This window comes from Microseira sp. BLCC-F43 (assembly GCF_041929235.1).
Classification (GTDB): Bacteria; Cyanobacteriota; Cyanobacteriia; order Cyanobacteriales; family Aerosakkonemataceae; genus Microseira.
Genome location: NZ_JBHFNP010000197.1, coordinates 1 through 57,671, shown reverse-complemented (window position 1 = coordinate 57,671; position 57,671 = coordinate 1). Strand labels below are relative to the sequence as shown.

Below are 57,671 nucleotides of genomic sequence, written 5' to 3'. Positions count from 1 at the left end.
CAGTTTGCCAAATTCCGATAAGCAACCCATGAGGTGAAAAACCGTACCCGTTTCGGTACTCGTATCAAAATGCAACCGCTGTTCTGCAATAATATCCATCAAATCGTTTGGCAGCAATCCTTTGTAGCGGTCTTTTTGCAAATTATCCGTCGCAATGTAATATTTTTGACAACCGTGTTGGCTATAAAATAACCCGGTAGAAAGGTCGTAACGACCGTTAGTTAAAAATTTCAAAGTCATTAACGGGTGGGTAGTGCCGCCTTTACGCAGGTTAATTTCAATTGCTTGAATATCCCATTGAGGAACGCCTGGGATATCTGGTTGACGGACGGCGATAAAATCTACACCAAAGCGTTCTAATGCGCCTTTTTGGGCTAAATTTTGTCCAATCTTCAATCCCAATTGCTGCAAAGTGAGGCGATAAGATTCATCGGCGGGAAACCGACAACCGAGGTAAATTTGACCGCTGGGTCCGCCTAAAATTTGATCGTGGGTGGAGAGGATTTCCACTTCTCCAGTGGGGGTAATTCTACCTTGGACGCTGGGCGATCGCTTATCTCCTTCAATAAACGCTTCGACGATTGCCCCTAATTCCGGGATGCGACTGGAAAAATTATCCCAAGTTTCGCCTTTCGCTTCAAACTTTAAATCGGCAAAGCTTTTGTGAATCGCTGCGACTCGTTCCTTGTCAGATGCACTACCAGGGGCTTTATCTTGAATTGGTCTTAAATCCAGCAGTGCGTTGCCTTCCCCAGAAAATCCTTCATTTAGTTTTACCACCAAGCGCTGCAATGTGGGTTGCCGTTCCCACAATCGTGCAGCTGCTGCGGCTAAATCTTGAGTATTCTTAAGCAATTCGCTGCCATCGGGATAGGGAACCCCACATTCTCCGAAAATTTGCCGAGACCCGCTTTTTGTTCCCCAATAAAGCAGATCTGGGTCTAAAGCTAATAAAGGTATATCCAGTCGAACGGACAACTCCCGTTCTAAAGACGTAGAGTTATAACAAATCATATAGGTTTTATCCGTCCGCAAGCTGGCGCGAATGCGCTCCATTAGGCGCGGGCGTTGTAAAATTTTTTGGGTAAGTGCCGTAGCGGAAGCATCGTAGGTGGAGAATAGCACCAAGCGATCGCGCGCGTGGGAAAATGGAATCCTGGGGAGCAATTGCAGGTAATAATCGATGGCAATCTGCGATAGCGGCTGGGAAGTCACGTAAATCACCCGCGTTCGGGGATTTTGCAGCCGAATTAGCGAAAAAAGCAGCCGTTCTTCATAGTGGAGGAATCCCTGAACCTTTTGCAGTTCCCGCTGGTCGAGACTCAAAGAAGGAATGACGAGGATATCGTAATCGCTATTATCCAACACATCGATCGCCTGCCAACGATCGCGCAACTGGGACTGTAGCAAGCGAAACTGTGCTGCCAGTTCAATTGAGGAAAGATCGAATAGTTCCATAACCCCTGTCCCATCGCCAACCCAACCGCAGTAATCTCATTTTGGAACGAAAGAGCCAGGTATGTATAGAAGAGAAACAAAATTATAACTTACCCATTCCCTAGAAGTTATAACTCAAAACCTTGATCGTCGAACCGCTATCGGGCAAATCCCTCTTACTCAGCGCCATTGTATCGGTATCCATGTTGCGAATCGGCATTCCATCCATGAGTTTGAGGAATTCATCTAGGGCGACGATATCGCAGGTATCTGCTGCTGCTTGGGTGCGGTAGTGGGTGGGAATGACTATTTTAGGATTGAGAGTAGCGATCGCCGCCTTTGCCTCAGTAGGATTATAAGCTTTCGCCCCGCCTCCGGTCGGTACAAACAGCACATCGGGACGCCCCATGAGGATTTTTTGTTCTACAGTAATCGGTGCCGCCGCACCCCCTAAATGCAGAATATTAATCCCTGCGTGGTTCCAGCGCCAAGCAATATTAATCCCAAAACGCCGTCCGCCAAAGCGATCGTGATCGGTGCGAATTCCTTGGAATTGCGTCCCCTGTACGTTGTATACACCCGGTTCAAATAACAGTTTAGGATCGCCCGGTAGCTGATCTACCGCCCCTTCATCAAGTAACTGACTGCTGATCAGCACTAACTCGGTTTCTATTTTCGGGGCGCGATACCCTGCGGTACAACCGATAGGGCGAAACGGATTTACGAGGATGCGCTTACCACCACCCGAAAACAAAAAGCAGGTGTGACCTAACCACTGAATTGAAAGCGTATCGTTCGTTTGCGCTTGAATTGCCTCAAATCCAGACAGCCAAGCCGTTCCAAAAGCCGTTACCAATCCAGCGCCAGCATAGCGCATCAACTGTCGTCGTTTCATCATTCCTTCAAGATATCGACTCATGCGTTCGCGCAGCGTGCCGGAGGCATATCGCGGACAAGCGGGTTGGTTTAAATAAACTGTTAGCGATCGCCTGCATCCTTGGTGAAACCCGCCCCTACCTATTAGACCGCGATCGCATCTTTTGTGGGGTAGGCATTCTGCTTGCCCAAGAGGTTTGTTGTTTGTCGAGGTCTATTAGACCCATACCACATCTATTGTGGGGTAAGCATTCTGCCTGCCCAAGAAGTTTGTTTGTTGCAGCAGTCTATTATCAATTACCAATTACCAATTACCCATTACCCATTAGCGATGAGAGAAAATTTCGCAGCAACTGCTTTCCAGAAGTCGTGAGAATACTTTCTGGGTGAAATTGGACGCCCTGAATATGGGGATAGTTCCGGTGTCGTACCCCCATAATTGTTCCATCTTCAACCCAAGCGGTAATTTCCAACACTTCCGGGCAGGTTTCCCGGTCAATGACCAAACTATGATACCGCGTTGCCACAAACGGATTTTCCAAATCTTGGAACACTCCCACGCCCGTATGGTAGACCTGAGAAGTTTTGCCGTGCATTAACTCAAGAGCCGAAACAATATTACCGCCAAACACTTCACCGATTCCTTGATGCCCCAAGCATACGCCCATAATCGGTAAATCAGGCCCCATTTCTGCGATTAATTCTAAAGAAATCCCCGCATCTTCCGGGCGTCCCGGTCCTGGAGAAATCACGATGCCATCCGGCTTTAATTCTTTGATTTGCTCCACAGAAATTTCATCATTCCGATACACTTTTATCTCAGATGCTACCGCAAACTCTGCTGCTAGTTCGCCGAGATACTGAACTAAGTTGTAGGTGAAACTATCGTAATTATCGATAACTAAAATCAACCTTCAAACTCCTTAGCTATGCCAGGTTCTATTTTTAATCCAAAATGCCACTTTTGTCAATTTCTAATTTTGAATTAATTTTTGATTTTTAATTTTGAATGCTCTATCGTTCTGCTAATTAATAGCTGACAGATAAATCATGCTAAACAGCGGCGGCAGTATTAGCAACCCAGCCACTAAAACCGATGCCATTGCCGAAATTAAAACTGCACCTGCCGCACAGTCCTTGGCAATTTTAGCCAGTTCGTGGTACGTTTGCTTCACGGTCAAATCGACAACCGACTCAATCGCGGTATTGAGTAACTCCATCACCAAAACCAGGCCGCACGTGAGGCCAATCACCGCAACTTCTACCGATTTTAAGTGTAAAAAGACGCTCAGGCTAATTGCCAGAGCGCCGATAAATACGTGGATGCGAAAATTGCGTTGAGTTTGAAAAGTGTAGCTAAGTCCAGCCCAGGCATATTTAAAACTAACTGCTAAATTTGATGCTACCCGCCACGCCATCTGGCGTTTTGGGGATAAGACTGGTTCGGTTGGGTTTTTCACCCCAGAGGAAAGTACCTCAGACGGGGGGGACGAACCATTCGATGCTATTTCGTAGGTTTGGGGGTTGGAGGTTTTGGGGGAATTGAGCGGTTCATTAACTTTCATGTGCAGCCACGAACTTAAACAGGTGTGATTTGATCGAGCAAGGTGCGATCGCCTATAGACTCAAGCAAAGTTGCTTGCATCGAGAGCATTTCAGTCAAGCTATCCTCATCTGGATGATCCCAACCCAACAGGTGAAGCAAACCATGTGCCGCTAACCAAGCTAACTCAGTTTTTAGCGAATGTCCTTGCTGCTGAGCTTGCCTAGCAGCAGTTTCCACCGAGATGACGAGATCTCCGAGATATAAAGGTACGTGCAGCAGCATTTCCTCTGACTGAGGTATATCTGCTTCTAAAGCCGCAAAAGCCAGGACGTCAGTCGGCTGATTTTTGTTTCGGTACTGGGCGTTTAGTTCCTGAATTTCAGCATCGTCGGTGAGACGCAGGCCCAGTTCATAGGCATCGGCGGGTGGAAGCGAGGTTTGGAGAATTTCTAGCCACTTCTCGCACCATTCCTGCCAAGTTTCGACCGAAATGACACTTTCGTGGTATAATTCCCCAAAAATATCCTGTATGCTTACTTCTACTTCCACACCTACTCCTCTCTATTCCGGATCTAATGGCATTTGTTAACGAGTCAGGTAAGAAAGACCGATCAGAACGGCTAAAAGACCGATAGTTGTCAGGGCGAAGTGTTTCAGCGATACTCCTCGCTTGCGTACCATATTACGCATGGCGAGTTTGACGTAACTCGGTTGAGCTTGGGGGGTAGCTAATGGTGTTTCGGTTGCCGTTTCGGCAGGGTTTGAGGGCGAAGCAGAGTTCATAGAACGGTGATGCTGAGTCAGGTGAATTCTATCAGGTTTGAGGCTGTTTCCTGACATTGTAACAATAAATTAACAAACATTTGAGAAACCCGGTTTTTGCGAAAAACCGGGTTTCTGCATCCCAGATGACTAGATTACACCGCGCCGCTTTCGACGAGTTGATTTTCTTGTCGCAGATAGGCTTGAATAAACGGGTCAAGCTCGCCGTTCATCACATCTGTAATGGCACTGGTTTCCACCTCGGTACGCAGGTCTTTTACCATCTGATAGGGATGGAAAACATAGTTGCGAATTTGGTTGCCCCAAGCGGCCTCAACCATATCGCCTCGAATTTGGGCAATTTCTTGAGCGCGTTGTTCTTGGGCGATAATCAGCAACTTAGCTTTAAGACGAGCAAGAGCTTTTTCCTTGTTTTGCTGTTGAGAGCGCTCTTCGGTACAGCGCACGGCGATGCCGGTAGGAACGTGTTCAACTCGCACGCCGGTTTCAACTTTGTTGACATTTTGCCCGCCTTTCCCGCCGGAACGGAACGTATCAATTTTCAAATCCTTGTCTGGAATTTCCAATTCAACTGATTGTGCCAAAATCGGCATGACTTCCACCCCGGCGAAGCTAGTTTGCCGCTTACCGTTGGCGTTGAAAGGCGAAATTCGCACCAGGCGATGAGTGCCTTTCTCAGATTTAAGGTAACCATAGGCATAGCGCCCGGTAATTTCCAGGGTGGCAGATTTTAGCCCCGCTTCATCGCCTGCTGAAATTTCCGACAAATGCACTTGATAGCCGCGATCTTCTGCCCAGCGGGTATACATCCGCAACAGCATTTCGGCCCAATCTTGGGCGTCTGTACCGCCAGCACCGGCATTGATTGTCAGTACTGCTCCTTCTGCATCATAGGGGCCAGAGAGCATTTGCTCCAATTCCCAGCGGTCGAGTTCGCGACTCAGTTGGGTGACATTGGTTTCGGCTTCTTGCAGCAGTCCTGGGTCGGATTCTAATTCCAGCAGTTCCAGAATCGCCTTGGTGTCTTCTAAGCTAGTTTTCCACTGGTGGTATTGCTGGATGTGGGATTTAAGGTCGTTGAGTTCTTGCAGGGTTGTTTGGGCAGCAGTTTGGTTGTCCCAAAAATTCGGTTGCGCCGCCAGCTGTTCCAGGTCTTGAATTTTGGCGGAAAGAGCGGGAATGTCAAAGATAGTCCTGGGTTTTACCCAGGCGATGAGACAGCGTTTCGACTTCGCGTTTAATATCTTGAACTTCTAGCATGGTTGGATTGCGCTGGAAAAAAGCTTGCACATGTTTATCTTAGCCAGGACCTCTGCAAAGAAACCGGGTTTCTTGGCGTACGCCCTGGCGTAAGTCCTATTAACGGCTGTTTTGCCCCAAAAGATGAGGGTGGGCATCTGCCCACCCTCATCTTTTAGAAGAGAGAACCCTTGGAACAAAGGTTAATCGCGGCTATTAATCGCAATCAACAAGCGCAGGATAAAGACAAACAAGTTGATGTAAGTCAGGTACATCGACAGCGCTGCTGGCAGGTATTGGTCGTTGCGGTAGGTGCGGGGCAAAATGTAGAAATCCACCACGGCACATCCGGCAAATAGAAATACCCCAATGCCTGAAATGGCGATTTCCAGCCAGGTGGGGGTGTAGACGCCAAACAGGGCAAACAGGAATTGACCCAAAATCACGACCAGCAAGGCAATTATGCCGATGCCAATCGTTTTAGTTAAGGCCATCCCGTCTTCTTCAGACAGATTCGAGCCAATTTGCCTTGCGGCAATAAAGGTGACGCCACAACCAAGAGCGGCAAAGGCAATGCCTTGAATGCCAACGCCTTTTGTGCCTAGTGCAACGTACACGAGTCCGCTGAGGGTATAGCCGGACAGCAAGCTATAGGTCGCTAGCAGGGGCAGGGCGACTTTGTTGTTGCCTTTTTCGGCAACATTTTGGGCGATGAAGAAAAGAATTAACTCCGCAATAACGGCGGCGATCAAAGTTGGGAAAAATAATCCTGGATATGAACGGATAACGCCAAGACCACCATAGACGCCAGCGGCGGTTAAAACCAAGCCGCCGCCGACATAGGGGAGAGCGTTGGCAATTACATTAGGGCCAACAAGCGCATGGCTTCTGGCAGAGCGAATCGCTTCGCGAAAGTTGCTGGTACTACTCACGGGACTGCCTCCCTTGTTGGTGCGTGACTCTTTTGGTTTTATTCTGACTCAAATTCTCAGATCTCTGCACCCATAATCAAACGGCCAGTCTGGATGTGCGTATTTATCCCGAATAGGCGTGAAACCTTTGTACCGAATTCCGTAGAAACGCAATGGTGGGTTTCTGGCTGTCATAAAGAAAATGGGTTCAGGTGAAAAACAACGCCCCAATTCCCACTCCAGGGAAAGCTGCGATGGAGGCGTCTATAACGAGATGGGTTTTCCCGAATCAGGATTTTTATGATGGCAACTCAGTCTGCTGTTTACTCGTATCCCATGTTTGCACGCGAGATCTCATCCCCTCTGAAGGATTTGGGCGACTGTAGAGAGCGCCAGCACTCGCGTCGCTCCCTAGAAGCGATTAAGTCCCGTCACAACGGTATGGCACGCCAAAAAGCAGCAGGGACTGATTTGCCAGTTGCTCCTGTGATGGCTCAGATCAAAGTCTTGCCGAAGGCTGTGAGTACCGCAACGGAAACCTCGGCAACTCCCAACACCGCATCTGATCAGGGCGAGTGGGATACCAAAGGGATGGAACTGTTGATGGCTTACCATCAAAATCCCTCTGTTTCGCTGCGGAATCAACTGGTCAAGATGCACGCTGGTTTGGTTCGCAAGGTGGCGCATCGCATCCGATATCAATGTACCGAACCTTATGAGGATTTGGAACAAATTGGTTTTATCGGTTTGATTCGCGCCATTGAGCGGTTCAATCCCACTCAAGGCTGTGCCTTTAGTTCGTTTGCCATACCTTACATTCGCGGCGAGATGCTGCATTTTCTGCGCGATAAGAGTTCTATGGTAAAGATACCCCGCCGCTGGCAAGAACTTCACATCGAAGGAGAAAAGGTAGAAAAGAAACTGACGGCGAAGCTGGGACGCACGCCAAAGGATGCCGAAATTGCCCAAGCGCTGGGAGTTTCGCTGCAAGAGTGGCGCGATAGCAAGTTGGCTGCTCAAAACCGCCAACCTCTGAGTTTGGATGCTACGGTGGCTCGCCAACTAGATTATCCGGTTAGTTTGGGAGAAACTTTGCCCGATACTCGCTATCAAGCTTTTCAACATTTGGAAGAAGACCGGCAGCAATTGCAAGATGCTTTGAGTCAGTTAGAAACAAAAACCAGAGCGGCAATTGAGTGTGTATTTCTGCGCGAACTACCCCGCAAAGAAGCTGCTAAGCAGATTGGGGTTAGTCCAATGACTGTGACGCGACACCTGCAAAAAGGAGTCGATCAGTTGGTGAGTATGTTGCAAGCTCAAACGGCAGGTTTGGCTGGTTAGGGAGCGGTGGTCGGTTAATCGTCATGAGTTTTTTGCTCAAATCCCATGAAAACCGGGCGTCACCCTCCTTTTTTTCTACTTTTTTTGATTTTTTGTTTCGAGCAATACCTGGTATTCTATGCTTAAGCAACATAGGCGTTTTGTTGGGTTTTCAAGTAATAACGCAAGTTGCTAGTTATTCAAATTGGTAATTGGTAATTGGTAATTGGTAATTGGATGCTTGACTGAGTCTACTCTTGACAATTACCCATTACCCCAGTCAGCCAAGCGGTTTCTGCGGTCAGAAACCGGGTTTCAGAGGAGATTTCTCGCTGTCAAACCAGGATTTTTGCGAGAAACCGGGTTTCAATGCCTTGGGATGTAATATCATGTCCGCTGGCATCGGCATCCCACGGGGGGGCGAGTTTATCAAAACAATTCGCTTAAAATCAAACGTTTTGGGTAAAACCCGCCCCTACAACGCTATTAACCATACCGGATGGCGAAGACAGCGCCTACTACGAACAAAGCGATCGCTTCACACTAGCATTCGTCTATCCGTCTTATATAAACTTAGATCTCTTTGCTGCCAAATTTGAAATATTTCCTGTCTGCCGTCGGAGAAAGTTGCTGCATCTATTTTGTAAACTCTCCGCCGAATGCGTTTTAGCTTTAATCCTAGCAAGCTTAAAATAATGCTGAGAATTTTTATCGAGCTAATTTCCTCTTTCCCTTTTTCATAATCCCTCCCGATCTCCAGCGCTCTTTTGATATGATTGCTGCAATTTATTGCAGTGGTTTTTAGTTTAAATAAATCTGAATCTCTTTCTTGGAATTCGCGTTCTATATCGAGAAAATCCGGAATATTTAACGCTTTTAATGCCTCAATTTTTAACGTGTAAGTTTTCAAATCCGGCAGGAATACCTTACCTTCGCCTATTTTTAAATAGTGGATCCATTCCTGGAAATCTTTGAGCCGAAAATAGTGGCTATCTCCTGTTAAATAATAATGCATTAATAGTTGAAAATAATAACCCCTATCATCCCGCAATTTCAGTTCTGGAGTAACTTCTATCCCATACCGCTGTTTCAAGATATATTTATGAACTTGGTAGCGTTGCTCATCGGTTAAAGAACCCTTCGCTAACAGATGCTCGTATTCTTTAAAGCTGATGTCATTTGCCCGAGCAACAGCCTCAGCTTCATCGGATTCTATTTTACTATGAATTGTTTTAATTTTATGTTTGATCGATTGAGCCTTTTGGCTTTTATTTTTCAACTGTTTTTGCAGATCAAAAATTTCTATTACCAGCTTTTTGGCTAGTTCTCTATTTTCTGGAACGGCTGCCAAAAGTGCCTTACGTAGCTTGATAAGCCGCTCTTTTGCAGTTGCTTCACCCATCAGGTTGACTTGATGTCCTTCCGCGATTAATCCTTCTAGCATTGATTGACGATACAAGGTAATAGAAGCATTCACCCTGGCGGCAAATTTAGCCCAATTTCTCAAATGAATTAAGTCAACAACCAAAGGTAAATCTACATCTATTTTATGAGATGTACTCATCAAAGCCAGGTTTTCTTTTTGATTTTCCTGATACCATTGAGATAGCAATCGGTAATTCTTACTACCGCTGCCAATAAAGCGAATTCCCCGCTTGGCACACCAAACAAGTCGCGGGACATTAGAACGAACTCTTGCTAATGCTTGTCTCGCTTCCGAGTCGGTAATTATTCCTTGAAAAATCCCATAAACGCGATCAAAATGTTCGACATCAATGCTGACTCCCGTACCCAAAGTGGGAGTCACAAAAACCGCGTCATAATCTTTTGAACTCTTGTTAAGATTATCGACAAAATTGACGGCTTCGTGCCCGGGTGTGTTGGTTGTGTGACTGCTGACTACTAGGGTTTTGGGATATTGTTTTTGAAATTGTTCCAGGCGCTGTTTAATGTAGCGGTCAATGGTTTCTGGACTGTAACGTCCAGAACGACTATCGGTAGTGACGTAACACTTTTTCCCGGCGATTAAATCTTGTTCTAGTTGTTCAATTAACAGCGTTGGGTTTGGGGAATCGTAGAATGTCACATTCCACCCATTTGCGGGTTTCCATTGATTAACTACCACCCAAGGTTCAATCGGAATTTCTGCCAATCCTTTGAGGTAATCTAGGGAAATATCTGATAAATCGGCATCTTGGGCGATTACTAACCCACCCGTTTGCAGGACGGTGGAAATTAACTGCTGGAAGACTTTCAAAATTTTGATTCTTTTATCTTTACAAGTGTCGCTGTTGAGGAGATGCCACAAAGATTGTTCAACTTCATCTAAAATAATAATCCCACCTCGCCAATCTGCGGGATTGAGTTTCCAGATGGAATCAATGCAAAGTCCTAATGATGGGTAATGGGTAATTGGTAATGGGTAATTGGTCATCGATGTCAATCCCCAATTTACGCCGATTTTGTCGCATAAAAATTTTCCCAGCTGGATGCGGTGGGTAATTAATAAAACGGGTTTACCTTTGGTTTTTGCTTGTGTAACCAGTGTTTCTAGGGCGGTTGTTTTTCCCGTTCCTTTGGCAGATTTGACGCCGACTAATCCAGATTGGGGAAATGGCAAGGAACCTAAATAATGTTGATTGAGAATCAGTGCGCTTGCATAGGTTAGTTGGGTGTGGGGTTTGGTTTTAGCTAGGTCGGTTTCTAAGTCTATGCTGGATTCATAAATGGTTTGGAACGCAGCTGCACCTTGGGCAACAATAAATTCATCTACGCCTTTTTCTACTCCGGGAAGTCGGATGACTTTGACTTGGCAACCTGTTTGTTCTATAAGATAACCGAGTTGCGCGATCGCACTCTCCACCGCCCTTTTTTTCTTCTCTTCCCTCTCGTAGTCAAAACAAATATAAAAGGTACGCCCTGACTGAGTAAATGCTGCTAAATCTGGGATAATCTGTCTGTTTTTTACCCTACCTTGCCAGTCTCTCGCCACCCGGTAGCCGCTGGTAATTCCCGGTAATCCGATCGCAACATACCCCTGGGTCAACAAAGCCGCTGCTTTTTTCACTCCCTCACATATAATTATCGGGACTTTTTGTTCCACTACCCACTGCCAAAACCCTATGGCTTCCCCATTTTCACCAATGGCAATATTCTCTGGCATTGCAATACCGTAACGGCAAGCCGTCTGCTGCCAAATGTGCAATGACACCCTCAGACAAAATATCCGCGTTGGCATTCCCGGTGGATGTTCGTATTTGATCGGTTTGCCTTCTCCATTCTGCCGGGGATGATTTGGCTTATAGCATCCCCATTCCATTTCCTGCCAATTATTTAAAGGGTCTAACCCCGAACACCACCAGCCGCCTTTTGCCATCTGTGCGTAGCGACGCCGCCACTGGAGGCGAACAATTCCTATATTTGTGCGGGGTATGCAGCTGGATATAAACAAATACTCGTAAGGCACATTTCCTTCTAAAGACAGGAAATTCAGCGAGGCCAGGATCGGGTCAATGCTGCTGCCTTTGACGAATTCATCGACGTGTTGCGGGTGGAGATGGGGCAGATGCATGGTGCGAGTCTTCCTGGGTCAGAGTTGCGGGTCAGTTCCCAGACACACTATATATGGTGTCCGTAATGCTAATTTTAGCCAAGACTACTCTATATGTAAAATGGTCGAAGATCGTAGAAACCGGGTTTCTGGGGGCGGACTCGATTTTTCAGAGAAACAAAGGTGATTGGCAAGCGGGTCGCCAAATCAAGCGCTCTAGAACTGTATCATGCATTTGCGGTTTGCAGTTACCCTAGAGATCCGGTCAAAAAAGCAAACAATGCCACAATTTCAACCAGACATCGGTCATATCCCCAGCCATCCAGATGTAATACAAGACATCCTCAACCTAGCCAAAATCACTCCAGAGGATATTTTTTACGACTTGGGGTGCGGGGATGGACAGATGGCGATCGCAGCAGCCCTACAATACGGTGCAAGAGGCGTTGGTATCGATATCGATCCGGATCGCATCCAGGCAGCTAACGAGAATGCTTTGGCTGCTGGTGTGAGCGATCGCGTTACATTTCGTCACCAAAACATATTTGAAAGCGATTTTAGCGATGCAACGGTAGTTTATGTTTACTTATTACCCCATGTTAATAAAAGACTCCGTCCCATGTTATGGAACCAACTTAAACCTGGAACGCGGGTACTATCCCTGGATTTTGACATGGAAGATTGGCAACCAGAGCAAGTAATTTACGTACCAACTCCCGAAGCCGAATTTACTATTTTTCGCTGGGGAATTTCTGGTAGAGAAATCGAGGTAAAATGAGATAATAACGTAAGTTGCTAGTTATCTCTCTGCTTGGGGCTAATGGCTAATGGCTAATGGCGAGATTGGTAAAATCCAAGATTAGCAAGCTGGCAATTAGCAATTAGCAAGGCCAAAGCTTATAACTAGCAACTTGAGATAATAAAAGGTAGGCTTAACTTCAAAGGTAATTGCAATGACTGATGAAGAATTAAAGCAGGTTGTTGAGAGTAACGCTAAGGCAATCCAAACTATGTTGGATGCAATGACTGAAGCGAGACAGGAGAGAGAAGAATTTCGAGAAGGAATGTTACGACTCCAGAACGTAGTATATCGATTAACAATCGTGCAAGAAAGTATAGCCAACTTGCTAGGATATATCGATGAAGACGCCCCAATATTTTTAGGAAAATCGCAGCAATTGAAAGTCAAGTCGCTCGACTGTTAGAGCGAAAAAAATATATGACTAATCCAGAGCAACGCATCCTCATCGCTCAAGAAACTGTAGACATTCTCCAACAAGGATTCTACCAAAATCAAAATGGAGAAGTTGTTGAAATTAGAGATGATTTAATAGCTGCAAAAACTGGAGCGATTCATTACTCGTCAGACAGATTTAATCAAGTTTTTAAGGAACGCGATCGCCTTGCTACAATTACGATTAAAACCAGTTTTGAAGTCAATAACGAAACCACACTGCACGCAGCGAGTCGGTTAGTGAATCAAGAAGGTATAGAAAAAGTCTTATGCTTAAACTTCGCTTCAGGGAAAAACCCCGGAGGTGGATTTTTAAGAGGGACTCAAGCGCAAGAAGAAAGTTTAGCTAGAGCAACTGGACTTTATCCTTGTATTGCTCAAATGACAGATATGTATAACACTAACAGAAATCTAGGTTCGGCACTCTACACCGACGATATGATTTATTCCCCCCAAGTTCCAGTAATCAGAGATGATGAGGATAAACTTTTAGACAAACCTTTTTTAGTATCAATCCTGACTGCACCAGCAGTCAAAGCAGGCGAAGTTAGACAAAAAGGGAATCAAGAAGAAATAGATCGAATTGAAAGCATAATGTTTGCGCGAACCGAAAAACTGCTTTCAATCGCCGCCATTCAGGGTTACAAAGTACTTGTGTTAGGCGCTTGGGGTTGTGGCGTGTTTAAAAATAATCCTGAAAATGTTGCCCGATATTTTTACCATCATCTTGTGGAAAATCCTCAACTCAATTGCTTTTTTGAAAAAGTTGTGTTTGCGGTGTTAGATAATTCACGAGATGGCGCTACTATTAATTCATTTCGCTCAATTTTCGAGTAGGGTGCGTTAGCGCCAGCGTAACGTACAACCATTTGATATCATGTCCGGTTCTTCACCCATCTATTTAGCGATTGACTTGGGAGAACGGTGACACGGTGACACGGTGACGGGTCGAGATTTTTATTCAGGGTTATTAGGCGAACATCATATGATGCTGCGTTACGGCGCAGATCTGGGGAAATTACTCAAAAACAACAGATTAAATTGCGCCTAACGCACCCTACGACCGATCGATGAAGAAACCCTAGAAATTCTCAAACAAGGATATGAAATTTCATCACCAACTAGAACCTGTGCGAATTTTAGATGGTGGATATACAAAGGTTTTTAAGCTGCTACGCATTTAAATCCAATAAAGAGGCGGGCAAGATACCCACCCCACAAGAAGAAGGGAAAATTTGACTCTCAAATTAGGTGCGTAGCAGCTTAGGACTTACGCAAAGTAACTAAGGGCGATCTGAAAAATCGTTGGTTTGGAAGAGATCAACTCTTCACCAAAGTTTCTTTTCTCGTCGTGGGTAAGTCGTGGTTTTTTTTAGAACGTTCAAAGGACTGGGGAATGGTCGATTTTTGGATTGATTGGGATATTCCAACCAATTCCATACCGCCAGATTTACGAAAAATCGGTTCTCGCTTCTTGCTTTATGAATCAAGTCTCAACTCAGATGAGGATGATAGTTTTGAAGAGATTCGTGCAGGATATCCCGATCTGCGCCTGGTTCGACTTGTATCCAGAAATAATTTTTTTGAACCGCCATAGACGCGCAGCGACTTCCCGTAGGGTAGACGCAGAGGACGCAGAGGAAGAGAAGGAAGAGATTTGGCTAAATAAATGCTGTTTTTAAACAAATTCTCCTTTGGCGACCAAAATCACCTTTCCACCGACTGAAACTTCAATTCCTTGCTTACCTCTTTGCGCTTTTAATAACAGTAAAGAAGGTCTACCAATTTCATATCCTTGCTCGACTCGTAAATCAATTGGTGCTGACCCAAAATAAGAATACTCGACTAAATACCCAGCTAAACAACCATTAGCACTCCCCGTCGCCGGATCTTCCGGGACTCCTAAATAACCGGCAAACATCCGTACATTTAGATTATTTTCCGGACTATATGTTTCGGGACAAAAGACTAGAATCGCTTTCGCTTGCGTCTTTTCAATCAACTCAAAATATTTATCTTTATTCACCTTAATACGCTTAATTGCTTCCAGAGTTTTCACCGGTACGATAATAAACGGCACTCCCGTCGAAACTTCTTCAATCGGAAACCTCGAATCAATCTCGGATACATCTAAATTCAACACGCTTGCAATCTTATCTGCCGAAAAACCCTGACCAAAAGTTGGCGTTTTTTGCTGCATCCACAACCATTCTACCGACTCACCCGCATAATGCAGCGTGACTGGAATTTGCCCAACTTTGAGATTTAAATTAACTTGATCAACCGGATTTTTAACTATTTCTTGCTGTATAATATAAGCAGTTCCCAAAGTCGGATGCCCAGCAAAAGGTAACTCTTGCTCAGGGGTAAAAATCCGCACATCATAACCACCCTCTCGCATCTCTGTTGATGGGATAAAAGTAGTTTCCGAATAATTCATCTCCTTAGCGATGCGCTGCATCTGAGAATCAGATAACTCACCCACCCCATCACCCGTAAAAACAGCCAACTGATTGCCAGTATATTTCCCCACCGCAAACACATCAACAATGTAAAAAGTCAACATACTCTCTTCTCTCTCTTCTCTTGGCGTCCTTGGCGTCTACCCTACGGGAAGTCGCTGCGCGTCTATGGCGGTTCAATAATTAACTTTCCTTCAAACAGCGAATCGCTTCCAACAAACCTCTTGCCTTATTAATCGTTTCCTCATATTCTTTTTCAGGTTCAGAATCAGCGACTAACCCGGCACCCGCTTGCACCGATACCGTATGCTTGCCATTTCCTTGACTGCGGACGACCATCGTGCGGATTGCGATTGCGCTATTCAACTGCCCTTCAAAATCATAGTACCCGTAAGCCCCAGAATAAACCCCGCGCCGACATCCTTCCAATTCGTGTATAATCTCCATCGCCCGAATTTTAGGCGCACCGCTGACAGTCCCCGCCGGGAAACACGCTTTCAGCAAATCCCAAGCTGTTTTATCTTGCGCCAATTCTCCCACGACGTTACTCACAATATGCATCACGTGAGAGTACCGTTCAATTACCATTAATTGGTCTACTTTTACGCTACCGATTTTACAGGCGCGACCCAAGTCATTTCGCCCCAGATCGACTAGCATAACGTGTTCGGCAATTTCTTTTGGATCTTGCAACAATTCTTGTGCCAAAGCGTTATCTTCTTGAGTGGTTTTACCTCGGCGTCGCGTTCCGGCAATTGGTCGCAAAGTTGCTATTTTATTACCATCTCGATCTCGTTCTGATTTTACCATCACCTCGGGACTGGAACCGATAATTTGCCAGTCGTTAAAGTGAAAATATGACATATACGGCGAAGGATTAATTAACCGCAACGAGCGATATAGTGCAAAAGGATCGCCGCTGTATTCTGCGGATAGTCGCTGGGAAAGTACTACCTGAAAAATATCCCCAGCTTTGATATATTCTTTTGCCTTTTTAACGTTGTCGCAAAACTGTTCGCGGGTGATATTACTCGTATACTCGGTTTCCCCTGCACCTGTTCCTGGCGGTTTCCATTCTAAAAAGGTACTCTGCTGAGATAGGGGAGATTGCAGTTTATTGACTAACTGGGTGACGCGATCGCACGCTTGCTGATATGCTGCTTCTAAATCTACCTCCGGGTCGCGCAAGTCTGCGTATGCGATTGCCCATATTTTCCGCTTCACCTGGTCAAATATCAACAGGTGATCGACTTGCATCCACACTCCATCCGGCAATTCTTTTTCCCCTGCCGGATAAATTGGCACTTTAGGTTCGATCCAGCGAATTAACTCGTATCCCCAATATCCAAATAATCCGCCAATACCGGGAGGGAGTTGGGGTAATTTTACTGGATGATAGGGCGTAATGCAGTAGGTTAACGCTTTAAACGGGTCGCCTTCAAATTCTACAATCCAATTGTCGCGGTGGATCTGGGTAGTGCGATCGCCTCGTACTTCCAACACCCACACCGGATCGCATCCCAATAAACTATAGCGTCCAATATTTTCTCCCCCTTCAACCGACTCCAACAAAAAACTGTAAGGTTGACCAGCGCAGACGCGATACCATGCAGACACTGGCGTATCGAGATCCGCCACCCATTCCTGATACACGGGGACGAAGTTACCTTGCTTAGCGAGTTCGGCGAATTGGGAGAAATCGGGGAATATCATAAATTTACCGGGTGAGGATGGGACGCACCTGCCCCAACAGAAAATTTTACCCCAATCTGAAGATTTTTATTGAGGATTTTAGATTTTTGATTTCAGATTTTAGATTTCAAATTTCCGCGGCTATCTTCTATTTGAAAATAGCGTAACGCATTCCTGCAACTGTCCTAAAGCACCTTCAGTAATTTTATTCGAGTCTATTCTATATAATTGATTCAAATCTAAGGGCCTTTCTCCTTGACTAAATTGCCATCCTACTGTCGAATTCGGCTCGACTTCTGCGACGGTTAGATCGTTAATTGTATTTTGGCTAATTGTGCCTCTAAAGCACTCATTTCTTTCCATACCTGTATAGCTCATGCCGATAATGTTATTCCCAGTTTTACGCAAGACAAAGTAATAAGTATCTTTTTCGTCTGGCATTTGAGATTCCCCATAAAGATAGACGCCATTGGGTAAGCTTTGAAATGTCTGTGTAGATTGGGACAAAACCGGGATTGCTCCAGCTAACATAACTAAGTTCAATAAGCTAATGCTAAGGAGCGATTGGCTTTTCATAAGCATCTTTATTTGAAGGGTATGACAATTTTACCGTAAGGATGGCAGCGCCGCGGTACAACCAGATGCATTAAATTCCCGCACTACTTTATTCACCTCTTCTGTAGTGGTTCCCGATGACTGAGCGAATTGTCTAGGTGGTTGCAAAGATACCGGGAAGGAATAAGGAGTTTCGACAAAAATATCTGGTTTATTGTTTCTTACACTCGCTACTCCCAAGTAATCTCCTTCTTTTAAAATAACTTCTCTTCGATTCGTGCGGATTTGTCCATTAGAGACGGTTGCCAAAATTAATTCAGCCTCTTGTATCCCAATATAAATCAGACAAACGTGCCCGCTTGTATTGGATGGATAAATACTCAAACTTTCCTCATACCCAGACCAATTCCCTAAAAAAGGGGAGATAGTGGGAGCGACTCTTGACCAAGTTCTGACAAAAGCTTCTCTGCTTTGTTTTTCTGCTGGGGAACGTCTGTCTTGAATATTACTTGACCGAATTTGCTGGCGTAATTTTTCCCTCAATCTTTGCAATTCGGTTGCGGTTGGATATCGCTCTGATTGTTGCTGTGCCAAACTGGTTGTAGCGCTAATCGCTAAAATTGCCATAGCTACAAATCCAACTCTTGTTATTGATTTTACCCTCATTACACCCCTCCCCCCTGCTCCGGGTGCTCAACTGCTCCCCTGTCGCTTCAAACATCAAATCTCGGAGAGATAACCCTCCGAGACTTGACTTTTACCTTGACTTTTACTATGCGTGCCGGACTTTTCCAAACACAAAAATTGTGACATTCCGCGCAGAAATATCTGACGGATTCTTGGGCTCATCTTGTTTGAGATGATGCTAGGCTTTGCGACCTACTCCTCAAGCGTGAATTCCCGTGTGCCCCACGGTACAGTATCTATTATAGCACTTACAACCAATTAAGGATCGTAAGTTTTCTTGCCGCTGAATTTGATTTTGGCGGGATCTGGATTTTCGCCGATGCTGCGGTCAACCTTACCGACGTAGGGACGGCCTTGGTTCACCTTTTCGGGGAACACGCCATCTGCGGGATGGATGAACTCGACGTCGCCGTTGGGGAAAATCCGGTAAATCTTGTAGTTGTTGATTTTGAATTTTGCCCGCAGTTGCTGACCGCCCAACATAATGCAGTATTCTTTGCGGGCGAGGTACAGCAGGTTATCACCTTCGTTCATGATAGCCGCGCCGCCAGTAGGCATTTCAAATACCTGCTGCTTGGGGCTAGTCCAGGTGATGGCGTATTTTTCTTCAACCTCTGCTTTGGTCAGCAAGCCACCAGTGCCGCCGCCAAAGATAGGGGTTTTTCCTTTTAGTTCTTCTGACATCTAAAACCTCCGTAAAGAGACTTTCGGGATTACCCGCGTTGTAGTTATGGGAAGATAAATGACGGTCAATGAACGTTTTCAACGTTTCTAGGGCATCGTATCACTGCGATCGCCTCTGTCTAAAGACTTTGTGAGGAACTGTTACACTTCTTTAGCAATCGGTCATGGAGAAGAGGACGCACCGGACACGGTGACAAGGGAGAGCGGTGACCCAGGGACATGGGGACATGGGGACGCGGGGAATGTCTCTCCAGAATTCTCCCCGTCCGGTGCGTCTCCCCTTCTGGGCGTCCTCTGCACACCTGCTCACCTGCTCACCCGCACCTTTTGCTCCTCTGCTCCTCTGCTACCTTCAACGATGGGGATGGTGAAGTTAAACTGACTCCCAGTGTCTTTCCCATCTGATTCGGCCCAAATTTTTCCACCCCAGCCTTTGACGATTTGACGGCAAATAGCCAATCCTAACCCCGTACCGCCTGTGGTTCGCCGCAGAGCGCCTTCTTCTTGATAAAATCGCTCGAACACGGCTTCCAGACGATTGGGTTCGATGCCTCGCCCCGTGTCGGCGACGGTGATTTCTAGCATTTGATTGCCGTTTTGCCGCGCCCGCACTGTAATCTTTCCTTGGGGGGATGTAAATTTGCAAGCGTTGTCCAACAGTTTGGTGAGAACTTCCACCAACCATTCTCCATCGGCTCGCACGAGGGGCAATTCGGGTGGCACTTCGTTTTCGATTTGCGGCAATTCCTGCTTGGAGTGGCGGACGCGAGTACTGCTAATGGCTAATTCGACGCATTCTTCGACTTGTAAGGCTTCTGGATGCCATTCTACCCGCCCGCTTTCCAGTTTTGACAGGGTGAGGAAGTCTTGCACGAGTTTTCGCATTCGTTCGGCGTCTGCCAGTGCCGAGTTTAGCATTACCTGTCGCAAATCCGCTGACATGTCCGGCTCGCTGGCGAGACTTTCCAAACATACTTGTATCGTCGATAGGGGCGTCCGCAATTCGTGTCCGGTAATGGCAATTAAGTTGCTGCGGGTGCGTTCCAAGGCTTCTAGTTGCCCATTTAAATCTTCTAAGTTGGCGTAGGCTTCGGCTTGTATTAAGGCTACCCCGATTTGGGATGCGATCGCTTCCACCAATTCCAGTGCATCATCTTCCCACCGATGCGGCTTTAATCCGCAGTGGTGCAATTCCAGCATCCCCAACAATCTACCCCGATTCAGCACTGGCACCAGCAACCAAGATACAATCCCAAACCGACGCACCAATTTCTTTAACGTCGGTGAATTGGCAATCCTGACATCTTGCTGCGTGTCGGCGACGTAGATTCTTTCCTGATGCTGCACCACCTCCTGGAATAGCGGATTGTCTTTCAAAGGCCAGATTTCCCCCGCCAGCGAACTAATGCCAGGTCTTAAAAACTCGTGCTGTACCGTCCTGGTTTCATCGGTCTGCTTGCAGCGATAAATCAGACACCGACATACTTGCATCGCTTGCCCCAATTCTTGCGCTGCTTGCTTTAGCACTTCGTGTGCATTCAGGGATTTACGGATAGAAGCTGTAATAGAATTTACCAATCTTTCTTTACGTTCGGCAGCTGCAATCGAACGATAAGCTTTGAGCAATTTATACTGACCAGCTTGTAGATAGGTGACCAAGCGTTGGGCGAAGGGGTCAGGATTGGGGCATTGGGAATTGGGCATGGGGCAAGTTTCCCCAGCTCTATTTTCTGGGTTAATTCCCAGAACAAGCGATCGCGCCTGCTGTATTTTGGCTTCTAATTCGGGTCGATACGCTAATATCCGCTTTAATAACAATTCTGCGGCGCTGCAACTGACTTGTCGGTCAAATGTCCAAATTCCTTCAAATCGACGGGATGGGTCGATAAACGGCACTTGAATCTCGGTGGGCAATCCCTCCCTTTCCCGACATACCAAACAACTCGCGTATAGCTGTCCAATTACAATCAAGTGCCATTCGTGACTTAATTCGTCCTCCGGTGAGAACGCGACGGTTTCATATTCCCCCGAACCACTGGTAAAGCTGGTTTCCGGTGCCGCCAGTACGTACACTTGCTTCGTTTGTTCCGCGATGCGGCGATACCGATGAGCTTCCTGACGGTAAAAACGCTCTCGCTGAAAACTAGCAATAATCAATGGTTCGTCTAATCCCGCTAAAACTTGGTCTTCCATCGCGTGGGAGAGTGCCGTTAAGGAAGACTTGAAGTACATTTGCGGACGCAGCTGGGGCTGGTCTTGCAGCAGCTCTGCTAGCACGGAGGTCTGGATGCTCATAGCTTTTAGTTTAACTGCCAACGATCCCCACCGAGATCGCGCGATCGCTCCTTCTCCCCATTAATCTCTCATTGACATCTGTAAATTTTCTTTGCGTTCTTAACTGTAGTCGTAATGGCTTCGCTTTCTAGCTCAATTAACCGACGAGTAAAAGTTAAAGCGCGAGATTGGCGATTTGCTCGGATTGCGTATTTGCGTATTATGGGTTAATATCCACAGAAATGATTGAGAATAAACTCTCTCTCTTTTGTGCGCTCGCCAGTAAAAATAGTTATTTTTACTGAGTTTTATGGCGCGAACGGTGAGTTTTAATAGTTAAACTTGGGTTATGAAAAAAATAAAATCTCTATTAATTACATCAAAAGACGTTCCTGCGGATACCTACGGTACAGGGCAACGTCTTTTGTCTATCAAAATCGCGTTAGAGAAATTAGGTGAATGTCGCGTACTGAGGCTGGCTCCTCAACCGCAAGAGAATATACCAGCCACTGTAGATTATAACGCGCCAAGCGGTATACCCCATAATCCTTCTCGGATGTATTGGATACGCAGAAACCTTATTTTCAGCGATTTCCGCTTATATCTACCCGCAATTAAAGAAGTCGAAAAGATTAGAGAAACCTACCAATTTGATGTGGCTTTTTGCAGTTTTTTTGCAGCCTCGGTTGCTGCCCCGCATCATTTTGTGCCATGTATTCTTGATGCAGATCGTATGCCGATGCCAGAAACCACGCTAACTAGAGCTATATGGCCAGTTACAAAATATATGATGAATCGATGCGGGGCGAAATTCAAACATGTTTTTGTGATTCGACCAGATGATAGATTTATTTTGAATAAGTGCAACACGACTTGGCTTCCTTGTATTTCTGCCAGCGCAAAAGCTCAGATCGATGTGCAGTCAGATGCGAAGAATATTTTATTTGTCGGCAGCGCTGGTTGGCAACCAAACCGAGATGCAATTACGTTTCTAATCACTCAAGTACTGCCTCGCCTGCGCGCAATTAATCCAGAGTTAAGAATTCGTCTGGTTGGAGATGGGACAGAGGCTTATTCTGGTATTGATGGCGTTGATGCGGCTGGTTTTGTAGCCGATATCGTGGAAGAATACAAACAAGCCTTAGTTGTCATGTGTCCTATTTGGAACAAAGGGGGCGCTAATGTTAAATTAGCAGAGGCTCTTCAATATGGCTGTGCAATAGTTGCGAGTACTAACGCAGCAGATGGATTTCGTGGCATTGTGACCCCTGGAAAGGATATCTTGGTCGCAGAAAATAATGAAATGATGATAGAAGTCTTATGTAACCTAATAAAGAATCCAGTTCAGTTGGTAAAAATTAAAGAAAATGCGAGGCTTCTTGCTGATAGCTTCCTTTCGCAAGCATATATTGATAAAATCATCAAGCAGATAGTTAGTAATGTCGTCGAGCAACAATAATTCTCGGAATCCAGAATCTCTGTACTAACCCCTTTTGATAGTTGGGGGTGCGGCATCTGGGTTCAAACCCTTACTATGTACGGGTATTAGGTCTTCCATCCCGTGGGAGAGTGCCGTTAAGGAAGACTTGAAGTACATTTGCGGACGCAGCTGGGGCTAGTCTTGCAGCAGTTCTGTTAGCACGGATGTCTGGATGCTCATAGCTTTTAGTTTAACTGCCAACGATCCCCAGCGAGAGCGCGCGATCGCTCCTTCTCCCCAGGACTTACGCCCGAAGATCCTATCACCAAAGTTTCTTGCTGCGTTCGCTCGTTCCCAAACCGACGATTTTTCATAGAAACTTTGGTGTTTGCCTGGGTCCTTCTCCCCATTAATCTCTCCTTGACATCTGTTAATTTTCTTTGCTATCTTAAATGTAGTCATAATGACTTCGCTTTACCCGGATCAACCCGCGAGTAGAGGTATTACCTCGAAGTAGACGTTTAAGTGAAGTTAAGTAATTTTGCGTTTAGTAAAGACACGTCGAACAGGGAAATATGGTCAAAATAGTAGGAATTGCCGGTAGTTTACGCCCCGACTCCTATAGCTACCAGGCATTAATGCAAGCGGTGCAACGAGTACAAGCGTTAGGGGCGGAAGTAGAAATTCTCGACCTGCGGAAAATGAACCTACCATTTTGCGATGGGGGAGAAGAGTATCCAGACTACCCGGATGTGGAAAAATTGCGCGCAGCAGTCAAACAAGCAGACGGGATAATTTTAGCAACGCCAGAGTATCACGGTAGCGTCAGCGGCGTGTTAAAAAATGCCTTAGATTTGATGAGTTTCGAGCAATTATCCGGCAAAGTTGCGGGTTTAATTAGCGTATTGGGCGGTCAATCTAACAGCAACGCCCTCAACGATTTGCGGATAATAATGAGATGGGTACATGGATGGGTAATTCCGGAACAAATAGCCGTCGGACAAGCATGGAAAGCCTTTGGGCAAGAAGGCAAACTGTTAGATGAAAAACTCGCGCAACGCTTCGATCAATTTGCTCAAAGTTTAGTGGAAAATACCATAAAACTTAGAGGTTAGGTAATGGGTAATGGGTAATGGGTAATTGGTCAAATCCCTACTACCCATTAGCCATTAGCCATTAGCCATTAGCCATTAGCCATTAGCCATTAATGGTGGTGATGATGATGCGCGTGTGTTGCCAGATGGGGATTAACGGCTAGAGATTCCTCGCCTAACAGCGCTTCAATTTGGGGATTTGCCCACTGGGCCGCCATCTTTAAGAAATCTGGATGGTCGTTGACGCAAGGCATTTGGACGTAGTTTACATCTTTATGCCGATGTGACAAAGCATGAATAATGTGGTGGACATCCAGCAAAGTTTCGTGATTTTCGGTAGCAAAACCAATCGGCATGAACAGAATTGCTTTTGCACCCAATTCGATTAGATTGCTAGCAGCTTGATTGACATTAGGTTGCGTCCATTCGATCAGGGGCGTATCGTGATTTAGCCAACCGATGGAAATGAGTGGATAGCGGTGAATTAGTTTTTCTCGTACCAACTCATACATTGCCTGACTTTCGTCAATTCCAGAAGTAAAACCTTTGGCTTTGTGGGGACAACCGTGATTCATCAACACGATGCCAATTTGAGAGGGCAGGTAAGCTTGGGCTAATTCGGCAGCGATTTTTTCTTCTACGAGACGAGCCATTAAATCGATGTAATCTGGTTCGTTATAGAAAGAAGGAATGTAGCGCTGTCCTTTAACCCAATGTTCATCACCGTCAGTCAGATTTGCCAGGGATTTGTTGACTTGCTCGACGGCGATACCGCTGGTAAAAATAGAATCGACAACCAAAAGCGGATAAATCAGCAGTTTGTCAAATCCTTGGGATTTAATTTCAGCTAAAACTTGTTTGGGAAGGAAGGGCGCGCAGAAGTTAAACGCTTTGAAAACTTGAACTTTTTCGCCCCATTTTTCTTGCAAGTGCTGTTCAATTCCAGCTCGTTGCTGTTCAAAAATGGCATTGTGGGGTGAAATGAAATTGCCGTGCTGATGTCCCCACTCGTGCAAGTCAAACATTGCCAAAATTCTGGCTAAAGGGGGATAAATCCAGGTTGGCACTGGTGCAAACTTAGCGGTGAGTAGATGCAGTGCCTGTTCGTTATAGTTGGCGAAGTCTTCGTAACTTTCGACTTCACCGTAACCCATGAGCAATACAGCAACCCGATCTTGGGAGTCTGCGTGGTGATGGGTATGTTGCAGTTTTTCTGGGGTAGCAACCACGTGGGATTCCTCGCCTAAAGTGAAAATATCCGAGTGGGGGGTTGGGGGATTGTCCAAAGCACCCCTCCGCTTAATAGGTTAGCATCCCCACCGGGGGGATACGTTAATAATTGTTGCAGCGGTAATAGAAGCAAAATTGTGAAGGTAATTATTTGTCCTGGCATTCACCCGCCAGAGTTGACCGAAAGCTTTGTGGCAGGATTGCGATTGGGTGAAATTTGTCAATCCGAAGATATACTTATTGTGCCAGGGAAAGATTACCCAGTGTACTCAGGGTTTCACATCTTGCAGTTTGTCGGCGATAGATTGCCCACCAGCCCACCAGCCCACCTGCCCACCTACCCCCTGGTATTCATCAGCTTCAGCGCGGGGGTAGTGGGAGCGATCGCAGCAGCAGCGGCGTGGCGGCGGATGGGAGGTACGGTAAAAGCGTTTATAGCGTTAGATGGATGGGGAGTGCCGTTATTTGGCGATTTTCCGATTTATCGCGTTAGCCACGATGAATTTACCCACTGGAGTTCCGCGTTGCTGGGGAGTGGGGAAGAGAGTTTTTATGCCGATCCGGGGGTGGGGCATTTGGAATTGTGGCGCGCGCCGCAAACGGTGCGAGGGTGGTGGGTGAATAGAGAAGGGATGCGATCGCTTTCCTCTGCTGCGGAGTTTTTGACAATGCTGTTGCAGCGCTTTGAGGCTGCAAACCGCTTTATATGTTGACTGAGAGAAATTACGGAAAAAAGACCCGCCCCAGTGCCTACTTATCAGTATGAATACTGCGGTGTTTTAGCCCGTGATGCGGGCAACAGTTTAAGTCTGTGTAAAGTCTTGTCTTATTTATAAAGGCTTTATAAAGGCAAGGCTGAATTAGTTGTTACTACTGAATAGTATAGAAAAAAGACAAGCTTGTTAGCTGAACGAGCGGGAAAAATTCAGTATTAATACGGTGGTGTTTTAGGGCGTGATATTGAATTGCTAAAGTCACGCCATAGTTATGCATTCATAGCGGCGAAGATCGTACTTTTCCTACTTTAGAGATCCTACTTTTCCTACTGACAGGGGCATGAGCGATCGGTAAAGATGAAAAACGACACACTCCTTAGGCAACCTATCAGTATTAAATCAGCATTAATACTAATGGCTTGAGCAAAGGTAGTGAGTAAACATGGCAATGGGTGCATACTAGGCTAGGTTAATCGCCGCCTAAATCAATCGCAACCTGTTTTTCCGATTAGAGTTTCACCCTCAAGAGATGTTAGGTTCTAATTCCGCCTCATTCCCATCCTCATGCACTCAAGATATAGATGCAGCTTTTTGGAAATTATGGCAGCAGTATCAAGACTATATTTACCGTTGCTGTTGCAAGTGGATGGGCAACCAAACCGATGGGGAAGATGCCCTTAGTCGGGCGATGCTCAAAGCTTTGGAGAAAGTAAGAGATTGTACGGATGCTATTAAAAACTTTAAGGCTTGGTTAACCCGATTGACTTATAACCTGTGCGCCGATACCCATCGAGATCGCAAAAGGAGTGCAGTAGGAGTTGACAGTTTAGACACCATTGCTACAGGAAACGAAACCGAATTAATTAGCCAAGAAGAAACACCAGTTCTCGCCGCGTAGCGGCGAGAACTGGAATTATTTTTTCGCAGCGCAATAGATGAGTTACCAGATAGATTGCGCGAGACTTTTATTCTCCATTTTGAATCAGAGCTATCTTATTAAGATATTGCCGAACAGCTTGGTATATCCTACGATAACGTCCGCAAGCGCATTTCCCAGGCGCGGACAATTTTGCGTCAGCGGTTCAATGAAAATTTCTCTGAATATAGGGAGTCTAGGGTTTCTCCCCAGTCTGCAAAACCCAGGAAGTCGAAGCAGACTGCTCCCGAACCCGTTGCGGGCGAGATGGCATTATCTGGGGAGTTAGAAGAAGTACAAATTGTTGCTGGTGGGGAATTACCAGAAGCGGCGCTGTATTTTACGCAGATTGAGCCTGTTTTAGTGGATGCTCAATCTGATGAGAAGTTAGAGGAAATAGAGATTGTTGCTGATGGGGAACCCCAGTCGGCAGCGCTGTCTGTACCGCAGAGAGAAAAGCTGGAACTAGAGGAAAGGATGAAGGGCGAGAAACCGGGTTTCTCTAGCTGTAGCAACGAAATTTCGGCCTTTCCCACGTCTTCTCAATGGGCGATTCCGCTCTTGCGGATAGCTTGGCGAAGCGCTTTGAAGCAATTGCTAATCTGGGTTTCTCTAGCTTGGAGTAGCGAAATTTCGGCCTCCCCCATGCAAGAAACCTGGTTTCTGAGATTACTAACGCGGGGGGCGAGGATGGTTAATAAAGGAATAGATTCAAGCTAAATCCAGGCAATACATTCTCACCCGATAATTCTGTGGGAAGATTTCGCACTTCCACGTCTTGTCCTGGGCGATAAATTTCCACTTGCTGCTGTTGGGGGTTAATTAACCATCCCAATTGCACCCCTGCATCGGTATCAGATACCCGACTTTTCTAAGAAGTTGGGTATCTGGTTGTTATGTTTATTTATGCCCCTTAAGACTATTCGTCTGTCAGGGTAACGGTGTCTAGGTTTAATGTCAGAGGAGTTGTAACTATATAGTTAGCCTGAATAGCGGTGGTGACTATACCATGCTATTGTCTCTTTAAAAACAGCAAATTGATGCTGTAAGGGTAGCGAGGAAATTTGTCACTACCTGTGCTAAAAGAGGCGCATCTTGGAGGCGGTTTTGTTAGGTGTAGTGAGTTGAGAAAATTTGTGCGGTTGAAGAGTTCACAATTTGGCTTCGGGAAACGTCTTATTAATGGAACAACAAAAGTTCCAATTCCCTACCGGATAAATACTACGCTACAAAGTTATTAAAACTAACGATTGTGAATAGCTGATAACAAGGAGACATATCTATGTTACAGGTGCAATTTGATCCAGATGCTGGAGCATTTTTGACAGGAAATCATATCAACCATCAACTTTTTGCCCAAGCATTACAACAATGGATCAACAATGCGGCGAATCAGCAGAATGTGCCAGTGGGAAACAACCAGCCGATGAATTTCACATATAACGGAAATAATTACGCACTGATTGTAACCCACCTGATGAACCAGAATGTGTTTATGGTAAATACAATTCAATTGGCTTGACAGAAAACGAACATAATTTTGACAGGAAGTAAAAAAAAGAAGCAATATCGCAGAGTGTAGAAGAGGAGAAGAAGGAGTACGATTGCTTCTCTACTAAATGAAATTCATAATTCAGAAGAGCGATCGCCCCTCTAAGCAACTTCCACAGACGCGCGTCGGCAGGTAGAGACTGCACGATGTTCTAGCAGTCCCGCCACCTGAAAAGCGATCGCCCCACAACCTGATTAAATTTCCACATCAGAAGGGCGATCGCAATAACTCAAAACTAACCCAATCCTTTACGCTACTTTTACCAAACTGACGCACTAGGAAATCAACATGAAAGTTTGTGTTCTGCAACCTGACTATTCTCAGTCGGTATCGCCAGTAGACTATATGGCAGAAGTAGATTACAAAAACTCTGAACCACCACGGAATCTTTCCTATTTATTACCAGAAGACCAAGTAGACCACGTATTTCTCAACAAAGCGACAACCTATCGTCAACTGAAAGAGTTAAAGAATCAAGGTTACGATATTTTTGTTAACCTCTGTACCGGATGTTTGGACTGGGATGTTCCCTCTATTGATGTAATCGTTGCCTTGGAGCAGCTTGATTTACCTTACACGGGTCCGACTTTTGACCTCTACGCTCCCAGCAAAGAGTTAATGAAGCATATCGCTTACATTGCAGGAGTGCAAACACCAGCATTTGTAAAGATTGAAACCTTATCTGATGTTAAGAACGCTTGTCAAAGACTACAATTTCCTCTTTTTGCTAAACCAGCAGCAGCAATGGATAGTTTAGGTATTGACAATAAATCTTATATAACAACAAAGGAAGCATTACAAAGTAAGGTAGCCAATCTTTTAACTCATTTTGATCTGGTTTTAATTGAAGAATATATATCTGAAAAAGAATTTACAGTTCTTGTAGCTGCCAATTTTGAAGATCGCGATTCTCCAATAACATATCAGTCCCTAGAGTTTGTTTTTCCAGAGGGAGAACGTTTCAAAACTTACAATCTAAAAGTGCAGCAATATCATCCAGAATGTAATGTTCTTTGTTCTGATCCAGAGATCGATTCTCGTTTGAGAGAAGCCGCAAAAAATATTTTTCTAAAGTTTAATGGTGTTGGCTATGCTCGTCTTGATTTCAGGGTTAACGAGCAAAATGAGATTTTCTTACTTGAAATTAACTTTAGTCCTTTAATCTTTCTTGATGGCAAAGAAAAAACATCTGCTGACTACATTTTGGGGTAAAATGAAAATGCCTCAAGTTTCCTTAAACATATTATTGCAGAGGGGATATATCGTCATAAACGCCGTCAGAAAAAATTTCTGGATAATTTTGTTTTCGAGCAAGTGAGTTTGTGTGAAAATAAAAATAGCTGAAATAGATACAGAAAAGCAGAAGTAAACTGAAGGAGATACTAAGGCATGATTATCAGAAGCTTGAAGGAGATTGTTAGCACGGAACGTGATGTTGATTGGGGCAATGGACAAAGTAGAAGATTTTTGTTGGCTCGCGATGGAATGGGATTTTCTCTTACCGATACAATAATTGAAGCAAACACAGAATCATTACTTGAATACACAAATCACATGGAAGCTTGCTACTGCATAGAAGGTGAAGGGGAAGTAGAAGTAGATGGGGCAGTTTATCCTATTCAGCCTGGCACTATGTATGCCTTAGATAAGAATGACAAACATTATTTACGTGCTAAAACGATGTTACGGCTAATCTGCGTCTTTACGCCACCTCTGCAAGGCTCTGAATCTCATAAACTGAGTAACAGTAAAAGCTCCTGCTACTAGATTTAAACGTACTGTATTTGCATTCACTAAATTACGTCTAATGAATGGAACAGCCTCAAAGTCCGACAATATTTAAGGTAAGCAGAACTACATGACGCAGGTTGGCAACCAATTAATGGAGAAAATATCGATGTTTCAGGAATTGCCTGTACCTACCAGTAAGGTATTCGTCTGGGCATTTATTCCCTACCGAATTACAGAACAAGGACTAATTGGAGAATTTTATGACAATCCGGGCTATCGTCAAGAACTAGCAAGGGTTTTTGCGGAACTCGGCATTAAATGGAAGTGGCAGCCGATTACCTTAGAGAATATGCACGCAATTGTAGAGGAAGTAGCTGCTTCTAGTAAAGAGTACGTTCCATTAGTCTTAAACTATTGCGATGGATTTGAAGAGCTTGATGGCTACCCAGGCTTTTCTCTGGTGAAACTCCTGGAAGAAAAAGGCATTATTGTTACAGGAGCGCTAACTTTTGCCATCTGTGTGACAACAAAATTTTAATGAAGCGTGATTTGGTCGATGCGGGTGTGGCTACTGCTCCCTATGAAGTCATTGCTGACATCAACCACATAGAAGGAGTGTGTGAGCGACTTGGCACTCCTCTGATTGTGAAACCTGCAACCTCTTATGGGAGTCATGGAATTTCCTTAAGTTCAGTAGTTTTCAGCGATGAGCAGGTGAGAGTACAAGTTCAACGCTTGCTTTCTGGACAGCACGGGATGCATTTTCCGCCGGACAGCATCTTTGTGGAACGGTTTATCAATGGTTCTGAGTTTACAGTTTTCATTATCGGTTCGGCTCAGAAACCAGAACACATCAAAGTCTATCCACCTATGGAACGAGTGTTTCACTCCAGCTTGCCTGAAACCGAACAATTTTTGGCTTACGACAGAGAAAAAGATGAACAAGAAAGTTCCCTCTCACCCCAAGAACCGCTCTGTCGTTACCAACTAGTTGCTCCAGAATTGCAAGAAAGACTTTGTGAGTTAAGCAAACGTGCCTACTGTGCTGTTGGTGGCAATGGATATGGACGAGTTGATGTGCGAATGGATAAAGTTTCCCAAGAATTGTTTGTTCTTGAGGTGAATCCTAATTGTGCTTTATCTTTTTTTCCTATTTCTGAAGAATATGACTCTAGAGAAGCTGAAAATGAAAAACCTTACGAAACCTCTGTTGGAACTATCCTGCATTTTTCTGGTATCCCGTTTGCCCAAGTGATGTCAGAAATCATTGCAGAGGCTTTTGCTAGGCATTCTACTAAGTTGCAATTAAGGACTCTATGCCACTCTTTGGCAACAAAATAACAGAGGAAACATTGATGTTACAGAAATTGCCTGTGCCTAGAAACAAGTTGTTTGTTTGGGTATTTGTTCCCTACCGCATCACAGAACAAGGATGGGTTAGTGAAGAATACGACACTCCTGAATCTCACCAGGAACTGACAGACCTATTTGCAGAACTCGGCACCAAGTGGAAATGGCAGCCGATTACTTTTGAAAATATGCACGCGGTTGTAGAAGAGATAGTTGCTTCCAGCAAGGAGTACATTCCAGTAGTGTTGAACTATTGTGCTGGGGATGAAGACCCCAACTACCCCGGCACTTGCGTTATTAAACTACTGGAAGCAAAAGGCATCCTCTTTACGGGTGCAGATTCTACCTTTGATTATCTCTGCTCATCTAAACTTAGAATGAAGCGTGCTTTTGTTGAAGCAGGTGTAGCTACTGCTCCCTATGAAGTCATTACAGACATCAGCGGCATTCAGGGAGTGTGTGAGCGTCTTGGTACTCCTTTGATGGTAAAACCAGCCATGTCTATGGGAAGCCGAGGGCTTTCTTTACAGTCGGTTGTAGAAAGTGATGAACAGGTGAGTAAACAAGTCCAATGGCTGCTCCAAGGACAGCATGATATGCAATTCCCACCGGACAGCATTTTTGTGGAACGGTTCATCAATGGTCGTGAATTTACAGTCTTCCTGTTAGGTTCTACCCAGCAGCCAGAGAGCATCAAAATCTATCCACCTGCGGAACGGGTGTTTCACTCCAACTTGCCTGAAACTGAACGATTTTTGGCTTACGAAAGAGCTTGGGCAAAAGAAGAATCTTCTTTGTCATTGGGAGAACCATTTTACCGCTACCAATTAGTTGCTTCTGATTTGCATGATAGGCTTTGCGAATTAAGCAAGCACGCTTACTGTGCAGTTGGCGGTAATGGATATGCACGAGTAGATATACGCATGGATAAAGCCTCTCAAGAAATCTTTGTCCTAGAGGTGAATCCTAACTGTGGTATTTCTTCTATACCTCTGTTTGATTTCTCCAATCCAAGTGCAACATCAGTTGGCACTATTTTGCACCTTGCTGGCATCCCATTTGCACAGCTGATGTCAGAAATTCTTGCAGAAGCTTTTACTAGGAATTATACAAAATAGTGATAATTATATACAAATGAATCTAATTTGCTTTCTCAAAGAACTGAATAAATACATCGATCCCTACAGATGGTTAGCGATTCTTCTCATCGAGCGTGAGCTTTTTGAGGCAGCCTTTGAATCCTCAATTAGAATGAGCTTAAAATTTATTATCGACGCAGCCATTATTCCCCAAAATTACCGTCTCCTAGTTTTAATTCTCCTCTGGCTGGATGGGGGAGCGATTTTTTTTGTATTCATCGGTTTAATAGGAGATTATTGGGCTACACGGTTTAACATTTCAGTTGTCAACAACATCCGCTATTCTATGTTTTCTCGCCTGCAAAACCTATCTATGGAGTTTTTTGGGCGACGTTCAGCCGGAGATATTGTTAATTGTTTTTTCGCCGATACCGAGAAAGTAGAAAATAGCTTGAACTACGGAATAACAATGATTTTAGAACTCGGTAGCATTCTATTTTCTGCTATTTTTATGTTTTCTCTCAACTGGCAGTTAGGTCTGATTAGTTGTATTGGTTTAACCTTCTGCACCGTTGCCCCCGCCAAAATTGGTCAAAAAGCTACAGAGCGAAACTATCAATTTAGAGAAAAAGAAGGAAAAATTGCTAGTGTCGTTCAAGAAAATGTTCTTTCCCAATCAGTTGTTAAAATGTTTGGCTTGCATAACAGAACCATTAACAATTTTTCCCAGGAATTGCACGACATAAAGAAAGTTTATGTTCTAGCTAAGTTTTCCTCTTATTTAGTCCAAAGGATTCCGGATCTAGTCTTTGTGTTTGTCCAGCTTGCCGTAATCGCTATCGGCGCATTAATGACCTACTGGAACTTGATTACGGTAGGGACACTCGTCTCTTTTCAGGTTTTATTAGTCGGTTTAAATCTAAACATCCTCAGCTTTACGTTTTCCCTCCCCTACCTAATAGATGGGATAGCCGCGATGCAGCGCATCTGCGTTCTGTTAGCTGAAGTTCCGCAAGTCCAAGATGCGCCTGGTGCTATTGAATTACCCCATTTTTCCCGCGAAATTCGCTTTGATAATGTTAGCTTTAACTATTCCTCACAGAGAAAAGGAATTAATAATCTATCCCTAACCCTCCACCAAGGAGATTTTGTCGTCTTTGTTGGACAATCCGGTGCGGGTAAAAGTACCATCGTTAATCTACTTACCCGACTGTACGACCCAGATAAAGGTCGCATTCTATTTGATGAAGTAGATTTGCGCTCCTGCACGCAACAATCGCTCAGGTCTCAAATTGGATTAGTTTCTCAAGAAGTAATTCTGTTTAATAGCTCGGTGCGGGAAAATATCAGGATGGGCTATTTGTCAGCTACTGACGAGCAAGTAGAAGCCGCCGCTAAAGCCGCAGAAATACACGATTTTATTGTCACTTTACCCCAAGGCTACGACACACCTGTTGGCGACAGAGGGGGACAGCTATCGGGGGGACAGCGGCAAAGAATCGCCCTCGCTAGAGCGCTAGTCAGAGATCCGGCTATTCTGATTGTGGATGAAGCTACATCAGCACTAGATCCGGCGACAGAAGCGGGTATTCTCGCCACTATCGAGCGCATTGCCAAAGAACGTACAGTCATTGTCATCACCCACCGCATCAGTCAAGCGTTGCGTGCGAATGTAATTTTTGTGATGGATTCAGGACGCATTGTTGCATCAGGTAGCCATGCAGATTTAATGCAAAAAGAAGGTATCTATGCCACACTTTGGCAACAAAGTCATCCAGCACATAACAACTTATTTGGGGAAGCTTATCTCTGAGCGCAAATTTAACCTGTCGTATCTTCCTCTCAAGTCATTTGTACAGCAGTTAGCAGAAAGGTTGCGGTAGCGAGGCAGCCAGAAACCCCAAAAACCAGGTTTTTTGGAAAATGGGTGAAGAGAGAGGGAGAGCGCGAGCTTTCAACTGCGGCTGAGTTTTTGGCTGGGGTGTTATATCATTTCCGGTCGATTACCCATAATTAGGAGTAGGGAACATAATTAACGTTATCTGTTTGTCCGAGATATCTATGATGTTCCCTACGCAACGACGCGGTGAGGTTTTTTTATTATGGGCAATTCAACGGACATGATATTAGAGCGGGGATAGGCGAGCGATCGCACCCTTGCACATTTATATGATGTCAGGCAACTCACCCATAATTAAAACTCAGAGCGTCCCCGTATCCCCGCGTCCTTAGCGTCAGTCCTAACTATGGGTAATCAAACGGACATGATATTACTTATGGGAACATTGTGCAACGCCGATTTTGGCAACAAGGCGTAGTTTAAGAGGCGATTTGCGCTGGGCGCAGCAGCGAAGCTATCCCACGACAGCAGGTACAATGGCGCTATTCCTTTTTGGGTATGAGTGGGATTAGTTTCATCAATCCAGGCCATGAGCGAATCAACAGCCAAGCCAAGGCTGCTGCTACAAGTGCGATACTTAGTTTGTATACCAGTGGCACAGCAGGCTTGATCCAGGGTTCTGGGAGACTCCCGTTGGTGAGGAATACTCTGACGGGGTCTTTGGGATTGTTACCAAGCTTATCCGCAGACGGAAGGAAGGAGGCGACACTCCATCCTACACCCAGAATGGCGAGCGCATCTTGGAAGTTGCGATCGCGTTCGGCTTTGACAACTTCGACACGGCTGCGAACGGCGTTAATCGTATTCTCTATTAATTTCATCCCCCGTTCCAGATTTTCTGAGTCTTTGGTAATTTGGCTCTGGTATTTATCTGTAACTAACTTGGTGAATTTTTCCAAAAACTCTAGTTTGTTTCCGGCTTTTTATTCGATGGGTTACAGCCGTTTTTTATAGTTAATTAAATTAATATCAATCCTCCCGTTTTGAAATTCTATTCTCTTTATTTATCTGCTATAATTATTAAGGCTATTCTGCACTCGCATCAAGGTTTTACGACATTTTTCCAATTCTCGATCTGTGGGCTGATTCGGGTTAATAGATTGTCTTTCTTCTTCAATGACAGTCAAGTAATTTTTAATCGATTGTTTGAGTAGGCGACTCTGACCGTAAGCCCAGAGTATTTTGTGGCTATCTTCAAATAATCGCATCCAGTCGTCATAAAAATCAGCTAATTTATCGGCGCTTGCTTTGTCAGGAAAAAGAATAATAATAACGTGCTGATTCTCTTGGATAATTTGAATATTTGTCGGAGTTTATGGGCTTTCTTTGATTACCAAGCGGTAGCGCGAAAGTTCAAATATTGTTGCCCCTAGAAACATTCCTTGCCCTTCTAAATCTTGTTTCCAATTAGTATCGTGCCTTAATGCTTTGTAGCAGTATTTGGCGATATATTCAGGGTTTTTGGCATCAGTTTGGGGGAGCGAGCCAGATATCATCCAGGTTTGCCCAATTGTTGCTGGTTGGTTGTTGATTCTTTGCTCAATTTCGCTTTTTAGGTCTTTAAAACATGCAGCAGGTTGATCTGGGATTTCATTGTTGACTGAGCAGTCTAGCAGCAGCCCATAAACATCATTGATACGGACAGGATAGTAATAGCCTTCTAAAGGGTAAGGTTTGCCGCTGGTTGCAAATCTGTGAGGCTCAGTTAAGAGGACATATTCGTCTTCAAAGTAGGTGTCTTTTTGGAATAAAATTTGAGTTTATGGAAATTTTTTCTGGGAATCAGCTTGATTATTGTTAATTTCGTCTTGACTCTCACCTAAGCCATTTCTTAAGTCGTAGAGGAAGAGGTCAAGGGTGGGATAGATGATGTCGTTCATTTATTGTTTGAGGTTGAGATTTAGCTAGATTGAAATGCAGATCCCCCCAACCCCCCAGCCTTCCCAGGCAGGAGCCAGGGAACGAGGGGGACGAGGGGGATCCCAGGCAGGAGCCAGGGAACGAGGGGGACGAGGGGGATCCCAGGCAGGAGCCAGGGAACGAGGGGGACGAGGGGGATCCCAGGCAGGAGCCAGGGAACGAGGGGGGGCTAAAAAAGCAGAGATAGTCTATTTACCACTGATGGGGATTGGGGAAGGAATGTTTGAATTTTTTCAATAATGCTGAGTTTTTTAGCTGTTTCTATAGGGTTGGCAGTTGAGAAAACGTTGATAGCCACGTTGTTAATTTCATTGCTTTTATAGCCATCGTTGACTGGCAGCTTACCTCGCGTTACAGGAATTTGATTTGTAGGGATTGCTGCTGCGAGTTCGGCTGGGGTAGGTAGTAAATTCGAGGGGATTTCGCCATTCAAGGCATCGAGTTGAGATTTAGCGGTTTGATGCAGTTTATTCAAGAGGGGATTAGCTTTAATGACTGTTAGCAAATAGTCTTCGTAGTCCTGCCAATTATCGGGGTCGAGTTGCAGTTGCTCGGCGGCATCTCTGAAAGCGTCTTTTTCATCTTCGCTTAGGTCTTCTAGATCCTTGAGAGCCAGTACTAGAGCGAGTAAGGTTTTGTTAACAGCTACAGACATAAATGTCCTAGATATTTAGTATAAATATAATAAGTTACAAGTGATAGCCGTAGCTTTCCAGATACTCTCTCAAATTTGGTGCTAAGGGATGAACGAACGCAGAGAAGCGCTGGTGGTAGGGATTAATCGTTATCCGTTGTTGAGGGATGGCACAACTAAAAAGCCCCAACATCTGGAAAAACCGGCAGCGGATGCGGAAGCAGTTGCCCAAATTCTAGAAAAATACGGTAATTTCACAGTGCGACGCTTGCCAGAGGTGTATTCCCCAGAGGGAAAGCGGGGAGTAGATCCCAACCCACCATCACACAATCTGGTGCAGGTACCGGATTTGGAAAAGGAGATCGCTCACTTATTCAATCCACCAGGAAGGATTAGACCCGATACCGCGTTGCTGTTTTTTGCCGGTCATGGGTTGCGTAAAGAACAGGGGGGAGTGACGGAAGGGTTTTTGGCTACGAGTGATGTGAATCCCGCTCAAGGCAAGTGGGGCGTTTCTTTGCGGTGGTTGCGCGAACTTTTGCAAAAAAGTCCGGTGCAACAGCAGATTATTTGGCTCGATTGCTGCCATAGTGGAGAATTACTCAATATTTTGGATGAGGCTAATCCAGGGAAGGAAGGCAAAGCAGTTGACCGATGTTTGATTGCTGCGTGTCGAGGATTTGAGGTGAGTCGCGAACAGTTGCAAGGGGAACATGGTATTCTGACGGCGGCACTGTTGCAAGGTTTAAACCCGAACGCGGACGTTGATGGCTGGGTGAGTAATAATAAGCTGGCGGATTTCATTAATAAAAAGATGTCCGCAGAACTCCAGCGCCCGGTTTTTCACAATTCCGGTGGGACGATTATCCTTACGGATAGAACCCATGGGGCGCAAAGGCAGGTCGATTCAAAGCTGAAGGGCAAGTGTCCTTACAAATCCTTGAACTATTTCACGCAAGAGGATGCGGTCTTTTTCTACGGGCGAACGGAACTGACGGATATATTAATCGATCGAGTTCGCAGGGAAAATTTTACCGCCGTGTTGGGGGCGTCGGGAAGTGGTAAATCTTCGGTTTTGCGGGCGGGATTGCTTTATCAACTCAAGCGGGGACAAAAACTATCAGGTAGCGCTCGCTGGAAATACTACGATCCTTTTACCCCGGGCGAACATCCCCTGCAAAGCTTGAAGAAAGCGACTGGCACAGATGCCCAGAATTTCAAGCAGTTTATTGCCACCCTGAAAACTGAACGGGTGGTGCTGGCGATCGATCAGTTTGAAGAATGCTTCACTATGTGCCAAGACAAGCAAGAACGAGAGCAGTTTTTTGCTTGCTTGTTGCAGGCGGTGGAACAAACCAACAACAAACTCCGCCTAGTGTTGGCGATGCGGGCAGATTTTCTGGGCAAATGTGCTGAATATGCACAGTTAGCCAACAAAATTGACCGGCATCTGGTGACGGTGAAACCGATGACTCGCAAGGATATAGAACAGGCTATTGCTAAACCCGGTGAACTGGTTGGCTTAAAAGTTGAGCAAGCTTTGGTAACAAAGATGACTGAAGATGTAGTCGGTTCTCCCGGAAGCTTGCCCCTACTCGAGTACACCTTGACAGAACTTTGGCAACAAGCGCAAACAGGGCCAAATCGCCATCGGTTGACCCTGGAGTCTTATTATCATCTCGGTGGCATCGAGAAAACGCTGTCCAAACGAGCCAATCAGGTTTATAACTCGCTTCAGGACGAAGAGAAGCCAGTTGCTAAGCGCATCTTCCTGGAACTGACCCAGTTAGGTGAGACAAGCGATACGCGCAGGCGGGTACGCAAGGAGGATTTAGTCAACCAAAGGCATTCTCTGGAACTGTTGGATCGGACGATTGAGCAGTTAGTGAAAGCGAAGTTAATCGTGACGACTCATGAATCACAATCTGTGAATGGCAAACCGGGAGTGATTTTGGATATCGTCCATGAAGCCTTGATTCGTCATTGGCAGGAATTGCGCCAATGGGTGGCAGATAACCAAGTGGCATGGGAAATTGAGCGCAAGATTGAAGCTAGGGCGAAAGATTGGGAACGTAAGGGAAAGACGGAGGATTTGGGTTTACTGCTGCAAGGGGCAACGTTAATAGAAGCTGAGACGTATTTGAAGGACTACGGCAATCTTGGACTGCTTGATGGTATTGCCCAAGAGTTTATTCAGGTGAGTCAAAAGGTTCGCGATCGGCTCATCCAAAAAGAGTTAGAACGTAAACAGCGAGAACTTAAAGCTGTTAAGACTAGGAATCGAATTTTAGTTGGATCTTTAGCTGTAGTGAGTGCAGTTGCGATCGTGGCTGTTGTTCAGTGGCGAGATGCTGAAAGGCAGAAGACAATTGCAAGACTAGGGGAAAGTGCGGCACTCGCCAGTAATCTGGTATCGGCAGCGCCTCTAGAGGGCTTAATGCGAGCTATTCAGGCGACGGGTGAAAGCCAATCCTCATTGGGGCAGGTTCTCAACCCGGTTCAGTCCAGTTTGCTGGATGCGATCGATGTAGCCAGAGAACGGAATATCCTGAGAGGGCATCAGGATGCTGTCTATTCTGTGGCATTGCGCCCGGATGGGCAGAGGATTGTCTCTGGGGGCGCTGACGGCACGGTGCGGTTGTGGGATAGCAGCGGCAAAGCGATTGGCTCCCCCATCAAAGCGCATCAGGGTATTGTCTCTTCTGTGGCATTGCGCCCGGATGGGCAGAGGATTGTCTCTGGGGGTGAGGACGGTACGGTGCGGTTGTGGGATAGCAGCGGCAAAGCGATTGGCTCCCCCTTCCTTGGGCATCAGGGTGATGTCTCTTCTGTGGCATTGGGTCCGGATGGGCAGAGGATTGTCTCTGGGGGTGCTGACGGCACGGTGCGGTTGTGGCAAGGCAGTTGGGAAAGGTGGCTCCAAATAGGGTGCGACAGGTTACTCGATCATCCCGTTCTAGTTGAGCCTGAAACGAATATTGACGAAGAATCTGAAACGATTAAGTTCGCTCAATCCGCTCGTTCTACCTGTCAAAAATTAGCCTGGAATCCCAGCGAAAATGCCCGGTTTCTGGTCAATCAAGGTCGGGCGATAGGGCAAGGAGGAGATTTTAAGGGCGCTATGGCGAAGTTTCAAGAAGCCCGGAAATTGTCTCCCAGCATCACTATCCCATCTGAGGCAGAAGTTGGATGGTGGGCAGCAGGTGGTCTGGTTAAAAATGGTGAGAAGCTAGTCAAGGAGGGTAAGGTCAAGGAAGCGCTTGCCGCCTACAGGGAGGCACAAACTTTAAAGCCAACCTGGAAACTTCCTTCTGAGTCTTGGAATACCCTCTGTCGGTACGGCAGTCTGCACGGACAGGCGGCTGAGGTGATGAAAGCTTGTGAAAATGCGGTGACGGTTGCACCTGAAAATGGAACGTTTCGGGATAGTCGCGGTATTGCCAGGGCGATGACGGGGAATACCGCCGGGGCGATTCAGGATTTTCAAGCATTTATAAAATCGACTGGCTCGGATGAGGAGAAAAAACAACGGCAAGGCTGGATTGATGCCCTCAAGGCTGGTAATAATCCCTTCACCCAGGAGGAGATTAAGCGTTTACTTCCGGAGTAATTGAAAGTGCGCGGTGTTGCATTCCCTACAGAAATTTGTCCTTGGGGCAGTTCTCATACCAATTTCCCTTGAAAATGCTACAGCTCAAAGTATTGTAGGGGCGGGTTTTACCAATAATATAATGTCCGGTCGATTACCCATAATTAGGAGTAGGGAACACGAGCAACGTTATTTGTGTGTCTGAGATATCTATGATGTTCCCTACGCAACGACGCGGTGAGGTTTTTTTATTATGGGCAATTCAACGGACATGATATAACCTTTGACAAAAACAAACCATTCAAATAAACCCGCGAAGCGCCTTGTGTGGCTTCCTTGTCACCAGCCCTCAAACAAGGGCGATGAGAGCTTAATCAATCGCGTTTTTCTTGTATAATCTCACTTTCAGCGTCATAATATAAGCCAAGCAAACTGTTAGTTAAAGAATTAATCGTGCGCTCAAGTTCATCAAGAGAGAGTAGGTCTAATCACATCTTGCACCAGTCCCAACGTCCGCTGTGGGACTTAAGTCCCACAGCGAGTAGCTCAAGTCCTCTTCAGAGGACTAAATACTTACGATCAAAAGCTTTCAGTCCTCTTAAGAGGACTTGAGCTAAAAGCCTTTGAAATTGATTTCCGGGCGGGCTAAAACGGCAGGTGCAAGATGTGAGTCTAAAAACTTAGACTACCGCTGTGATATGCTCTGCACTACCAGCCCGTCCTAAATGTTTATCCGATACAGGACTTACGCACGACAAACCTATCACCTTTGTTTCAAGCTACGATCTTTAGTTCCAAAGCGACGATTTTTCATAGAAACTTTGGTGTTTGCGTAAGTCCTGCGATAGTTGCAGGGACACGGCGAGCGCAAAATGTTCGCTTGTACATAATATTTCCGATGCCGTGTCCCTACCCAGAAACCGGGTGTCTAGGATCGTCGTGGGTAAGTTCTGTATAGCAACCGCATTAGCGTAATGAACGTTCTTAATTTTTGAAACCCTTGATTTGAAGCCCTTCAACCCCATTGCCCCCAACCCCTAGCCCCTAGCCCCTAGCTATATGTGACAGCAAGGAAAGCGAAGCTTTTGCATCCACACCTACCCAGTTTTTGACTATGCTGTTAGAGGCGAAGCTTAGGTATAAATTAAGGAAGTTAAGCCTTCGCTTTCGAGCCTTACCCTTAGTCATCTATGTTTCCAACTGACCCTGCCGCTGCTTCTGGTAGTGGGTTTCGCGCCTTGTTTGAGAATCGACCCTTCATGAAGCTGTGGAGTGGACAGATCTTGTCCCAGATAGCGGATAAGGTGTTTTTGGTGTTACTGATTAGCTTGGTTGCACAACCAGCGTATCAAGAAGGACTCCCCGCTTGGCTGGCTAACTCTCAAGCGATGCAAAATGCCGAATCGCCAAATGCGCTGCTGAACTCGCTGATCATGGTCGCCAATACCCTACCAGCGGTTCTATTAGGTTCGGCGGCGGGGATTTTTGTCGATCGCTTCGACAAGCGGCAAATTATGTGGATTACTAACGTGCTGCGGGAGTTGTTAGTAATTGCTATCCCGCTGCTGCCTAAACAGTTTACCGTTTTGTTGGTCGTGGCATTTTTAGAATCGATATTGACGCAATTTTTCGCCCCGGCGGAACAGGCGGCGATTCCTTTACTCGTTTCCCGCCAGGGGTTAATGTCCGCCAACGCCCTTTTTACCACCACGATGATGGGTTCTTTGATTGTGGGTTTTGCGATTGGGGAACCGCTGTTAACCTTGGCTAAAACCTTTGGCGGGTCATTTGGGCCGGAAATTGCCGTCGGCGCGTTATATCTGTCGTCAGCGGTGGCAATTTATCTGATTCCCGTGAGAGAAAAAATAATGCGGGGGTCGCAGGTGGATCTCAACCCTTGGAGCGATTTTAAGTCGGGGTTGCGATATTTGAGAAAAGACCGTTTGGTCAGCAATGCGATGGTGCAGTTAACGATTTTGTATTCGGTGTTTGCGGCGTTAACCGTGCTGGCGATTAATATGGCAGAAGAAATTGGCCTCAAAGGGACTCAATTCGGCTTTCTGCTCGCCGCCGCCGGGGTTGGGATGGTGTTGGGTGCAGCATTGTTGGGGGGAACTTGGGGCGCCAGCTTCCAGCACAAACCTTTGCCTTTAATCGGTTTTTTGAGTATGGCGTTTGTTTTAGGTGTCTTCACTTATGCCAATCGCCTATGGTTGGGTTTAGTCCTCAGTGTATTCTTGGGCGTGGGTGCTGCATTTGTCGGCGTGCCGATGCAAACTTTGATTCAGCGACAAACGCCAGAATCGATGCGGGGTAAGGTGTTTGGGTTTCAAAACAATGTGGTGAATATTGCTTTAACCTTGCCATTAGCGATCGCAGGACCCCTCACCGTTCAGTTTGGCCTGCAAGTTGTACTGATAGGTATGAGCCTTTTGGTAAGCTTTGTAGGCTTCTGGGCTTGGTATAATACGCGCAACGTGCTGCAAGATGCAATCTAGAATTCTTAACAAAACCTGCTCCAGTTCCCCATCCTTCCCCTGTGCGGTGGGGATGGTGTGCCGTGGGAAAATTAGGGGTACCGCTTCGCCCAAGCAAGCTACGACGCCCCTAATTTTCCCAATTTCTTGCCCGATTGATATAACAAAAAACTAGACAACCAAAACGACCACCCTTAATTTGTTAAGTTTTGCACACTAGCTTTACTGTTGAAGGTGTATAGCAGTAAGATGGATTAACCGGGAGGTGATATTGAGTGTTGCACAAAGCCTTAAAAGTCCGTCTATACCCATCAAAAGAGCAAGAAATACTTCTAGCTCAAACATTCGGATGTAGTCGTTGGTGGTGGAATTATGGGTTAAACAAATCAATTGAAACGTATAAAGCCACGGGGAAGGGGCTTGGGCAAGTAGCGCTCAATTCACTGTTGCCAAAACTCAAAAAGCAAGAAGAAACGCGGTGGTTAGCTGATTGTTATAGCCAGGTTTTACAGGCTACAACGCTCAATTTAACCACAGCGTACAAAAACTTTTTCGAGAAACGCGCTGGCTTTCCCCGGTTCAAGTCAAAGCACGGTAAGCAGTCAATTCAGTATCCTCAAAACGTCAAAATTGTAGATGGCAACCTCAAACTACCCGGCAATATCGGGGTGGTAAAAGCTAAAATCCATAGACCTATTGAGGGTAAGATAAAGACTGTTACCGTTGGCAAGACTCCATCAGGGAAATATTTTGCGTCCATATTGACCTTGTAGAAGGCGAAAAACCCTCTACAAGGTCAGGCAAGATTTACGGTATTGATTTAGGGCTAAAACACTTTGCTGTCGTTTCCGATGGTAAAAAAGTGTCAAAGTATGAAAATCCCAAGCATCTTGCTAAGCACGAGAAAAATCTGAAACGCAAACAGAAGAAGTTGGCAGGCAAACAAAAAGGGAGTAAATCAAGAAATAAATACAGGAAAGTTGTTGCCAAGGTGTACGAACGAGTCAGCAATTCGCGGCAAGATTTTCTACATAAACTTAGTCATAAGTTGGTCAGCTAAGCCTTAGCTGTCATAGTAGAGAACCTTCATGTCAAGGGCATGGTTCGTAACCATAATTTGGCTCAGGCAATTTCTGATGCTGGATGGGGAACATTTATCAACTTTCTAGCCTACAAACTAGATCGCAAAGGTGCGAAGCTGTTGGAAATTGATCGATGGTTTCCTAGTTCCAAGCTCTGCTCTAATTGTTACTATCAAGTCGATGAAATGCCGCTAGAGATAAGGCAATGGACTTGTCCTCATTGCGGCACTCATCATGACCGAGATGGGAACGCGGCGATGAATATTAGAGCAGAGGGTGTCAGAATGCTACAGGCGGATGGTTCAGCCGTCTCTGCTGTAGGAGGCGAGGTAAGACCAAAGATGGGGCGAAAGTCTCATCTACGGCACTCGCCGTTGAGTACAGAAGCCCCATCCGCCTGTGCGGTGGGGTAGTTCACGAGATTTCCTTGCTATAGGGGTTCTTACCGAGATTCGGATCGCAATGAAGATATATCGCCAGCTGGCAACTTCGGATCGCTTAGCCTGAAGCAACATACTCCCATCAGTTTGCCCAGGTGTTTTTCGCGATCGCTTGCTTCTCTTTCTGCTATTTCTGACGCGCAATCTCGACTGCATCAATCGCGCTTACCCGATGCCCGATCGATGTTAATGAAAAATCGCGTAAATAAATATAAAGAGATGCAAACATCCTGTATCATAATCGACACATTTAACTTGCGGTGCTACCGTCTCTTGGAGGCTATAAGTCCCAAGTCCTACCCGTAGTCCGGCGTGGGATACATGGACATCCACGGATGGGAGTCTCCCCCAAGACCACACTCGCTCGCTTTGCTAATTTTATCCGGAAGGGTGCCGGTAAAATTAGCCATTTTGGCAGGCAGTATTTAACCCTAACAGTAGTAGGTGATAAGATAAAGCGCAAGGGGGTGATATTGAGTGCTGCACAAAGCTGTTAAATTTCGCTTATATCCAACGCCAGAGCCAGAAATTATACTCGCGCAACATTTTGGTGGCGCTAGATGGTGGTGGAATTATGCGCTTTCACAATCGATTGAGTGCTAGAAAGAAACAGGTAAGGGATTGGGGCGAAAGGCACTCAATGCACTCCTTCCAAAGCTCAAAAAGGACGAGCAGACTGCAAGGCTTGCTGAATGTTACAGCCAGGTTTTGCAAGCTGTTACCCTTAATATGACGACTGCTTACAAAAACTTCTTTGAGGGTCGTGGGAGATTTCCACGGTTTAAATCCAAGCATCGTAAGCAGTCGATTCAATATCCTCAAAACGATCCCCCCCAACCCCCCTTAATAAGGGGGGCTCCCGAGGGGGGATCAAATTGCCAGGAAAAATAGGCACGGTGAAAGCCAAAATACACAGACCTATTGAGGGAAAAATCAAGAAGGTGACGGTTAGCAAAAGCTATTATGGTAAGTATTACGCATCCATATTGACTGAAATTGAAGGGGATAATCCTCAAGCAGCAAGTGAAGGCAAGGTGGTTGGCGTTGATTTGGGATTGAAGCATTTTGCTGTTGTCAGCAATGGCAGTAAGGTGTCTAAATACGACAATCCCAAACACCTAGCCAAGCATGAGAAAAATCTCCAGCGAAAACAGCAGAAATTAGCCAGAAAACAAAAAGGGAGTAATTCAAGATCCAAGTACCGAAAGGTTGTAGCTAGAGTATACGAACGGGTGAGCAACTCAAGGTCAGATTTTCTACATAAGCTTTCAAGAAAGCTCGTCAACGAAAACCAAGTTGTCGTAGTAGAAAGTCTACATGTCAAAGGCATGGTATGCGCTTCGCGCACGCACTCGCGTTCGCAATCACAATCTAGCTCATGCTATCTCTGATGCAGGATGGGGAACCTTCACCAACTTCTTAGCCTACAAACTGGAGAAGAAAGGTGGCTTATTATTGGAAGTTGACCGATGGTTCCCCAGTTCTAAGCTTGGCTCTAGTTGCTATTACCAGATTGACGAATTGCCATTAGATGTTAGGGAATGGACTTGCCCTAACTGTGGCACTCATCACGATAGGGATGGCAACGCTGCAACCAATATCAGAGCAGAGGGCATCAGAATGCTAAAGGCGGATGGAACAGCCGTCTTACGCTAAGGTCGGGGAAGTAAGACAAAAGGGTGGACGCAAGTCTGTTCTGTTGCATTCCCCGTTGATGTTAGAAGCCCACACTGTACCGATAGGTGAGTGTGGGTAGTTCACAATAGCCAAATTAGACGTTATTAACTGAGGTATGCCCGTGACTTCCCACAGCGTTTCTCAAAAATCGAGTAGTATCAATAATCCCATCGTGACGACGACCCCTGGTGGCATTACCCCCACTGGGAGTGCGGTGCGCGCGACGGGTGCTTTTGCCCTGATTGACAGTCTCAAGCGTCATGGGGTGAAGCATATTTTTGGTTACCCAGGCGGTGCGATTCTGCCGATTTACGACGAACTGTACCGCTTTGAATCAAGAGGTGAAATTCAACACATCCTCGTCAGGCACGAGCAGGGAGCAGCCCATGCTGCCGATGGTTATGCCCGTGCAACTGGAGAAGTAGCGGTGTGTTTTGGCACGTCGGGGCCAGGAGCCACGAACTTGGTGACGGGAATTGCTACCGCACAAATGGACTCGATCCCCTTGGTGGTGGTTACCGGACAGGTATCCCGGGCGGCGATTGGTACGGATGCGTTTCAGGAAATCGATATCTACGGCATCACGCTGCCGATTGTGAAGCACTCCTACGTGGTGCGCGATCCCCAGGATATGGCGCGAATTGTAGCAGAAGCGTTCCACATCGCCAGTACGGGGCGTCCGGGTCCGGTGTTGATCGACGTACCTAAGGATGTAGGTTTGGAAGAATTCGACTACGTGCCGGTAGAACCGGGAACGGTGAAGATTCCGGGGTATCGTCCGACGGTGAAGGGCAATCCCCGCCAGTTGCAGCAAGCGTTGAATTTGATTCGGAAAGCCAAACAGCCTTTACTATACGTGGGTGGGGGAGCGATCGCATCAGGCGCGCACCAGGAAATTAAAGAACTGGCAGAACGATTCCAACTTCCGGTAACCACAACCCTGATGGGCAAGGGTGCGTTTGACGAAAATCACCCGCTGTCTGTAGGGATGTTGGGAATGCACGGCACGGCATATGCGAATTTTGCCGTCACCGAATGCGACTTGCTAATTGCCGTGGGGGCGCGCTTCGATGACCGCGTAACGGGCAAGTTGGACGAATTTGCCTCCCGCGCCCAAGTAATTCACATCGATATCGACCCTGCCGAAGTCGGGAAAAACCGCGCCCCAGAAGTGCCAATTGTGGGGGATGTGCGCCTGGTGTTGGCAGATATGCTGCGCCGCTGCGAGGAAGCGGATATCCGACCCGAAGCACCGCACCAAACCCAACCTTGGCTGGAACGGATTAATGGCTGGAAACAAGATTATCCGTTGGAAGTGCCTCAGTATGAGGATCTGCTGTCTCCCCAAGAGGTGATTGTGGAGTTGGGGCGTCAGGCACCCGATGCCTACTACACGACCGATGTGGGTCAGCACCAAATGTGGGCGGCGCAATTCCTCAAAAACGGCCCCCGGCGGTGGATTTCCAGTGCTGGGTTAGGCACGATGGGTTTTGGGATGCCCGCGGCAATGGGCGCTAAAGTAGCGCTGCCGAACGAACAGGTGATCTGCGTTGCCGGGGATGCCAGCATCCAGATGAACATTCAGGAATTGGGTACATTAGCACAATACGGCATTGATGTCAAGACTGTGATTATCAATAATGGCTGGCAGGGAATGGTGCGCCAGTGGCAGCAAACGTTCTATGAGGGGCGTTACGAAGCGTCCAATATGGAACAGGGAATGCCGGACATTGTGAAGCTGACAGAGGCTTATGGTCTGAAGGGAATGGTGGTGACGCGCCGGGAAGAATTGCCGGATGCAATCGCCCAAATGCTAGCCCACGAGGGTGCCTTCATGCTGGAGGTGCGAGTCAGGAAAGATGAAAACTGTTACCCGATGGTCGCCCCCGGTAAGAGCAACGGTCAAATGATTGGTTTGCCGCAACGCAAACAGCTAGAAGAAGTAACCCACGTGACTTGTAGCAGCTGCGGTGCCAAGAATGCGCCCAATCACAATTTCTGTTCCGAATGCGGGGCGAAATTGTAACTTTGGGTGGTAATGGGTAGTTGGTAATTTGGTAGTAGGGTGAGGAATTCTTGCCCTACTACTTGTTTTTGAAGTGAAGCGATCGCAAGAGTTATACCATTTTCCCTTCTTGATGCGACAGATCCGATCCCCCCTAGCCCCCCTTGCCAAGGGGGGAATAACAGCCCCCCTTGGCAAGGCAGGGCTACTTCATTGTCGTCATAGAAAATTTGAGGAGCTGGGGGAGATACCTAATTTTTCGACTCTTCTTATGGCAATCCTACCGAAATAATTTTCTACTCCGAACATGAATTAGCCCTGCCTTGGCAAGGGGGGTTGGGTTTATTAAACTATGACTGTCGCAGTTTATTGGTTAATTGGGACAGTCCTAATTTTTTAGCCTTGAGATGAGGCGGTTTTTTTGTTCAAAAGAAAGGCCAAACCTAATAAGGATAAACCGACTACGCTGGCGGGTTCTGGAACGCTGGTTGGTCGTTTAAACGGTACTCGGGTAACGAAATTGATTTGACCTGTAGATTCTGTTGATCCGCTTGGAACATCAACTACCGTTCCACAAGGCCAAGGGTAACTAGAACTTTCGCAAAATGGCCGGTAAGCGACCTGCCTAATTACCTCCGATTGCTTGACCCTGTAGGTCGAACCCTGAATAAAAAGTTTACCTGTATTGATCCATGCGGCAATACCTCTAGGATGAACCCAAGTAACCTTTTTAGGTGCTAGGTCGAAGTTCATTCCTACCAAGGAACCCGATTCAAAACGAAAAACTGGAGTACTGATTAAATCGGGATTACCCCAACTTAAAGTACCCGAAGAAATTAAACTACTGGTTGTGTCAAAAGAAAATGCAAAATAAGCGTTTAATTGCGATAGGCTAGCCTCCTCGCTTCCAATTCCCGTCAAGCCTGAAGTCGCGTCATTAAAATACAGAAATCCTTGCCCATAGCTGCTAAAAGAACCAGACCTATCAAAAGAAAAGTTGAACAAGGCAGCTTGTGCGGGGTTAGCTTCTATAGCGGCAAAGCTCAGAATTGTACCAGCTGTTGCGGCAGCTAATTTTTGCAATGTTTTATTCATTGGATTGCACCTGTTATTTAACCTTCTGAGATGGGTGAAAAACTGCATTTTTCAGCCTTGAGATGAGGCGGTTTTTTTGTTCAAAAGAAACGCCAAACCTAATAAGGATAAACCGACTACGCTGGCGGGTTCTGGAACGCTGGTTGGTCGTTTAAACGGTACTACAGTAGTGAAATTAATTCGACCTGAATTTATTACAAAAGGCGGGAGCGTGAAATCAACACACTCAACACGAAAAAAGGGAGGAAAAGGAAAAAACGTATTTCTACAGGACGTGGATGTTGATAATACCGTTTGTGTGAAGTTAGCACCAGTGACAATAAGTTCCTGTTTGGAGCTAGAGAACTGGAAGGGTGACAAAGCCGCACCAGAGAACTTAGGTGCTAAATTTAAATTTATTCCTATCAAGTTGCCTGACTCAAAACTGAAAATGGGAGGACTGAGTAAATCGTCCACATCCCAAGGATCGAAACGAGGTGGTCCAAAGCCAGTAAAAGTTTCAAACTGAAACAAAAAATTTCCCTGCAATTGGGATAAGCTAGCTTCTTCGGTACCAATTCCCGTCAAACCCGAAGTCGCGTCATTAAAAGCTAGAAATCCTGACCCAAGACTTCGATAGCTATCAAAAGAAAAAGTGAATACGGCAGCTTGTGCTGGGTTAGCTTCTATGGCGAGCCAGCTAAGAAATGCACCAGTAGTTAACGCTGTTAATTTTTGCCAGATTTTAGACATGGTATTGCACCTCTTGATCGAGTCAAGTTTTTGCTTTATGGATGGGGAAATTTCACTCGGCGATATTGTTACTCTTGTGTCTGCTTGCAACCCGAAACCTGGGTGCGAGGAACGAGAATCGGATTGCTTTCTGAGAAAATACGGATAGTAATTCCCCTTAGTTATCTATGTAGCACAATGAAATTGACCTGCTTCGATTGGAAGAGCAATTTCATCAAAAAAACACGCTCGCTTCATGCAACCAACATAAACTTTTCAATCGATTAAGTAGGTATACTTAAGTAAATTCACGCAATTAAGAGCATAAAAAAGTACAAAATAACCAGGGCAAGGATTGTAGCACCATAACCGTGGTAACCTGCTAATGACTGGGTGCGTATTGAGCCGCTACCTCTGGGTGGAAGTACCCATGAGGGTACTAGCATAACAAGAACGCATATTTCATCATCAAAGATAAGTGAACCGAGGTGGCTGTCTAATGCAATCGCTCAGTCCGCAGAACAATCGCAACCAGCTGCTTCCCTGGTGGAGAAAGTCCAACAGCAAATAATTCAGGAGTTAGCAATGGAATTACCAGCAAAAATCGATCTCAAAGTTGGTGAAACCTACACGCTCAAATTACCAGGGTTAGGAACGGCAGGGTATCAGTGGACTTATGATATCGGCGGCGATCGCAACTTAATTGATGTGTCGCAGACAACAGCAAAAAGTAGCGAATTTCCAGCTGTTGGTTCCAGCATGGATCGAGTATTTATCCTGGGGGGACTCGCGATGGGACAGGTGACCATTCACTTTATGCAGCGGCGACCTTGGGAAAAAAATCAACCCCCTGTGGCGGAACATACGCTGGAAGTTGATATTAAAGCTTAAAGATTGGAAAAGTTGAAAACGATTAAACGCCAAGAGGTAATCAATGACTTCATTTGAAGAAATAAATTCTAGTATTCAGGCTGCTGATGCCAATTGGGTAGCGAAAGAAACTCCCCTGACTTTGCTTTCTACCGCTCAAAAGCGGCGACTTTTAGGGGTTGTGGTCGATCGAGCGGATTTGGCGGCGGCGATGGCTCGCCGTCCCAGATCTGTAGTGGCTAACTTTGCACCCGCAATCGATTGGCGCGATCGCAACGGTAACCACATCAGTCCAGTGAAAGACCAAGGAGCCTGTGGTTCCTGCGTATCTTTTTGTACAGTATCGACCGTGGAATCAATGGCATCGATCGAACTAGGACAAAAGTTGGATCTGTCGGAAGCGGATCTTCATTTCTGCTCGGATCACGGTGCAAATTGTGACGGTTGGTGGCCTCATGAGGCTTACAATGCGCTCATAACTCGCGGCGCGCCAGATGAAGATTGTTTCCCTTATAGTAGTGCTTTTACTTCAGGCAATCCCTCGTGCATTATTGGTAAAAATCGAGACGCTCGCGCTGTGAAAATTACAGAATCGACCACTGTCAATACTATGGTAGAACGCAAAAACTGGCTGACTAATGTCGGGCCAGTTAGTGCTGTATTTCACGTCTATGAAGATTTCTATTCCTATGGCGGCGGCATTTACAAACACGTTACCGGCGAAGATCAAGGTCTTCACTGCGTTGAAGTGATCGGGTACTCAGAAGCAGAACAATGCTGGATATGCAAAAACTCTTGGGGAACTGAGTGGGGAGATAATGGCTTTTTTAAGATTGCCTATGGCGAAGCCGGAATTGACACCGAATTCCCCTTTTGGACTGTGCGTGGGGTGAAGGTTCCTACAACGGATATTAAGCGGGTTCCCGGATGGTTTGGCGCAGAAAATCAAGGCGCTGGGATGGCGATCGCAGACATTAACGGTAACGGTCGTCCAGATTTAATTGTTTTTCACATCGACAATCCTAGCGGGGAAAATCGCGCCTACTATCGCATTGGCTGGAATGTAGATACCAAAGGCAACGTGACGGGTGATTGGAGTGATATAAAACAGGTTCCCGGATGGTTTGGTGCAGAAAATCAAGGCGCTGGAATTGCGATCGCAGACATCAACGGTAACGGTCGTCCAGATTTAATTGTCTTCCATATCGACAATCCAAAGGGGGAAAATCGCGGCTACTATCGCATTGGCTGGAACTTAGATAGTAACGGCAATGTGACGGGTGGTTGGAGTGATGTGAAGGCGGTTCCAGGATGGTTTGGTGCAGAAAATCAAGGCGGTGGGGTGGCTATTGCAGACATCAACGGTAACGGTCGTCCAGATTTAATTGTCTTCCATATCGACAATCCAAGGGGGGAAAATCGCGGCTACTATCGCATTGGTTGGAACTTAGATGCTAAGGGTAATGCAACTGGTGGTTGGAGTGATGTGAAACAAGTGCCACAATGGTTTGGCTGGGAAAATCAAGGCGCTGGAATTGCGATCGCAAATGTTAGCAATCGTGCCAGATTAGTTGTGTTCCACATCGACAATCCCAAGGGTGACAATACTGGCTACTACCGTATCAGTCAGCCTTTAGACTCAAAAGGTAATGTCACAGGTCAGTGGAATGATGTCAAGCCAATACCCGGATGGTTCGGGTGGGAGAACCAGGAAGGAGACATTGCGATCGCAGATATCAATGGCAACGGTCGTCCTGATTTGGTAGTATTTCACATCGACAATCCCAAAGGTGAAAATAGCGGTTACTACCGCATAGTTTGGGACATCCTTTAGAGTGTTCCACTCGTTCCCAGGCTGCAGCCTGGTAACGAATCTCATATCATGTCCGGTAGTATTGACCTTAATAAGTTCGTAGTAAGGACTTTAGTCCTTATCCGTCATCCTAGCCAGGACTGAAGTCCTTACTACAAACAATTTTTATAAATCAGATTTGCACAGCTAAACTCGGCACATTTACCGCAATCCATTCATACCAACTTTCTAACCCAACGCCAGTGGTTGCAGAAACTTGGAATATCTGCATCTTGGGATTGACCTGCTTGGCGTATTCAATGCAGCGATTTACATCAAATTGCACGTAAGGTAGCAGGTCGATTTTAGTAATAATCATCACCTCGCTAGCGCGGAACATGTGCGGATACTTAATTGGTTTATCTTCGCCTTCGGTAACAGAAAGAATCGCAACTTTTGCCTTTTCTCCCAAATCGAATAACGCCGGACAAACCAAATTACCCACATTTTCAATCATCACAATTGAATTTAGCGGTGGATTGAGTTGTTGCAAACCCCGTTCTACCATTGCGGCTTCTAAATGACAGCCAGTTCCCGTATTGATTTGGACGACTTTACACCCGGTTTCTTGGATTTTTTGGGCATCGTTAGAGGTTTCTTGATCTCCCTCAATCACGTAAATCGGAAATTTTTCTTTTAAGTCATTAATCGTGCGAGTTAATAAGGTAGTTTTTCCGGAACCTGGAGAACTGACTAAATTTAATGCCAGGATATTTCTCCCTTTGAACCATCCCCGATTTTGCGCTGCAATTAAGTCATTTTTCGCCAAAATTTTCTCTTCCAGGGTAACGGTATTACCGTGCATTTTGGCATGAATTTGGGCGACTTCGGTGGCGTTATTGCTGTGATGTTCGTGACTGTGGGAATGGGTAATCACAGTTCCATCCGCCAAGGTATGAGTATGAGTATGATGTTCGTGTGAATTCATAGCAACTACTTCACCCGTTTCGGGATTGGTAATTTTGGATTCAGCATCATCAGAACAACCGCAGGTTACACACATAATTCTTCTATCTCCATTTCTTTTATTTTCAGTTCTTCACCCGCTATTATTTCTAAGTCTGTACTCCCACACCCACAAATGCCAAAAGGCTGTTCTAGGGGAACTTCTGCACCGCAGCGGCGGCATATTGCTAAGCCTGGAATTTCGAGAATTTCTAATTCGGCTCCTTCTATAATTGTACCTTGGCAGCAGACATCGAAACAAAAACGGATGGCATCGGGGATAATCGCTGTAAGTTTGCCGATTTCTAATGTAACTCGCTGCACTTTTGTGCCTTTGGCATGTTCAGCTACAATGGCGACGATATTTTGAGTGATTCCTAATTCGTGCATATTTTATTGGGGAATTGCTAATTGCTAATTGCTAATTGCTAATGGGGGTGGAGGTTTGACGATCTTAGAAACCGGGTTTCTTGCTGCGATCTTTAGTTTCCCAGCGACAATTTTTCCGACAAACCCGGTTTCTTTGCGGGTTTCTTGATTATATTTTTAATTTTCCAGGGACGATTTTTCAAGACTCAGGCAAATTTTCTATATGTAGGGTGCGTTAGCGTAAGCGTAACGCACGATCTATCCCGCTTGAGTTATATGCCAATTGCCATTACATAAATAATGTCTTTATCTGTTCCTAAAAATTCTTGGGTTTCATCGTCGTAATAAGCGCCTATGCCGCTGCATTCAATTCCTAGATAGTTGCTAAACAGATAAACTCTTTGTCCTAAGAAACCTGCCAATTGTACGGCATTTTGATAGTTTCTATAATCCGAAACAAAAAACAACGTAGCGGCGCTATCTCTACCGATAGCTTGGTTGACGCATAAGTAACCGGCTTTTTGGCTGAAATCCCCCGATTTAATCAAATGGTTGCCTTTATACAAACCCGTTTCCATTCCTTCTACTCGATTGATAACCGAGTAGATTTCTATCTCCTCAAAACTCTCTGTGGCGATTGGTTGTTCAACTTGTTTTAGGATAGTCCAATAACTTTCTTGGGAAATCGACTGTTTTTTAAATCGCCGAATTGAACGCCGATTCCAAACCGTCTGGAAAAATTTATCTTTATCAAAGTTAAACTGAGGATATGCGAGTGGTTGTTGGTAACTTTTCACGTCGGCGGTTTCTTTATAGCCATTTTCAATAAATTGATTTGGCTCAAAATAATCTGTGCCGCTGACAAAGGGAACTTTGAGCCTTAAACGCCTGATATTTTTGGCTAAAACTTCCCCAGAAATGGCACAAGCGGTGATAAATTCCTTGTTCTCAAAGCCCAAATCGGCATTGAGGGAAATTTTATCAAAATCAAAGATCAGTTGCAGGTTTCTGTCGTGAAGAGAGGCGGAAGCTTCAATCGCACCGAGATGATGTCCGCTATCTAAAAAACAGTAGCGAATGCTGCGGTCTTGATATTTCCAACTGGAGCGATAATAAACGCAACTGACTAAAAAGATGAAGCCTTTGACAATTTGATTGGGAAAGATGTAACTCTCTACTCCATCATCGATTAATTCGTAGATTAGAGTCAGAGATTGACTGGCGACTTCCAGATGATAGATGCCATCGACGATGCCTTTGATTCCCCTAATTTGCACGTAAATTTCTGTGGGATATAAAGCGCCAGCGGAGGGATTTACGCGCAGTTGATAGGGACCATCTTTATAGATTTTTTCAAAGGTAATGGCGCTGGTTAACCAGATAAAGGAATGGATGGGATTATTTACATCAAGGGTAAACCTCCGATAAAATTTGGGATAGCATTTAAACGGAGAAGGTTGGGTAGATGCATCTACATAATTTGGGTCTATCAGCACTGATAAATACGAGTGCTTGGTATCGTCGTGGTAGGTTTTCCCGGCTATCTTAGCTTGCAGCATTTTTTAGCACTTTGAATACTTCTTTGGTACTGGCGAAATCGAGGGCGCTAAAGTCGTCTAAATTTTTCAATTTTAGGTTGGGTTTGTATTTCAGAAGTAACTTAACAACATCGGTTTTTCCAGCTGAGGCGGCATACATTATAGCGGTTGCGCCGTTGTCGTTTTGATTGTCGATATTGATGTTTGATGCGATTAAAAGCGTAATCAAGTCGCTATGGTTTTTATAGCAAGCGAACCACAAGGCATTGTTGCCGTCGTTGTTTTTGATGTTGAGGTCTGCGCCTGCATTAATTAGGTCTTGGACGATGGCGATCGCTCCCTCTATCGTCGCTTTCATCAATGGGGTATCGCCGTTTTCCCCCCGCTGATTTAAGTCGGCAGGATTGTAGCCTTTTTCTATCAGCCACTGGTTGGTTGTTTCGCTTAGTTGTTGCATCATTTTGCTTCCTCTTTTTATACTAATATTTTCCCAAACTTGCTGGTAACAAAAAGTAGTTTATGCTACTTTTATTCGATTTTATTTTTAAGCTAATTTAACGAACCGCAGAGACACAGAGGACGCAGAGGAAGAGAAGAGAAGAGGAAGATTTTAGCAAATTCTTGGGAGTTGATCGCCTACTAGCATATCTATTATACGTTCTGCGCCGAAGGTTGTTTTTAATAAGACAACGCCTGAAGGTGAAGGAATTGCTTCGCCGATTATGCTGGCATCTTTTCCGGCGGGATGGGTTTTCATTGCTGATAAAACTGTTTGGGCATGTTCGGGTTTTACGACTAAGATTAATTTGCCTTCGTTTGCTAGATATAACGGATCTAGACCTAATATTTCGCAAACGCCTTTGACTTCTTCGCGAATGGGGATAGATTGTTCGTGGAGACGAATTCCTACATTAGAAGTTTGGGCAAATTCATTTAAAACGGTGGCTAATCCGCCTCGCGTTGCATCCCGCATGGCGCGAATTTCGGGACAAATGTTGAGGATGGTTTCAACTAATCCATTTAAGCGTTGACAGTCGCTTTCAATTTCGGTTTCGAGGGCTAATTCTCCACGGGCAATTAATATCGCCGCGCCGTGATTTCCTAATTCGCCGTTCAGAATTACTACATCTCCTGGTTGAATGTTATGGGCGGAACATGTAACGCCGGAGGGAATTATTCCTATGCCAGCGGTGTTGATAAATAATTTATCGGCAGAACCTCGATTAACGACTTTTGTGTCGCCTGTAACGATTTGAATTCCGGCAGCGATCGCGGCAGTTTTCATGCTTTCTACTACCCGTCGGAGGGTTTCGATTGGTAGTCCTTCTTCTAATATAAAGCTACAGGAAAGGTAGAGAGGTTTTGCCCCGCTAACTGCTAAATCGTTGACTGTGCCGTTAATTGCTAATGTGCCGATGTCGCCGCCTGGGAAAAATAGCGGATCGACGACATAAGAGTCGGTGGTGAATGCGAGTCTGTCTCCTTGCGCGATTAAGGATGCTAGGTCAAAACTCGCCCAATCTTCGAGTTGGGAAAGGATGGGATTATCTAAACTATTTACAAATACATCGTCGATTAAATCCCGCATCGCTTTACCGCCGCTACCGTGGGCGAGGGTGATATGGGTATCGCGCACTTTGCCGCGTTGTCGCCTGGTTTGTTCGATGTTTTGAAATAGGGGATTTTGGGCTGGGTTTGTATGAGAGAAAACGTTCATAATTAAATCGATTTGTCTAAAATTAAGAGTGTAGTTACAAGTAGACCTGCTTTAGCTATGACACCACGCGATCCAAGGATAGATCCGCGAGTTGGCGATATTTTGGAATTGTTTGACAGAACCAAATATGAATGCATATCGCTTTTGGTTTCGGTTCATCAATCGGGGGAAGAAAATCCAACGGTTCGAGTCCGCAGGCAGGATGGTAAATCCAAGGAAATAAAGGTTTATTACTATTCCCTGGGAGTTTTCCAAAATCGGGTGCGTAAGGCAAGGGTGAAGTTTGTTTCCAATTCAGATTTTGATTGGGCGGATGCGCCTCGAATTCCACATGCAGAGTTGAGTTGATTGATGGGTGGGTTACCCTGTCGCTAACGCACCCTACTTTCAGAGTTGAGTTGATTGATGGGTGGGTTACCCTGTCGCTAACTACTTTCAGAGTTGAGTTGATTGATGGGTGGGTTACCCTGTCGCTAACTACTTTCAGAGTTGAGTTGATTGATGGGTGGGTT

General features: G+C 45.6%; 53 protein-coding genes and 3 pseudogenes (1 of these 56 running past the window's edge). 27 read left to right on the top strand and 29 right to left on the bottom strand.

The features are described from left to right. From ACE1CM_RS27440 to ACE1CM_RS27405, 8 genes are all read right to left on the bottom strand, one after another. A protein-coding gene (locus tag ACE1CM_RS27440) for a peptide ligase PGM1-related protein (RefSeq protein ID WP_374882022.1) crosses the window boundary here: on the bottom strand, positions 1–1,458 show its 5' portion. The gene continues 147 nt to the left of window position 1, outside the view; 1,458 of the gene's 1,605 nt are visible here — the first part of the coding sequence; it begins with the start codon at positions 1,456–1,458; its stop codon lies off the left edge, out of view. 100 nt (positions 1,459–1,558) lie between these two features. Further along, positions 1,559–2,332 carry an MBL fold metallo-hydrolase gene (locus ACE1CM_RS27435; RefSeq protein WP_374882027.1) on the bottom strand — a complete coding sequence of 258 codons (774 nt, stop codon included), beginning with the start codon at positions 2,330–2,332 and terminating at the stop codon, positions 1,559–1,561. Between the two features lie 292 nt (positions 2,333–2,624). Continuing rightward, positions 2,625–3,224 (bottom strand): anthranilate synthase component II, encoded by a 600-nt coding sequence (locus ACE1CM_RS27430; protein WP_374882021.1) that lies wholly within the window; start codon positions 3,222–3,224, stop codon positions 2,625–2,627. 114 nt (positions 3,225–3,338) lie between these two features. After that, positions 3,339–3,878 carry a diacylglycerol kinase family protein gene (locus tag ACE1CM_RS27425; RefSeq protein ID WP_374882020.1) on the bottom strand — a complete coding sequence of 180 codons (540 nt, stop codon included), beginning with the start codon at positions 3,876–3,878 and terminating at the stop codon, positions 3,339–3,341. A gap of 14 nt (positions 3,879–3,892) precedes the next feature. Next, complete coding sequence (gene ybeY / locus ACE1CM_RS27420; RefSeq protein WP_374882019.1) at positions 3,893–4,408, bottom strand: rRNA maturation RNase YbeY; 516 nt, start codon at positions 4,406–4,408, stop codon at positions 3,893–3,895. 36 nt (positions 4,409–4,444) lie between these two features. Continuing rightward, entirely contained in the window at positions 4,445–4,642 is a 198-nt protein-coding gene (locus tag ACE1CM_RS27415) for a DUF3285 domain-containing protein (protein ID WP_374882026.1), read from the bottom strand. A gap of 134 nt (positions 4,643–4,776) precedes the next feature. After that, positions 4,777–5,902 (bottom strand): peptide chain release factor 2 gene (gene prfB, locus ACE1CM_RS27410; protein ID WP_374882018.1). Its coding sequence is split into 2 segments (ribosomal slippage): positions 4,777–5,826 and positions 5,828–5,902, totalling 1,125 coding nucleotides; the frame shifts between segments, so codons are not numbered across the junction. 182 nt (positions 5,903–6,084) lie between these two features. Then, a complete protein-coding gene (locus tag ACE1CM_RS27405; protein WP_374882017.1) occupies positions 6,085–6,813 on the bottom strand; it encodes a Bax inhibitor-1 family protein in 729 nt (242 codons plus the stop codon). A gap of 279 nt (positions 6,814–7,092) precedes the next feature. Here ACE1CM_RS27405 and ACE1CM_RS27400 point away from each other — a divergent pair, with 279 nt between their 5' ends. Beyond that, a complete protein-coding gene (locus tag ACE1CM_RS27400; protein ID WP_374882016.1) occupies positions 7,093–8,133 on the top strand; it encodes an RNA polymerase sigma factor SigF in 1,041 nt (346 codons plus the stop codon). Between the two features lie 517 nt (positions 8,134–8,650). Here the strand turns inward: ACE1CM_RS27400 and ACE1CM_RS27395 are convergent. Then, on the bottom strand, positions 8,651–11,683 hold the full coding sequence (locus tag ACE1CM_RS27395) for a plasmid replication protein, CyRepA1 family (RefSeq protein ID WP_374882015.1): 3,033 nt from the start codon (positions 11,681–11,683) through the stop codon (positions 8,651–8,653). Positions 11,684–11,942: 259 nt separating this feature from the next. On the opposite strand from ACE1CM_RS27395, the gene ACE1CM_RS27390 reads away from it, so the two are divergent. The 4 genes from ACE1CM_RS27390 to ACE1CM_RS27375 all read left to right on the top strand — a co-directional run bounded on the left by ACE1CM_RS27390 (position 11,943) and on the right by ACE1CM_RS27375 (position 14,493). Further along, entirely contained in the window at positions 11,943–12,440 is a 498-nt protein-coding gene (locus ACE1CM_RS27390) for an SAM-dependent methyltransferase (protein ID WP_374882014.1), read from the top strand. A 175-nt stretch (positions 12,441–12,615) separates the two neighbouring features. Further along, positions 12,616–12,867 carry a hypothetical protein gene (locus tag ACE1CM_RS27385; protein WP_374882013.1) on the top strand — a complete coding sequence of 84 codons (252 nt, stop codon included), beginning with the start codon at positions 12,616–12,618 and terminating at the stop codon, positions 12,865–12,867. A gap of 14 nt (positions 12,868–12,881) precedes the next feature. Continuing rightward, on the top strand, positions 12,882–13,733 hold the full coding sequence (locus tag ACE1CM_RS27380) for a TIGR02452 family protein (protein WP_374882012.1): 852 nt from the start codon (positions 12,882–12,884) through the stop codon (positions 13,731–13,733). 559 nt (positions 13,734–14,292) lie between these two features. After that, a complete protein-coding gene (locus tag ACE1CM_RS27375) occupies positions 14,293–14,493 on the top strand; it encodes a hypothetical protein (protein WP_374882011.1) in 201 nt (66 codons plus the stop codon). 81 nt (positions 14,494–14,574) lie between these two features. Here the strand turns inward: ACE1CM_RS27375 and ACE1CM_RS27370 are convergent, their stop codons facing one another. The 6 genes from ACE1CM_RS27370 to ACE1CM_RS27345 all read right to left on the bottom strand — a co-directional run bounded on the left by ACE1CM_RS27370 (position 14,575) and on the right by ACE1CM_RS27345 (position 21,271). Then, positions 14,575–15,459 (bottom strand): PhzF family phenazine biosynthesis protein, encoded by an 885-nt coding sequence (locus ACE1CM_RS27370; protein WP_374882025.1) that lies wholly within the window; start codon positions 15,457–15,459, stop codon positions 14,575–14,577. Between the two features lie 82 nt (positions 15,460–15,541). Continuing rightward, positions 15,542–17,071: an anthranilate synthase component I gene (gene trpE / locus ACE1CM_RS27365; protein ID WP_374882010.1), complete on the bottom strand. Its 1,530-nt coding sequence runs from the start codon at positions 17,069–17,071 to the stop codon at positions 15,542–15,544. Positions 17,072–17,191: 120 nt separating this feature from the next. Continuing rightward, positions 17,192–17,557 carry a hypothetical protein gene (locus ACE1CM_RS27360; protein WP_374882009.1) on the bottom strand — a complete coding sequence of 122 codons (366 nt, stop codon included), beginning with the start codon at positions 17,555–17,557 and terminating at the stop codon, positions 17,192–17,194. Positions 17,558–17,656: 99 nt separating this feature from the next. Then, the gene (locus tag ACE1CM_RS27355; RefSeq protein ID WP_374882008.1) at positions 17,657–18,232 is read right to left on the bottom strand and encodes a hypothetical protein; all 576 of its coding nucleotides are present in this window, start codon (positions 18,230–18,232) and stop codon (positions 17,657–17,659) included. Positions 18,233–18,550: 318 nt separating this feature from the next. Continuing rightward, complete coding sequence (locus ACE1CM_RS27350) at positions 18,551–18,976, bottom strand: photosystem I reaction center subunit II PsaD (RefSeq protein WP_374882007.1); 426 nt, start codon at positions 18,974–18,976, stop codon at positions 18,551–18,553. A 306-nt stretch (positions 18,977–19,282) separates the two neighbouring features. Further along, the gene (locus ACE1CM_RS27345; RefSeq protein ID WP_374882006.1) at positions 19,283–21,271 is read right to left on the bottom strand and encodes a DICT sensory domain-containing protein; all 1,989 of its coding nucleotides are present in this window, start codon (positions 21,269–21,271) and stop codon (positions 19,283–19,285) included. 328 nt (positions 21,272–21,599) lie between these two features. Here ACE1CM_RS27345 and ACE1CM_RS27340 point away from each other — a divergent pair, with 328 nt between their 5' ends. Next, a complete protein-coding gene (locus ACE1CM_RS27340; protein ID WP_374882005.1) occupies positions 21,600–22,709 on the top strand; it encodes a glycosyltransferase in 1,110 nt (369 codons plus the stop codon). Positions 22,710–22,793: 84 nt separating this feature from the next. Here ACE1CM_RS27340 and ACE1CM_RS27335 read toward each other — a convergent pair. Continuing rightward, a pseudogene (locus tag ACE1CM_RS27335) lies at positions 22,794–22,910 on the bottom strand (DICT sensory domain-containing protein); the annotation flags it as partial. A 335-nt stretch (positions 22,911–23,245) separates the two neighbouring features. Between ACE1CM_RS27335 and ACE1CM_RS27330 the strand changes: the two are divergent. Continuing rightward, positions 23,246–23,785 (top strand): NADPH-dependent FMN reductase, encoded by a 540-nt coding sequence (locus tag ACE1CM_RS27330; protein WP_374882004.1) that lies wholly within the window; start codon positions 23,246–23,248, stop codon positions 23,783–23,785. Between the two features lie 89 nt (positions 23,786–23,874). Here the strand turns inward: ACE1CM_RS27330 and ACE1CM_RS27325 are convergent, their stop codons facing one another. After that, a complete protein-coding gene (locus ACE1CM_RS27325; RefSeq protein ID WP_374882024.1) occupies positions 23,875–24,993 on the bottom strand; it encodes a ferrochelatase in 1,119 nt (372 codons plus the stop codon). A gap of 138 nt (positions 24,994–25,131) precedes the next feature. Between ACE1CM_RS27325 and ACE1CM_RS27320 the strand changes: the two genes are divergently transcribed. The 3 genes from ACE1CM_RS27320 to ACE1CM_RS27310 all read left to right on the top strand — a co-directional run bounded on the left by ACE1CM_RS27320 (position 25,132) and on the right by ACE1CM_RS27310 (position 27,346). Further along, a complete protein-coding gene (locus ACE1CM_RS27320) occupies positions 25,132–25,707 on the top strand; it encodes a hypothetical protein (protein WP_374882003.1) in 576 nt (191 codons plus the stop codon). 532 nt (positions 25,708–26,239) lie between these two features. Beyond that, positions 26,240–26,608: an RNA polymerase sigma factor gene (locus tag ACE1CM_RS27315; protein WP_374882002.1), complete on the top strand. Its 369-nt coding sequence runs from the start codon at positions 26,240–26,242 to the stop codon at positions 26,606–26,608. A 285-nt stretch (positions 26,609–26,893) separates the two neighbouring features. After that, complete coding sequence (locus tag ACE1CM_RS27310; RefSeq protein ID WP_374882001.1) at positions 26,894–27,346, top strand: hypothetical protein; 453 nt, start codon at positions 26,894–26,896, stop codon at positions 27,344–27,346. On the opposite strand, the pseudogene ACE1CM_RS27305 reads toward ACE1CM_RS27310, so the two are convergent. Next, a pseudogene (locus tag ACE1CM_RS27305) lies at positions 27,321–27,473 on the bottom strand (Uma2 family endonuclease); the annotation flags it as partial. The gene ACE1CM_RS27310 and the pseudogene ACE1CM_RS27305 overlap by 26 nt on opposite strands. A 435-nt stretch (positions 27,474–27,908) precedes the next feature. On the opposite strand from ACE1CM_RS27305, the gene ACE1CM_RS27300 reads away from it, so the two are divergent. The 7 genes from ACE1CM_RS27300 to ACE1CM_RS27270 all read left to right on the top strand — a co-directional run bounded on the left by ACE1CM_RS27300 (position 27,909) and on the right by ACE1CM_RS27270 (position 34,151). Beyond that, the gene (locus ACE1CM_RS27300; protein WP_374882000.1) at positions 27,909–28,148 is read left to right on the top strand and encodes a hypothetical protein; all 240 of its coding nucleotides are present in this window, start codon (positions 27,909–27,911) and stop codon (positions 28,146–28,148) included. Positions 28,149–28,523: 375 nt separating this feature from the next. Next, positions 28,524–29,390 carry a hypothetical protein gene (locus ACE1CM_RS27295; protein ID WP_374881999.1) on the top strand — a complete coding sequence of 289 codons (867 nt, stop codon included), beginning with the start codon at positions 28,524–28,526 and terminating at the stop codon, positions 29,388–29,390. Between the two features lie 177 nt (positions 29,391–29,567). Next, positions 29,568–29,945 carry an ectoine synthase gene (locus ACE1CM_RS27290; protein WP_374881998.1) on the top strand — a complete coding sequence of 126 codons (378 nt, stop codon included), beginning with the start codon at positions 29,568–29,570 and terminating at the stop codon, positions 29,943–29,945. Between the two features lie 91 nt (positions 29,946–30,036). Then, positions 30,037–30,447: a hypothetical protein gene (locus ACE1CM_RS27285; RefSeq protein WP_374881997.1), complete on the top strand. Its 411-nt coding sequence runs from the start codon at positions 30,037–30,039 to the stop codon at positions 30,445–30,447. After that, positions 30,447–31,250 carry a hypothetical protein gene (locus ACE1CM_RS27280; RefSeq protein WP_374881996.1) on the top strand — a complete coding sequence of 268 codons (804 nt, stop codon included), beginning with the start codon at positions 30,447–30,449 and terminating at the stop codon, positions 31,248–31,250. Before ACE1CM_RS27285 ends, ACE1CM_RS27280 begins: the two co-directional genes overlap by 1 nt. 14 nt (positions 31,251–31,264) lie before the next feature. Beyond that, the gene (locus ACE1CM_RS27275) at positions 31,265–32,377 is read left to right on the top strand and encodes a hypothetical protein (RefSeq protein WP_374881995.1); all 1,113 of its coding nucleotides are present in this window, start codon (positions 31,265–31,267) and stop codon (positions 32,375–32,377) included. Between the two features lie 16 nt (positions 32,378–32,393). Further along, positions 32,394–34,151: an ABC transporter ATP-binding protein gene (locus ACE1CM_RS27270; RefSeq protein WP_374881994.1), complete on the top strand. Its 1,758-nt coding sequence runs from the start codon at positions 32,394–32,396 to the stop codon at positions 34,149–34,151. A 569-nt stretch (positions 34,152–34,720) separates the two neighbouring features. On the opposite strand, the gene ACE1CM_RS27265 is transcribed toward ACE1CM_RS27270, so the two are convergent. The 4 genes from ACE1CM_RS27265 to ACE1CM_RS27250 form a co-directional block, all read right to left on the bottom strand. Beyond that, positions 34,721–35,137, bottom strand: a complete 417-nt coding sequence (locus ACE1CM_RS27265) for a hypothetical protein (RefSeq protein WP_374881993.1) — start codon at positions 35,135–35,137, stop codon at positions 34,721–34,723. A gap of 105 nt (positions 35,138–35,242) precedes the next feature. After that, positions 35,243–35,446, bottom strand: coding sequence for a hypothetical protein (locus ACE1CM_RS27260; RefSeq protein ID WP_374881992.1), 204 nt, complete (start codon positions 35,444–35,446; stop codon positions 35,243–35,245). Between the two features lie 105 nt (positions 35,447–35,551). Beyond that, a complete protein-coding gene (locus ACE1CM_RS27255) occupies positions 35,552–35,734 on the bottom strand; it encodes a hypothetical protein (protein WP_374881991.1) in 183 nt (60 codons plus the stop codon). A 593-nt stretch (positions 35,735–36,327) separates the two neighbouring features. Then, entirely contained in the window at positions 36,328–36,813 is a 486-nt protein-coding gene (locus ACE1CM_RS27250; RefSeq protein ID WP_374881990.1) for a hypothetical protein, read from the bottom strand. 88 nt (positions 36,814–36,901) lie between these two features. On the opposite strand from ACE1CM_RS27250, the gene ACE1CM_RS27245 reads away from it, so the two are divergent. The 7 genes and pseudogenes from ACE1CM_RS27245 to ilvB all read left to right on the top strand — a co-directional run bounded on the left by ACE1CM_RS27245 (position 36,902) and on the right by ilvB (position 48,083). Next, complete coding sequence (locus ACE1CM_RS27245; RefSeq protein ID WP_374881989.1) at positions 36,902–40,402, top strand: caspase family protein; 3,501 nt, start codon at positions 36,902–36,904, stop codon at positions 40,400–40,402. A 1,169-nt stretch (positions 40,403–41,571) separates the two neighbouring features. Next, entirely contained in the window at positions 41,572–42,879 is a 1,308-nt protein-coding gene (locus tag ACE1CM_RS27240) for an MFS transporter (RefSeq protein ID WP_374881988.1), read from the top strand. Positions 42,880–43,133: 254 nt separating this feature from the next. Further along, positions 43,134–44,353, top strand: a pseudogene (locus ACE1CM_RS27235) (RNA-guided endonuclease InsQ/TnpB family protein). Between the two features lie 504 nt (positions 44,354–44,857). Further along, positions 44,858–44,983, top strand: a complete 126-nt coding sequence (locus ACE1CM_RS27230) for a helix-turn-helix domain-containing protein (protein WP_374881987.1) — start codon at positions 44,858–44,860, stop codon at positions 44,981–44,983. Between the two features lie 272 nt (positions 44,984–45,255). Beyond that, a complete protein-coding gene (locus ACE1CM_RS27225) occupies positions 45,256–45,771 on the top strand; it encodes an RNA-guided endonuclease InsQ/TnpB family protein (protein ID WP_374881986.1) in 516 nt (171 codons plus the stop codon). After that, complete coding sequence (locus ACE1CM_RS27220; protein ID WP_374881985.1) at positions 45,698–46,036, top strand: RNA-guided endonuclease InsQ/TnpB family protein; 339 nt, start codon at positions 45,698–45,700, stop codon at positions 46,034–46,036. The genes ACE1CM_RS27225 and ACE1CM_RS27220 overlap by 74 nt, the downstream gene beginning before the upstream one ends. 214 nt (positions 46,037–46,250) lie before the next feature. Next, entirely contained in the window at positions 46,251–48,083 is a 1,833-nt protein-coding gene (gene ilvB / locus ACE1CM_RS27215; protein ID WP_374882023.1) for a biosynthetic-type acetolactate synthase large subunit, read from the top strand. Positions 48,084–48,458: 375 nt separating this feature from the next. Here ilvB and ACE1CM_RS27210 read toward each other — a convergent pair whose 3' ends face one another. Both ACE1CM_RS27210 and ACE1CM_RS27205 read right to left on the bottom strand, forming a co-directional pair. Continuing rightward, complete coding sequence (locus ACE1CM_RS27210; RefSeq protein ID WP_374881984.1) at positions 48,459–49,157, bottom strand: PEP-CTERM sorting domain-containing protein; 699 nt, start codon at positions 49,155–49,157, stop codon at positions 48,459–48,461. A gap of 51 nt (positions 49,158–49,208) precedes the next feature. Beyond that, complete coding sequence (locus ACE1CM_RS27205; RefSeq protein ID WP_374881983.1) at positions 49,209–49,889, bottom strand: PEP-CTERM sorting domain-containing protein; 681 nt, start codon at positions 49,887–49,889, stop codon at positions 49,209–49,211. A 564-nt stretch (positions 49,890–50,453) separates the two neighbouring features. Between ACE1CM_RS27205 and ACE1CM_RS27200 the strand changes: the two genes are divergently transcribed. Both ACE1CM_RS27200 and ACE1CM_RS27195 read left to right on the top strand, forming a co-directional pair. Continuing rightward, positions 50,454–50,759 (top strand): protease inhibitor I42 family protein, encoded by a 306-nt coding sequence (locus ACE1CM_RS27200; protein ID WP_374881982.1) that lies wholly within the window; start codon positions 50,454–50,456, stop codon positions 50,757–50,759. Positions 50,760–50,802: 43 nt separating this feature from the next. Further along, on the top strand, positions 50,803–52,572 hold the full coding sequence (locus ACE1CM_RS27195) for a C1 family peptidase (RefSeq protein WP_374881981.1): 1,770 nt from the start codon (positions 50,803–50,805) through the stop codon (positions 52,570–52,572). A gap of 151 nt (positions 52,573–52,723) precedes the next feature. Here ACE1CM_RS27195 and hypB read toward each other — a convergent pair whose 3' ends face one another. The 5 genes from hypB to hypE all read right to left on the bottom strand — a co-directional run bounded on the left by hypB (position 52,724) and on the right by hypE (position 57,159). Next, the gene (hypB, locus tag ACE1CM_RS27190) at positions 52,724–53,593 is read right to left on the bottom strand and encodes a hydrogenase nickel incorporation protein HypB (protein ID WP_374881980.1); all 870 of its coding nucleotides are present in this window, start codon (positions 53,591–53,593) and stop codon (positions 52,724–52,726) included. Beyond that, positions 53,584–53,925: a hydrogenase maturation nickel metallochaperone HypA gene (gene hypA, locus ACE1CM_RS27185; RefSeq protein WP_374881979.1), complete on the bottom strand. Its 342-nt coding sequence runs from the start codon at positions 53,923–53,925 to the stop codon at positions 53,584–53,586. Before hypA ends, hypB begins: the two co-directional genes overlap by 10 nt. Before the next feature lie 251 nt (positions 53,926–54,176). Further along, positions 54,177–55,463 carry a nitroreductase family protein gene (locus ACE1CM_RS27180; protein WP_374881978.1) on the bottom strand — a complete coding sequence of 429 codons (1,287 nt, stop codon included), beginning with the start codon at positions 55,461–55,463 and terminating at the stop codon, positions 54,177–54,179. Then, positions 55,450–55,902, bottom strand: a complete 453-nt coding sequence (locus ACE1CM_RS27175; RefSeq protein ID WP_374881977.1) for an ankyrin repeat domain-containing protein — start codon at positions 55,900–55,902, stop codon at positions 55,450–55,452. Before ACE1CM_RS27175 ends, ACE1CM_RS27180 begins: the two co-directional genes overlap by 14 nt. A gap of 150 nt (positions 55,903–56,052) precedes the next feature. Beyond that, on the bottom strand, positions 56,053–57,159 hold the full coding sequence (hypE, locus tag ACE1CM_RS27170) for a hydrogenase expression/formation protein HypE (RefSeq protein ID WP_374881976.1): 1,107 nt from the start codon (positions 57,157–57,159) through the stop codon (positions 56,053–56,055). 57 nt (positions 57,160–57,216) lie between these two features. Between hypE and ACE1CM_RS27165 the strand changes: the two genes are divergently transcribed. Next, positions 57,217–57,507: a hypothetical protein gene (locus ACE1CM_RS27165; RefSeq protein WP_374881975.1), complete on the top strand. Its 291-nt coding sequence runs from the start codon at positions 57,217–57,219 to the stop codon at positions 57,505–57,507. The last annotated feature ends 164 nt before the right edge of the window (positions 57,508–57,671 follow it).

Bases quoted from the DNA above. Each gene is read 5' to 3' on its own strand.
- ACE1CM_RS27435 (WP_374882027.1), bottom strand. From the start codon at position 2,332: ATGAAACGACGACAGTTGATGCGCTATGCTGGCGCTGGATTGGTAACG.
- ACE1CM_RS27425 (WP_374882020.1), bottom strand. From the start codon at position 3,878: ATGAAAGTTAATGAACCGCTCAATTCCCCCAAAACCTCCAACCCCCAA.
- ACE1CM_RS27415 (WP_374882026.1), bottom strand. From the start codon at position 4,642: ATGAACTCTGCTTCGCCCTCAAACCCTGCCGAAACGGCAACCGAAACA.
- ACE1CM_RS27400 (WP_374882016.1), top strand. From the start codon at position 7,093: ATGATGGCAACTCAGTCTGCTGTTTACTCGTATCCCATGTTTGCACGC.
- ACE1CM_RS27395 (WP_374882015.1), bottom strand. From the start codon at position 11,683: ATGCATCTGCCCCATCTCCACCCGCAACACGTCGATGAATTCGTCAAA.
- ACE1CM_RS27390 (WP_374882014.1), top strand. From the start codon at position 11,943: ATGCCACAATTTCAACCAGACATCGGTCATATCCCCAGCCATCCAGAT.
- ACE1CM_RS27385 (WP_374882013.1), top strand. From the start codon at position 12,616: ATGACTGATGAAGAATTAAAGCAGGTTGTTGAGAGTAACGCTAAGGCA.
- ACE1CM_RS27380 (WP_374882012.1), top strand. From the start codon at position 12,882: ATGACTAATCCAGAGCAACGCATCCTCATCGCTCAAGAAACTGTAGAC.
- ACE1CM_RS27375 (WP_374882011.1), top strand. From the start codon at position 14,293: ATGGTCGATTTTTGGATTGATTGGGATATTCCAACCAATTCCATACCG.
- trpE (WP_374882010.1), bottom strand. From the start codon at position 17,071: ATGATATTCCCCGATTTCTCCCAATTCGCCGAACTCGCTAAGCAAGGT.
- ACE1CM_RS27355 (WP_374882008.1), bottom strand. From the start codon at position 18,232: ATGGCAATTTTAGCGATTAGCGCTACAACCAGTTTGGCACAGCAACAA.
- ACE1CM_RS27350 (WP_374882007.1), bottom strand. From the start codon at position 18,976: ATGTCAGAAGAACTAAAAGGAAAAACCCCTATCTTTGGCGGCGGCACT.
- ACE1CM_RS27345 (WP_374882006.1), bottom strand. From the start codon at position 21,271: ATGAGCATCCAGACCTCCGTGCTAGCAGAGCTGCTGCAAGACCAGCCC.
- ACE1CM_RS27340 (WP_374882005.1), top strand. From the start codon at position 21,600: ATGAAAAAAATAAAATCTCTATTAATTACATCAAAAGACGTTCCTGCG.
- ACE1CM_RS27330 (WP_374882004.1), top strand. From the start codon at position 23,246: ATGGTCAAAATAGTAGGAATTGCCGGTAGTTTACGCCCCGACTCCTAT.
- ACE1CM_RS27315 (WP_374882002.1), top strand. From the start codon at position 26,240: ATGTTAGGTTCTAATTCCGCCTCATTCCCATCCTCATGCACTCAAGAT.
- ACE1CM_RS27310 (WP_374882001.1), top strand. From the start codon at position 26,894: ATGGCATTATCTGGGGAGTTAGAAGAAGTACAAATTGTTGCTGGTGGG.
- ACE1CM_RS27300 (WP_374882000.1), top strand. From the start codon at position 27,909: ATGTTACAGGTGCAATTTGATCCAGATGCTGGAGCATTTTTGACAGGA.
- ACE1CM_RS27295 (WP_374881999.1), top strand. From the start codon at position 28,524: ATGGCAGAAGTAGATTACAAAAACTCTGAACCACCACGGAATCTTTCC.
- ACE1CM_RS27290 (WP_374881998.1), top strand. From the start codon at position 29,568: ATGATTATCAGAAGCTTGAAGGAGATTGTTAGCACGGAACGTGATGTT.
- ACE1CM_RS27285 (WP_374881997.1), top strand. From the start codon at position 30,037: ATGACGCAGGTTGGCAACCAATTAATGGAGAAAATATCGATGTTTCAG.
- ACE1CM_RS27280 (WP_374881996.1), top strand. From the start codon at position 30,447: ATGAAGCGTGATTTGGTCGATGCGGGTGTGGCTACTGCTCCCTATGAA.
- ACE1CM_RS27275 (WP_374881995.1), top strand. From the start codon at position 31,265: ATGTTACAGAAATTGCCTGTGCCTAGAAACAAGTTGTTTGTTTGGGTA.
- ACE1CM_RS27270 (WP_374881994.1), top strand. From the start codon at position 32,394: ATGAATCTAATTTGCTTTCTCAAAGAACTGAATAAATACATCGATCCC.
- ACE1CM_RS27260 (WP_374881992.1), bottom strand. From the start codon at position 35,446: ATGCGATTATTTGAAGATAGCCACAAAATACTCTGGGCTTACGGTCAG.
- ACE1CM_RS27255 (WP_374881991.1), bottom strand. From the start codon at position 35,734: ATGATATCTGGCTCGCTCCCCCAAACTGATGCCAAAAACCCTGAATAT.
- ACE1CM_RS27250 (WP_374881990.1), bottom strand. From the start codon at position 36,813: ATGTCTGTAGCTGTTAACAAAACCTTACTCGCTCTAGTACTGGCTCTC.
- ACE1CM_RS27245 (WP_374881989.1), top strand. From the start codon at position 36,902: ATGAACGAACGCAGAGAAGCGCTGGTGGTAGGGATTAATCGTTATCCG.
- ACE1CM_RS27240 (WP_374881988.1), top strand. From the start codon at position 41,572: ATGTTTCCAACTGACCCTGCCGCTGCTTCTGGTAGTGGGTTTCGCGCC.
- ACE1CM_RS27220 (WP_374881985.1), top strand. From the start codon at position 45,698: ATGTCAAAGGCATGGTATGCGCTTCGCGCACGCACTCGCGTTCGCAAT.
- ACE1CM_RS27210 (WP_374881984.1), bottom strand. From the start codon at position 49,157: ATGAATAAAACATTGCAAAAATTAGCTGCCGCAACAGCTGGTACAATT.
- ACE1CM_RS27205 (WP_374881983.1), bottom strand. From the start codon at position 49,889: ATGTCTAAAATCTGGCAAAAATTAACAGCGTTAACTACTGGTGCATTT.
- ACE1CM_RS27200 (WP_374881982.1), top strand. From the start codon at position 50,454: ATGGAATTACCAGCAAAAATCGATCTCAAAGTTGGTGAAACCTACACG.
- ACE1CM_RS27195 (WP_374881981.1), top strand. From the start codon at position 50,803: ATGACTTCATTTGAAGAAATAAATTCTAGTATTCAGGCTGCTGATGCC.
- hypB (WP_374881980.1), bottom strand. From the start codon at position 53,593: ATGTGTGTAACCTGCGGTTGTTCTGATGATGCTGAATCCAAAATTACC.
- hypA (WP_374881979.1), bottom strand. From the start codon at position 53,925: ATGCACGAATTAGGAATCACTCAAAATATCGTCGCCATTGTAGCTGAA.
- ACE1CM_RS27180 (WP_374881978.1), bottom strand. From the start codon at position 55,463: ATGCTGCAAGCTAAGATAGCCGGGAAAACCTACCACGACGATACCAAG.
- ACE1CM_RS27175 (WP_374881977.1), bottom strand. From the start codon at position 55,902: ATGATGCAACAACTAAGCGAAACAACCAACCAGTGGCTGATAGAAAAA.
- hypE (WP_374881976.1), bottom strand. From the start codon at position 57,159: ATGAACGTTTTCTCTCATACAAACCCAGCCCAAAATCCCCTATTTCAA.
- ACE1CM_RS27165 (WP_374881975.1), top strand. From the start codon at position 57,217: ATGACACCACGCGATCCAAGGATAGATCCGCGAGTTGGCGATATTTTG.